Consider the following 53039-nt stretch of genomic DNA (forward strand, 5'->3'; position numbering starts at 1 on the left):
GATCAGGTCGGGCGCAAGCTGCCCGATCAGCCGCTCCAGATCGCCCAGGAAGGGCCGATAGGCCCGCCCGCTGCGCAGGTTCGCCCGCATGGCCGCGTCGAGGTGATGCAGATCGGTCGCCTCGTAGAAGAGCTGGTAGAGGTGCGGCGCGTGCTCGCTGATCTGCCGGTAGAGCTCCTGCGCGGCGCGCTGAAGCACCGGGCCGAGGTAGGCGAGCGTGTCTTCCACGACCACCTCCACGCCGGGGTGGGTCTCCAGCGCCGCTCGGAGCGCCTCGGCGGCGTGCCGGTGGCCGGAGCCGAACGAGGCGTGCAAGATGAGGATTCGCGCCATCAGCGTACCTCCGGTAAGACAACCGCCCAGTGGCGGTCGATCATCGCGACGACCAGCCTGCGCGTCGCATCGACGCTGCGGTCGCGCAGGCTTGGCCCATCGGTGCGCGCGGCGGGGTCGAAGTAGCCGCCGAGGCCACGGTGGTGGCCGGGGCCGACCGCAACGGTGGTGATCTTGCCGGCGGCGCAGGCGCGGTTCCAGGGCGAGCCGCAGACGATCGGCCAGCGGCCGGGGAAGCAGCGCGCACCGTAGCGCGGCATCGGGTCGTGGGCACCGCAGAGCTGGTGGACAGCCTCAACGGTGTCGAGCCCTGGGTCGGCGCTCATCACGCCGCCGATAGTGATCAGCTGGAGCGGCGCGCCCAGGGCCGGCCCCAGGTAGCGGGCAGCGCCGAGGGCGATCTGCGCGCCGCCGCTGTAGCCGATCAGCGTCACCGGCGCGCCGCTGCCGCTGCGGTAGCCGTGGGCTACGAGGGTGCGGGCGATCACCCCGGCGGTGCCCCAGCTGTAGAGCGGCCCATAGCGCTGGTCGGCCGAGACCAGCATCTGGAGCAGGTTGCGCAGGTTGATCAGGTTGCCGAGGACCGCGATCCGGCTGCGGGCCACCTGGCTGTGGCGCACCCAGCGCCAGAAGCCGCCCAGCCAATGCTCCGCGCTCAGCCCGACGTTGTCCACCGCGTAGATAAACACGTCGTGGATGATCACGCAGCCGGGAAGCCGCGCGGCGAGCTGGCGCAGATAGCCCAGCTCCAGATCGCCGAGGTCGGCCGCGTCGACCACGCCGATCCCCGAGAGGTAGACAAGATAGTGCGTGGGGTCAGCGGGTGGTCGGGGCGCGTCCGGCGGTGCGGCGATCATGCTGGCCGGGCGGTGCATCCAGCCAGACCACCAGAACAATGGGCCAAGAGGCGAGAGGAGGGCGGCGACCAGCGCCGCCACCAGGCCGGCGCCGACCAGCACCAGCAGGTCACGGCTCAGCGCGTGCAGCACGGCGTCGAGGATCGTCATGGCACCCGTCGCTCGGGCGGCTCGGGGTCAAGCAGGGTTAGTTGGTCCAGGATCTCCTCCAGATTGCGCCGCTCGGCCTGATGCGTCGTGAGCGTCCAGATCTCGCGGTCGGCCAGGGCGAGCGGCCGGCTGAGCAACCGGCGCGCCGCCTGGAGCAGCAGCCAGCCGCCGACCGCGCACGCGAGGGCCTGCCAGGGCGCGATGGCGAGCGTATCGGCGAGCTGGGCGGCCACAATGACGAAGCTCGCGCCGTGCAGGATGGCGGCGATGCCGGGGCCGCCGTAGGGGATGAGTGCCAGGAAGCTGAAGAGGAGCGGCACATAGCCCATGCTGACCAGCACCATCAGCGCAGACGGGGCGATGGCGAGCCCCAGGGTGGCGCGGACGACCAGCCCGATCGAAAGCGCCCAGCAGAGGGCGCCGAGCAGGGAGAACAGCCCGGAGACGAGCAGGTTGTCCACGAAGCTGCGGCGGCCCACCTTGTTGGCGAACAGCACCACACTCTGCGTGCCCAGACCCTCGGCGATCCCGGCCAGGAAGATCAAGAGCAGCGCGACATCCATAGGTTACACGGGGCGCGGCGCCGCATGGCTGCGGCGCGGGGCGCGCAGGGCCAGCGGCAGCGCATGCGCGCCGAACGGCGAGCCGTCAAGCGGGGCCAAAATGGCACGATACATCGTTTCATTCGCTTCCATAAGATCGGTCATCGGGTGCGCGCGTGAGCGCAATAGCCGCAGATGAAGGCAGCACTCACTCAGACAGCGAAGGGGTCTGGGCTACCCGCAAAGATCTGATCCAAGATCCGCCGTTCGCGCTGTGTGATCGTTTCGACGAAGGTCGGCACATCACGCAGCTGCCGGAACGCGGCGTAGCCCCGCGAGAGCACATCATAGAGCTCGCCCCACCCGGCCCGCTGTGCGGGGATGCGCGCGAGGAACAGGGCGAGGCGGATGACCGGCAGGTGCGCCCCGGCGCCCACCCGCGCCAGCACCATGGCGATGCGATCAATCTGATCGGCCCGCACATCCGCATTGGCGCAGATCCGGTAACCCTCGGCATAGCATGCCGGCGTGATCGTATCGGTCACCCCCAGTTGCTCCACCAGCACACGGCACAGGTCGTGATCTAATGTTGCCGTCAGGCGATTCAGCGCGATGATCGCCGTGAGCACCTGCAGTGTCTGCGCGGGCAGCACCTGCGCTACGAACGCATAGATCCGCTCGACGTCATGATCGCGCTGGCTAAAGTCGCGCGGGGCATAGAGGTCGCTGAGGAAAAAGCGCAGCGCCGGGCCCGTCTGCGGGTCGGCCAGCAGATCGGCGTAGGTCTGCGCCAAGCGTTGGGATTGCCACATCCGCAGGAGGGCGAGCGGGGGATCGAGCCCGACCTCAGCGATGGGCTGCTGGTGTATGACCGCGCGATCCCGGAGATCGCTGAGCAGGCGGGCCGGGTTTGTGGCTTTGATCGGATCAGCCATTGCGATCACGCTGGGCATGCGCCAGATTACATCGTTGCGCGTGCATCATCACCCCACCTCCACGAAGATACCGGCTACCCTATGCCCCCTGCAGCGCTGTACCGGGGCGGGATCGCGGGCGGGGGAAGCCTCCCGTGAACACGCTCCCGTCCGTTTTCCGCGCGGCAAGATGCGCACCCGACGCATCGAAGGGTCTATGATCATCATAGTGGCCTGGCATGAGAATCGGTAGCGGAATTACTTGGCCAAGGGTATCCGTACATTCCCTGACACGGTAGGGGTCGATCCCTCCTGGGTGGGCGGAACCCGCGAACGATGGCAGCGCATCGCCGCAGCCAGCGCTGAGGGCGGTATACTGAGCGTACGCGGCGCCTGATAGCCAGACCGCCCGTTTACGGAGGCCCGCCATGGAGAAGCCCTGGCTTTCCGCGTATGAGTCGGGCGTCCCAGCGACTCTCAGCTACCCTGAGCAGACCCTGGGTGACCTGCTGGGCGACACGGCCAGCCGCTACCCTGACAAGATCGCCACCAACTTCATCCTCTCGTACATACTCGGCGGGCGCTTCACCGTCGGCGGCGCGCTCAGCTACCGACAGCTGAACGATCTGGTCGACCGCGTGGCTGCGGCCCTCGCCGACCTGGGCGTGGGTCAAGGCAAGCGTATCGGCTTGATGCTCCCCAACTCGCCCCACTACATCATTAGCTTCTTCGCCGCCATGCGCCTCGGCGCCGTGGTGGTCAACATCAACCCCACCTACACCAGCCGTGAGCTCCAGCACCAGCTGGTCGACTCGGGCGCCGAGACGATCATCCTGCTCAACCTGTTCTGGCCGCGCCTGCGCGAGGTGCGCGCCGAGACACCGGTCACGCGCGTGATCGTGGCCCACGTCTTCGACACGCTGGGCTTCCCCTCCCGCCTGCTGGTGCAGCGCAACCAGCGCCGCGCCCCCGAGTGGGTGGATGTTCCTGCCGCGCCGGATACGTTCTTCTTCCGCGACCTGCTGCGTCACGCGCAGAGCCCGCCGCCGGTACACGTCCAGCCGGGCGACGTGGCGCTGTTTCAGTACACCGGCGGCACTACCGGCCTGCCCAAGGCCGCCATGCTCTCCCACAAGAACCTGATCGCCAACGTCACCCAGGTGGACGCGTGGGTGGTGGATGGACAGCCAGGCCGCGAGAAGATTCTGGCGGCCATCCCCTTCTTCCACGTCTACGGCATGACCACCGCGATGCTCTACGGTGTGCGGCTGGGGGCCGAGCTGGTGACGGTGGCGAACCCCCGGCCGATCGACCACGTCATGCGGATCATCGCCCATGAGCGCTGCACGATCTTCCCCGGCGTGCCGGCGATGTACATCGGCATCATCAACCATAAGGACGTGGCCGCCTACGACATGCGCTCGGTGCGGGTCTGCGTGAGCGGGTCGGCGCCGCTGCCGGCACCGGTACAGGCGCGCTTCGAGGCGCTGACCGGCGGGCGGCTGATCGAGGGCTATGGGCTCTCGGAGGCATCGCCGCTGACCCACGGCAACCCCGTATACGGCACACGCAAGGTGGGCAGTATCGGCGTCCCCTTCCCCGACACGGAAGCCAAGATCGTCGACCTGGAGACGGGCGCGGAGCTGCCCTTCGACGGCGTGAGCCAGGGCGAGCTCTGCGTGCGTGGCCCCCAGGTGATGCAGGGCTACTGGAACCGCCCCCAAGAGACGGCCGAGGTGATCGGCGCCGCGGGCTGGCTCCACACCGGTGACATCTGCACGGTCGACCCGGAGGGCTACTTCTTCATCGTTGACCGCAAGAAGGACATGATCATCGCCTCGGGCTTCAAGGTGCTCCCCCGCGAGGTCGAAGAGGTGCTGTTCATGCACCCGAAGGTGATGGAGGCCGTGGTCGTAGGCATCCCCCACCCCGCGCGCGGCGACGATACGGTCAAGGCATTTATTGTGCCCAAGCCGGGCGAGCCGCCCACCGCCGAGGAGATCCGTGCGTTCTGCGCGCTCCACCTGGCGCCCTACAAGGTGCCCCGCGAGATTGAGTTCCGCGATGAGCTGCCGAAGACCATGGTCGGCAAGGTTCTGCGCCGCATGCTCATCGCGGAGGCGCAGGGCTAACCGGGTCTGCCCAAACGTTGCTGGCACCAGCGGCCATGCGGTGTGGCTCACCCCGCGCGTCATCGTCAGGCCTATCACCCGCCCGGCTGAATGTCACGTGCAGGATTATTCTGCGCATGTGTGGCTCTTGATCACTTTCGCTGAAGCCGACAGGGGCATGGCTCTGTAGAGCGATATCGCAAGAGCAATCGCGCCGCCGCTCCGCATTGATCAGCGAAAGTGAGCAAGAGCCCATGTGTGGCAGAGATACATGGCGCATTCCCGACCGTGATGTACGAGCGCATGGACTCAGGTGACAATAGTAGGATCGACCCCGCGTTTCTTTCGTGAAGTGAATCAGATGGGATATGGGCGGTGTTGAGGCGCGCCAAAGGGCATGTTCAGGTAGGTTCACTCCAGAGAAGGGACGTTCTGTGTAGTCAATTACAGCGTCCCCATGACCAGGGCGACCAGCCCGGCGCCGGCCAGCAGGGGGCGCGCGATACGACTCAGGATGCACATACGACCTTCGGTGCGGCTTGGGGAGCCGGCGGCTCCCACTGTCTCTGGGGTGTGGGCCATCGGTAGGAGCCCCCTGCACCCGCCTGGCGCCTGGCATGATGAGACTCGGGTGCCAGCATGGTCAGCGCAGCGGCGCCTCGGCGAGGGCGAAGTCCACGGCCGCCAGGGCGTGGAGGCGGGTGGTGTCGAAGAGGGGCACGGCGCTATCGGCCTGCGTCACCAGCAGGGTGATCTCGGTGCAGCCGAGGATGATGCCTTCGGCGCCCTGATCGACCAGCCGGCCCATAATCGCTCGGTACTGCGCCCGCGACTCCGCCTGGATGGTGCCCAGGCACAGCTCTTCGTAGATGACCTGATTGACCACGGCCCGGTCATCGGCCTCCGGCACCAGCACCTCCAGCCCGTGCTGCTCGGTCAGCCGCCCGCGATAGAACGCCTCCTCCATCGTGAAGCGCGTGCCCAGCAGGCCGATCCGCCGCAGCCCCTGGGCACGGATCGCCGTCGCAGTGGCGTCGGCGATGTGGATAAGGGGGATCGTCACCGCAGCCGTGATCGCGCCGGCAACCTTGTGCATGGTGTTGGTGCAGAGGACAACGCAGTCAGCGTCGGCCCGCTCCAGGCTCCGTGCGGCGTCAGCCAGGATGCTCCCGGCCTCGTCCCAGCGCCCCGCCACCTGCATGGCCTCGATCTCGGCGAAGTCCACCGTCAGCATAATGCTGCGGGCCGAGTGTAGCCCGCCCAGCCGCGCCTTCACCGTCTCGTTGATCAGGCGGTAGTACTCCGCCGACGACTCCCAGCTCATCCCGCCAATCAGGCCGATCGTGCGCATCGATGGCTCGCTTTCTCCCTGATCCCGGCAGCTCGCGCCAGGCCGTGCTGGTAGTATACGACACCGAGGGCTGCCGCATCGCGACGGAGGCGCTGGCGCGGGTTAGCGCCGGGGCGCCGACCCGCAGGTGCTGCGCCCGGCGCTGCTGCGTGAGGTATTCTTGGTCGAGAGCATCGTCGGCCGCCACCCGGTCACCGGCGCGCTCCAGCTCGCGTTTCTACCACGACCGCATCAGCATACGGAGGAGTAATGCAGATCGCTATCCTGGCCTACCATCGCATGACCGCCCTCGACGCCGTCGGCCCGTACGAGGTGCTGAGCCGCCTCCCCAACACAATGGTCCACTTCGTGGCGGAGGAGCCCGGGCCGATCCTGACTGACACGCACGGCTTCCACTCACGATTCGCGCTGGTCGCCGACGCGCGCCTGGAAGATGTACCCAGCCCGGATATCATCGTCATCCCGGGCGGCTCGACCGGCACCATGGAGGCGATGCAGAGCGCGCGCACCATCGGCTGGCTGCGCGCGGCCCACCCGACGGCGCAGTGGACCACCTCGGTCTGCACGGGGGCGTTCATCCTAGGGGCGGCTGGGCTGCTCCAGGGCCTCCAGGCCACCACCCACTGGGCCTCGAAGGACTACCTGGCCCAGGTGGGCGCCACCTACGTGGCCGAGCGCTTCGTGCGCCAGGGGACGATCATCACCGCCGCCGGGGTCTCGGCCGGGATCGACATGGCGCTGTACATCGCCGAGCAGGTCGGCGGCGCGGAGCTGGCCCAGGCGCTCCAGCTGGCGATCGAGTACGACCCGCAGCCGCCCTACGCGACCGGCGCGCTGGCCCAGTGCGCGCCCACGGTCATCGCCCGCGCCCTCCAGGCGATCCGCAGCGCCGGCGGGATGGATGGTGCGGGCGAGCCAGCGTAGCGGGCGCGCATCACGGCGACGCTACGCGGCGCCCGCGTTGTTGAAGTGGACAATCTCCGCTTGGGAGGCGTGATCGGAATTGCTCGCTGATCGGGAGGCTCCTGCCCGAGCCTGATCTATCGAGAATGCGCGCTACAACGCCTCAGCATGCTGAGGCGTTGTAGCGCGCATTCTTGATACTTTACAAAGTTACTCGGGAAGCTGAAATTGCCATACGACAACGCAACGCTTGACACCTGGGTATGATCATCTGTGATGACATGCGCGGCTGCGCACACAGGCCAGTTCTACGTCCTCCGCCGCTGGTGCGCGCAGCCGCGACCTACGCCTCGACGCGGTAGTTGCGCATCATCCCGGCGTCCTCGTGCTCCAGGTTGTGGCAGTGGTAGACGAAGGCCCCCGCGTGGTCGCGGAAAGCCATCAGCAGCCGCACGCGCTCGCCGGGCATCACCAGCACCGTATCCTTCCAGCCCTCATCCAGGTAGCCGTCCTTCACGCCCGCCCAGCCGGCCTGGAGCTCGGGCAGCACCGCGCGGCCGATCACCTGGAACTGCCCGCCGTGGATGTGGATCGGGTGGGCCATGCCCATCGCGTCCATCATCGCGCCCGGGTTCTGCTCGTTGATAATCTCCCAGACCTCCAGGGTGTCGAGCCTGACGATCTCCTCTGGCGCGACGGCGTTCATCTCGTAGCTGCGACCGTTGAGCTGCCACTGCATGCCGTTCATGGTGAGGGCCACCGGGCGCGGGTTGTCTTTGTTCACCGCGTCCTCTCGCCGGTGGCGCGGGATGGTCGCGAGCCTGGCGGGCAGAGTCAGCGGCTCCGCCTCTTGGCGGGCGATGCGCACCCGCAGGATATCGAGGGCCGCGCCCAGCGCCGGCGCGCTGGCAGTGCCCGCCGTGCCGCCCATCCCGCCCATGTTCCCGTGCTGCATGCCGCCCATCCCGCCCATCCCGCCAGCCTCGCCCGGCGCGCCCACCCCCTCCGCGCCTGCGAAGGGCTGGCTCACCAGGCGGAGCTCTGCGCCCAGCGGGCGGTCGCGGAAGTCGGCCCAGAGCTCGACCCGCTCGCCCGGCGCGAGCATCACGAAGGGCCGGCTGACGGGCGCCTCCAGCAGGCCGCCGTCGCTGGCGATCACGGTGAGCGGGGTGGCGTCATCCCAGGCCAGCTTGTAGATCCGGCTGTTCGAGCCGTTCAGCAGGCGCAGCCGGTAAGCGCGGGTGGCCAGATCGAGCGTGACATCCGGCGTGCCATTCACCAGCACCCGCTCGCCGAGGAAGCCCATCATCTGGCTCATCATGTCCAACCCGTAGACGATCTGGTTCTGCGCGTCGAAGGCGCGGTCCTGGATGACCAGCGGGATGTCCTGGGCGCCGCTCGGCAGGCCGGCGGCCTGCTCCTCGGCGTCGCTGACCAGGAAGAGCCCGGCCATGCCCATCATGACCTGCCGGCCGGTCTTGCCGTGGGGGTGCGGGTGAAACCAGTAGGTGCCGGCCCGGTTGGCGACGGTGAACTCATAGACGTAGCGCTCACCCGGCTTCACCGCATCGCTCGGGTGGCCGTCGACGGCGGCGGGCAGGTGCAGGCCGTGCCAGTGGATGATCGACTCCTGGTCGGGTTCGGGCAGGGCGTTCTCGAAGGTGATACGCACCTTCTGGCCGCTGCGGGCGCGGATGATCGGCCCCAGGTAGCTGCCGGGGATGGCCTGGGCCGCCGCCGGGTCGCCGGCGTGCACGGTGGCCTGGTAGCTCCAGACCGTGGTCTTCGGGCCGGGCAGGATCTGTACCTCGGTCGAGGCGGCGCGCATGGTCAGGTCGAGGTCGGGGGTGAAGGCCGGGCTTGCGGCGGGCTGGGCGGGCTCCAGCGTCGCCGGGAGCGCGCAGGCGCCCAGGGCACCCGCGCCACCCAGCGCCAGGGCCCCGGAGCCGGCCAGGCGCAGCAGGTCGCGGCGGGACATCGTTCGTCGCAGCATATGGGCAGACTCCTCCTGGTGTCGATTCGATGGGTCACGCGATAGTGTAGCGAGGGCAGATCAAGACCAGATGCGGCTCATGGTCAAGATCTGGTCAAGCCGGGTGGGGCGCGTGGAGCGCGGCGGGCGCGACCTGCTCGCTGGCGCGGATGGCGACCCGCAGCTGGTTCTCGGGCGGGGTGAGCGGGCATGACGAGCCGTTGTTGGAGGCGTACTAGTACTACAGTTGTAGTTCCTGCGACGTTACTGCTGGCGACGGTCTGGAGGCGAAAATCCTAGCGCTGACGGGCGCTTTCCCTTGGTGTTGATCGGGCTTTTCGCTCTCCGGGCTGCTCATTTTTCGAACTACAACTGTAGTACTAGGGGCGGAAGGGCGGACGTGTACGCATGCGCATGCTCCAGGCGTCGTGTCGCGAGGTGAGGTACGACCAGCTAGCCCATCGGGGCCGGGGCAGGCGTCGGCTGAGTCGGGTCGCCCAGCTCGCGCTCGACCCCGCGCAGCAGCAGGGCGTTCACCGCGACGATGATCGACGAGGCCGACATCAGCAGGGCCGCCCACTCGGGCCGCAGCTCCAGGCCGAAGGCCGGGTAGAGCACGCCCGCCGCCACCGGGATGGCCAGCAGGTTGTAGATCGCCGCCCAGAACAGGTTCTGCTTCATTTTGCGCACCGTGGCCTTGGAGATCAGCAGCGCGCGCAGGATGTCGAGCGGGTCGCTCTTCATCAGCACGATGTTGGCCGTCTCGATCGCCACATCGGTGCCGGCCCCGATGGCGATGCCGATGTCGGCCTGGGCCAGGGCCGGCGCGTCGTTCACCCCGTCGCCGACCATGGCGACCTTCTTGCCCTCGGCCTGGAGCGCCTTGACGTGATTCGCTTTGTCGGCCGGCAGCACCTCGGCGAAGAAGCGGGCAATGCCGAGCTGCGTGGCGATCGCCTCAGCGGTGCGCCGGTTGTCGCCGGTGATCATCACCGGCTCGATGCCGCGGGCCTGCAGGCGCAGGATCGCCTCGGCCGCCGTCGGCTTGACGGTGTCGGCGACGGCGATCAGCCCGGCCGCCTGCCCGTCCACCGCGATGAACATCGGCGTCTTGCCCGCCGTGGCGAGCGCGGCCGCGCGCTCCTCCAGCGCCGTCGCATCCACACCCTGGTCGCGCATCAGCTTAGTATTGCCGATCAGCAGCTCGCGCCCGCCGACCGTCGCCCGGATGCCGTGGCCCGCGATGGAGTCGAACTGGGCGGCCTCCGTGAGCTCCAGCCCACGTGCGCGCGCACCATTGACGATCGCCTCGGCCAGCGGGTGCTCGCTGCCCTGCTCGGCGCTCGCCACCAGGCGCAGCAGCTCGCCCTCGTCCACGCTGCCGCTCACCACCACATCGGTGAGGGTCGGCTTGCCTGCGGTGAGCGTGCCGGTCTTGTCGAGCACGATGGCGGTGATCGCCGCCACGCCCTCCAGGGTCGCGGCGTCCTTGATCAGGATGTTGTGGCGGGCCGCCACGCCGGTTCCCACCGCCACCGCTGTTGGCGTGGCCAGACCGAGGGCGTCGGGGCAGGCGATCACCACCGCCGAGATCGCGAAGGTCAGGGCCAGCGTGATCGGCGCGCCGATCACGAAGAACCAGATCAGGAAGGTGAGCAGCCCAGCGCCGACGGCCAGGATGACCAGGTACTGCGCCGCCTGGTCGGCCAGGCGCTGGCCGGGCGCCTTCGAGCTCTGGGCGCGCTGTACCAGGTCCACGATCTGGGCCAGGGCGGTGTCGGCGCCGACCTTGGTGGCCTGGAAGCGCACGCTGCCACTGCCATTGATCGACCCGGCGACCACCGGGTCGCCCGGGCGCTTGGTCACTGGCAGGCTCTCGCCCGTCACCAGGGCATCGTCGATACTGGTCTCGCCCAAGGTCACCGCGCCGTCCACCGGTACCTTGTCGCCGGGCTTGAGGATAACGATATCGTCGACCTGCACCTCGGCGCTGGGGATGCTGACCTCCTGGCCGTCGCGCAGCACCGTGGCCTGGGGCGGCACTAGGTCGAAGAGCGCGCGCATGGCATCGCTCGTCCCCCGGCGCGAGCGCATCTCCATCCAGTGCCCGAAGAGGACGAAGGTGACCAGCATCGCCGCCGCCTCAAAGAAGGTCGCCTGACCGAGCAACATCAGAACCAGGCTGCCGAGGTAGGCGGCTAGCACGCCGGTCGCCACGAGCACGCTCATATTGAGCACGCGCCGGCGCAGCGAGGAGGAGGCGCAGGCGTCAGAGTGGATCTCCGACAGGCACGCGCTCCATGCTCTCCAGCGGTTGACACCGGCCACACTCGTTGTATGATACAACTATTGTGAGCGCCGCAGCATACAGCCAGCCACCACCGACGGCCGACCCCACCGACGATCTCCAAGAGCAGATGATCGCGCTGGTGCGCGCCTTCGGGCTGCACCAGGGCGACCAGACACCCTGCGGCACGCCGGTGAGTGTGGCCGAGGCCCACGCGCTTCTCGAGCTCTCGCGCCATGAACCGATGGCCCAGCGCGACCTGGCCGCCTGGCTGCGGCTGGAGAAGAGCACGGTCAGCCGGCTGGTGGCTCAGCTGGAGCAGCGCGGCTGGCTGGGGCGGGCGCGGGACAATAGCGACAGGCGGGTGCTGCTCCTGTCGCTGACCGCCGATGGGCGGCGGATCGCCGGCGAGCTCGCCGCCGCGCGCCGCGCGCGCTTCGCGCGGCTGCTCGCCGCCATTCCTGCTGCGCAGCGTGACGCCGTCACGCTGGCACTAACAACCCTTGTGGAGGCCATTGATGCAAGCGTCTAATCTCGCGCGCCGCACGCCTGTCGCCCTCATGCTTGCCGCCGTGGCGGCGTTGGTCGCGCTCGCGCTGGGCGGCTGGTACTGGTTCACGGTTCACGCCTCCACGGCGCGCCAGGCCGAGGTCGCCGCGCGCGGGGCGCAGGTGATGCCCTTCGACCTCGCGCGGACGACCCACGTCTTCACCGATCAGCCCGACGGCGGGATTCAGCAGGTGGTGGCCGACGACCCTGCGGACAGCGCACAGATCGCGCTCATCCGCAGCCACCTGCAGGCGGAGGCGGTGAAATTTCAGCAGGGCGACTTCAACGACCCCATGGCCATTCATGGGATGACGATGCCTGGGCTGGCGGAGCTGCGGCAGGGCTACGCACAGATTGTAGTCGCCTATGCCGAGCTGCCGGACGGCGCCCAGATCCGCTACACGACGAGCGAGCCGACGATGATCACCGCGCTGCACACATGGTTCGCGGCCCAGCGCAGCGACCATGGCGTCCACATGATGGATCACAGTGGGAACTGAGCCAGGATAAGCGCGATGATCACGCCAGGTCGTCTGTGGTCGTCGTCGGAATCGCCGGCTGACGTGCCACCCGCATCCGGCGGCGCCATACCACCAGTCCCGCGATCTGCCCACCGACGATGACGGCGATGATGCCGACAACCAGGAACAGATAGGTCTGCGCTCGCTCATCAGTCGGGATAAAGACGATTGCGTGGAGCGTGATCAGTCCGAGCAGCACATAGTTCAGCCGCTGGAGCAATTTCCAGCGCCTGCGGCCGAGGTTTCGCAGCGCGCGGTCATTGGAGATCGTCAGGAGCAATGCGACGATCAGGATGCTGCCGAGCCCAAGGTAACTGGCCTGGCCGAAGCTGTCGAGCCGCAGCGGGATAGTGCCGCTACCATCCCAGAAGAACTTCCAGGGCTCCCAGGGATAGTGCCACTGGAGCCCGAAGAGCATATGGGCTACGCTTACCAGGCCAGCCCAGATCCCGACGTCGCGGCGCAGATCGTTCGAGAGCGGGTTGGGTCGCCGGCGCAGCAGGTTGAGCGGCCCGATCAGCAATGTGACTCCGATCAGGATCAGGCCGAGGTAGGCGCTCGCCACCACCAGCCGCTCCAGCTTGCCGCCATCAGGGTGGAGCACGAGGTCGATAGCGATCATCGCCATCCCGCTCAGCAGGCCAAGTGGCACATAGTGACGGATAAGCCGGCGCTGTAGACGAAGGGCTTTGGCAGATCGGATAGCTGCAGATCGGGGCATGCGTTCGATCTCCTCTGTGGTTCGCTGTAGCGATTCCTTACCTATCATATGCGGAGTGCGCAACCAAGCGCCTCACGAGCAGAGCGCTTCTTCCACAGGCAGTGTATCGCGACACGCTCAAGATCTGATGCGCGCAATCATCAAGATCTGATCAAGCTGCATGCGAGTTGACGGAGGGCCGGTTCGCAACCATCATGCATCGATGCGAACGGTTTCAGATCGCCAACCAGGATTGGCGCGCAGTGAGGAAGACACGATGAGCGCTGCCCCGACCGTGCTCGTGGTTGATGATGAGGCCCGGCTGCGCGAGCTGGTGCGCGGCTACCTGGAGCAGGCCGGATTCCAGGTGACGCTCGCCGACAATGGGCTGCGCGCCCTGGAGCTCGCGCGTCGCCAGCCGCCCGACCTGGTGGTGCTCGACCTGATGCTGCCCGGCATCGATGGGCTGGAGGTCTGCCGCCAGCTGCGCAGCTTCTCCGACGCCTATGTGCTCATGCTCACCGCCAGGGCGGAGGAGATCGACCGGGTGATCGGCCTGGAGGTGGGCGCCGACGACTATCTGACCAAGCCCTTCTCGCCGCGCGAGCTGGTGGCCCGCGTGCGGGCGATACTGCGCCGGCCGCGCACGAGCCCGACGGGCGAACCAGCCGCGCCCCCGACACTCCGCTTTGGCCCGCTGACCATCGACCACGCCCGCCACGAGGCGCGCCTCGCCGGCGCGCCGCTGGCGCTGACCAGCCTGGAGTACGACCTGCTGGCCGCGCTGGCCGCCCACCCTGGCCGGGCCTTCACCCGCGCCCAGCTGCTCGACCGGGTCTGGGGCGACGACTACTTTGGCGACGACCACGTGGTCGATGTCCATATCGCTAACCTGCGCAAGAAGCTCGGCGACGACCCGGCCCAGCCGCAGTTCATCGCCACGGTGCGCGGGGTCGGCTACCGCTTCGTGGAGCCGCAGTGAGCCCGCGCCGCCGCGCGGGCCTGCGCGCCCGGCTGTTCCTGGCCCACCTGCTGGTGATCGTCGCCGGGATGGCGACCCTGCTGCTGGTGACGCTGCTGATCGCGCCCTCGCTCCACGACCGGCTGATGGTCGCGCTGCTCGGTGCCGATGCGCCGACGGCGGCCGACCCGGGCATGGCCGCGATGGCCCAGGCCACCAACGCGGTCTTCCAGACGGCAATGATCGAGGCCCTGCTGCTCAGCGGCGGCGCGGCCTGCCTGGTGGCCGCCGCGGTGAGCCTGCTGGTCTCCAGCCGGATCGTCACGCCGATCGAGCGGCTGCTGATGGCGAGCCGGCGCATCGCCGGCGGCCACTACGCCGAGCGCGTCCCTGCCGAGGGCCGCGACGAGCTGGCCGCCCTGGCGCTCCAGTTCAACACCATGGCCGGCGCCCTGGAGGACGCCGAGCGCCGGAGGGTTACCCTGATCGGCGACGTGGCCCACGAGCTGCGCACGCCGCTGGCCACGATCGCGGCCCAGGCCGAGGGCGCCCTCGACGGGGTGGTGGTGCCGGACGACGCTGCCTGGGCGCTCATCCTCGACGAGGCCGGCCGGCTCCAGCGGCTGGTGGCCGACCTGCAGGCGCTCTCGCGGGCCGAGGCCAGGCAGCTGCCCCTGCACCTGGCGCCGATCGCGCCGGGGGCGCTGGCCGAGCGCGCGGTCGCCCGGCTGGCCACGCAGTTCGCCGAGAAGGGCGTGGCGCTGACTACCGTGGTCGCCCCGGGACTGCCCGCCGTCACAGCCGACGCCGACCGCATGGCCCAGGTGCTGATCAACCTGCTCGGCAACGCGCTCCAGCACACCCCAGCCGATGGCGCGGTCGCGCTGCGCGTGATGAAGGAAGTGACTCCGGACGGCGCGCACTCCATTCTTTATCCTGCATCCTGCATCCTGTTCGAGGTAGCCGACAGCGGAGCGGGGATCGCGCCGGAGCACATCCCGCACCTCTTCGAGCGCTTCTACCGGGTAGACAAAGCCCGCGCGCGGGCCACCGGCGGCAGCGGGATCGGCCTGACAATCAGCAAGGCGCTGGTCGCGGCCCACGGCGGCCAGATCTGGGCCGCGAGCGCCGGCCCCGGCAAGGGATCGACCTTCACCTTCACCCTGCCGGTGGCCGAGCGGGCCGAACGCTTGACCAAATCTTGATGCGTGCGCGCACGTTCCCTTGACCCACGACGGCTATACTGCGCATCAGCCGGACGCATCGCACGCCCGGATGCACGGAAAGAGGGATCGCCATGATGTACGGATACGATATGTTTGGCGGGATGGGCTGGCTTGGGATGATCATGATGCTGTTGATCTGGGTCGGCGTGATCGCCCTGGTGGTCTGGGGGCTGTCGGGCCTGTTCCCGCGCAGCCGCACAGCCGAGCCCGACGCGCTGGCCATCCTGCGCCGACGCTACGCCAGCGGCGAGATCAGCCGCGAGGAGTACCTCCAGGCGGCCGAGACCCTCCAGGCGCCGGGCGTCGTGCGCTAGCGCGGCAGCGGGCGCACCCGCGATGGCCCTGAGGTTTGACGGTCCACGCACCAGCGGGGCGGTATCACCCGCACCCAAGCGAGAAATGAAGGAGCCCATGGGACGAACCACCGCACGCGGCGGCCGCCGGCTGTCGCAGCGCATGATCGGCTTCGCCGCCGTTGGCCTGCTGCTGGCCGGGGCGCTCATCGGCAATGTGCTGGCGAACCGCCCGGCCGGCGGCCCCAGCGGGGTGGCGGCGTCTGGCGACGGACGGGCGCTGTATGTGACCTACTGCGCGAGCTGCCACGGCATCAACCTGGAGGGTCAGCCGAACTGGAAGCAGCCGCTGGCCAGCGGGACCATGCCCGCGCCGCCCCATGACGCGAGCGGTCACACTTGGCACCACGCCGACGACATGCTCTTCCAGATCACGAAGGCCGGCGGACAGAGCGTCGCCTCGCCGGGCTATGTCAGCGGCATGCCGGCCTTCGGCAATCAGCTCAGCGACGCGCAGATCGGGGCGGTGCTCACCTACATCAAGAGCACATGGCCTCCCGAGATCCAGTCCGCGCAGCGGCAGGTGACGCAGCAGAGCCGTTAGCCGCCGCCATCATTTGGTACGACGCCGTACGCATGATCGAGGGCTGCACCGCGTGCTACGCCACCCACGCCGCGCCAAAATCATCAGCTTCAACGACCTGCCGGCCTCTTGTGGGGTGAGACAGCGTGCATCTCCCAGCGACGCCGGGATCATCCCTGGCTTCAGCTTCGCTTCATGCTGGCTTCATAGCGCCCCGCTATCCTGAGGGCACATCGCTCGTTGTGAGCAATGGGAACTACGGATAAGGAGTACGCTATGCAGCGATGGATCCGCATCTTCGCACCAGCCCTGGCACTGGCCGTGGTGCTCACGGTTGGCCTGGCCGCACTCGGCAGCAACCGGGCGAGCGCCCACCAGGCCACATTAGCCGCCGCCCCGGCTCAGGCTCAAGCTCAGCCACAGCCGCCGGCCGCCACCGTGGAGCCGTCCGGCGGCCCCGACACCGATACGGTCGAGCAGCAGGACGGCCCGCAGGACACAGCCGACGGCCCCGAGGCCGCTGAGGCAGGCGGCGCCGACAACGAGGCCGCCGACGCTGCGGCCCTGGCTGGCAAGGCCGCGATCAGTGAGCAGCAGGCCCGCGATGCTGCGCTCGCCGCCAACCCCGGCGCGACGGTGACCACGGTGTCGCTCGATGACGAGAACGGCACCGTCGTCTACAGCGTCGAGCTGAGCAGCGGCGCGGACGTCAAGTGGCTCAGGCCTGGCCGGCGCAGGCCGGGCAGCGCAGCCCGCCACGGCGGTCGAGGGCCAGGGTGTAGGTTGGCTGTCCACAGCTGGGGCAGTCCAGCGCGTCGGTCTTCTCGGTGAGGGGGTCCCAACTGATGCTCGGGAGCTGGATCGGCGGCAGCTTCGGCCTGCGCAGCCGGGCGCGCAGAAACAGGCGCGGGGCGCTCAGGTGGAGCAGGTTGCGCAGGCGCAGCTCGGCGCGCACCCCCGCCTTGCGGCGCAGCTCGTCGATGCGGGTCGCCGCCTCGCGCTCCAGCGCCGCCTTGCGCTGGAGGAGCGGCGCGGTGTCCTCAGCTTTCGCCCGCGCCTTTGTCATCCGCGTCTCAAGCTCCTCGGCCATGTCGGCGAAGTAGCGCTCCATGCGCGCGATCTCTTTGCCGGCCTGCGCCCGCCGGGCCCGCTGCTGGCTGTTCGCCTCGGCGGTCACCGTGCGCACGACCCGCTCGCGCGCCAGCAGGTAGGCCCGCTCCAGCGGGAGGGCGGGGGCGTCGGGGAAGGGCCAGCGGCGCTCCTCGCCGATCTCCTCGCCGGCCAGCAGTGGCTCCAGGTGGCGCACCAGCCGGCCGTAGCGCCGGTCCACCGCCGCCGACACCACCGCCTGGGTCTTCTCATCGCCGAGGAAGCTGGCCTCGAACCAGAAGACGGTGTGGGCCACATAGGCGGGGCGCGGCGCCGACAGCTCCAGTTCCGCCCCGGCTGGCACGCTCAGATCGCGCCGCACCTGCTGCTCCAGCCGGTACGGCTGCATGTTCAGCCCATCGTAGTAGACCTGGGCTACCTGCCCGCGGGCCTGGGCCGTGCGCAGCAGCTCGTCCAGCAGCGGCAGGCCGAAGGTCAGCAGCTGGGCGGCGGGGTGCTCCGGCAGCGCCTCGGGGTCGAAGGTCAGGCGCAGCGGCTGGGCCTGGTCGGGCCAGAGCACATCGTAGACCTGGGGCTCAATCTCGTCCCAGACGCCGTCGACCGCCTCGGTATAGTCGCGCAGGAACTGCTCCAGGAGTGTGGTCATCCTCAATGCTTCCCAGCTAGAGATTGCGTCAGGGAGGGCCGCAGGGAGGGCTGAAAGCTGAAATACCCGGCCTTTCCGCTTTCCGCTTTCCGCTTTCCGCTTTCCCTAGCCCTCCGGGGCGAAGCGCTCGCCGAACAGCTTGTCGTCGTGGGCGCGCTGGCGCAGGTAGGCGCCGCGGGCCGCGACGAGCCGCTCGCCGAGCTGGTCGAGCGCGCTGTGGAAGGCCCGCTCATCGGAGGCCTTGGCCCAGGTGTCGGCGATCAGGTCCTCGAACTCCTGCTCGTCGTCGAGGTTACCCAGGATCATATCCACCTCGCCGACCACCAGTTCGAACATGGCGATCTTGGCGTCGAGCAGGTGCAAGATCGCCGCCTCCAGGGTGTCGGCGGCCACCAGGTTGAAGACGTAGACGTCGCGGGCCTGGCCGATGCGGCTGAGCCGACCGATGCGCTGCTCGATGCGCATCGGGTTCCAGGGCAGGTCGAAGTTGACGATGCCGTTGCAGAACTGGAGGTTGCGGCCCTCGCTGCCGGCATCGGTGGTGAGCAGCAGGCGGGCCGGGCCGCGGAAGGCGGTGACCGCCTCTTCCTTCTGCACGCGGGTCAGCCCGCCGTGAAACAGGACGACCTGCTCGCCGGCCTCGCTGAGGCTGCGCTCAAGCAGCGCCTGGGTCTCGCGGAACTGGGTGAAGATCACCAGCTTGTCGGGGAAGGCGTGAACCAGCTCGATCAGCCGGCGGATCTTCGCCTGGTCGCCGAGGTTGCGGGCCGTGGCGGCGAGATCGCCCAGGGCGGTGCGCTCAGCAGCCGAGAGGCGATCGTCCTGAGACAGCCGCTCCAGGGCGGGCGCGGCCGCGGGGCCGGCGCTGCCGAGGGCCCGCTGGAGCGCGAGCAGGGTCATGCGGTTGAGCGGGCCGCGGCCCCCGCCGGCCTGGAGGTGCCGGCGCACGAAGGCCGAGACGCCGTCGTAGAGGGTGCGCTCGCCGGGGCTGAGCGGCACGCTCTCGCTGCGGGCGATGCGGCGGGTCAGGGCGAGGCCCACCGTCGAGCGCCGGTTGCGCACCATCACCTCGGCCAGCAGGTCGTGAAGCTGGCCGAGGTTGCGCGGCGTGAGCTTGTCGCGCTTATCGACGAACTGCTGCTGGAAGACGCGGGCGGTGCGGAGCAGGCCGGGCTGGAGCAGCGTGACCAGGTTGAAGAGCTCCTCTAGATTGTTCTGGACGGGGGTCGCGGTGAGCAGCAGGATGTACTTCTTGCGCAGCTCAGCGGCAAACTTCCAGAGCACGGTGGTGCGGTTGCGCAGGTGGTGGGCCTCATCGACGACCACCAGGTCCCACTCGTGGGCGAGGATCGCCGCGCGGTGGGGCTCGCGCTTGGCGGTGTGGTACGAGGCGACGATGCGCTCGTGCTGGCCCCAGGCGGCGGCCCCCTGCTCACGGAAGGCCGGGTCGTCGTAGGCGATGCTGTCGAGGCCGAACTTACGGCGCAGCTCGCCCTGCCACTGCTCCACCAGGGACGGCGGGGTGAGGATGAGCGTGCGGCGGGCCAGGCCGCGGGCGGCCAGCTCCAGGGTGATCATGCCGGCCTCGACCGTCTTGCCCAGGCCGACCTCGTCGCAGAGGAGGGCGCGGCCGCGCATGCGGCGCAGCACGACCCGGGCGGTGCGCAGTTGGTGCTCCAGCAGCTCGACGTCGCGCAGCAGCGGCGTGGAGAGCAGCTCATCGAAGCCGGCGACGATGGCGAGCTGGGCGGCCTGGAGGCTGAGGCGAAAGTCGCGCCAGCCGGCCCGCCCCAGGGGCAAGGCGAGACGCTGCGCGTCCTGCGGGTCGAAGGCGAGCGGCACGCCATCCTCGGTGATGATCGGCGCGCTCGGGAGGGGCTGCGGGGCGTTGTCCGGTCGGAGCACATAGAGCGTGGGCGGGTCGGTGGCGCGACACTCCAGGCACAGGCGGCCGTCAGGGACGTCCAGGCTCTTCAGGGCAGGCCCGACCAGGGCGCTCTCGGCAGCGTCGAGCGACAGCGGCTGCGGGCCAGCGGGAGTGTCGGCGATGAGGTGGACAGCCGCAGTGGTGAGGAACCCCAGCAGCGCCGGCGGGATGGGCAGACGCCCGGCCTGCACGTCGCCGGATGAAGTCGCCAACTCCCAGCGATCACCGATCTCAATGGTCGTGAGTACATAGGTCACTGCGAGTAAACGCTCCTTCAGGGGCTCAGCGCGATGGCGCCATCACAACGGGTGCTCGTAGTAGTGTACCATGCCACGGTGCCGCGCTCTGCTCGCGGCTCAGCGCCAGCCCCATTCTGGCGACTGCTACCCTTCCGCCGCGCGCTCCCAGGCGGCGCGGATATTCGGGCCGAGGGCTGGGTCAGACGGATGTTGCGCCCAGATCGGCTCTGCCTGCTGCACAAGCTTGCCAAGGTCGTGCAGTGCGTCTGCCCGCCGCTCAGCCGTGATGACACCCTGGTCGTAAAGGAAGTGCAGCCAGGCCGGCACGGCCTCCAGCGTCACCGCCGCCTCGATCACCCGGGATGAGAGGAAGCTCAGCTTCTGGGCGACGTAGCGATCCAGGCTTTCGCGGTCGGGGCAGAGCAGATCGGACGCCGTCGACGCAGCAGGCTTATGTTTGCCTTTGGGCCGCCTCACTGCCTGAGCGATCGACGAGTCCGGGTCGTGCCGCTCGGCGATGTAGTTGAGCAGAGCGACCCGAGCTAGCCCGGCCCGGCCGAGCGGCATGCCCCAGCGACGGACCAGTTCGCCCTGGAAGCGGAAGCCGAGCCGGTTGATCCGCGTATCTTCGGGGTCATCAGCGCGATCCCAGGGCCGGTCTGCCTGGCCGGTGATGAGGGCGATCTGGTCGGCAAGGGCCTCAGGGAAGTCCACCGGCCCAAACTGCTCCACGGCGGCGAGGAGAGCGGGGTCATCGGCGCGGGGCGCGACCCTGCGATCGAGGTAGGCGAGCATCGTGATCTGCTGCGCCTCAGCGGCGAACTCCTCGTCCGCGCCGGAGATAAACTTGTCGGACGCCCGCACCAGCGGCCATGCCTGCGCCATCGTCTCGGCGAGCAGGGCCAGGTGGCCGTGGTAGGCCAGGCGGTCGCGGGAGAGATAGAACATGTCGAGGTCGTCGCCGGCGGTCGCGGCCAGAGCGGCGGCGAGTGCGGGCAGATGATCGATGTGGCCGACGGCGAGGGCGTCGGCGATCTGCCACTCCAGGTAGTAGGGGGCGCTGTGGGCGTAGAGGTCGGGGCGGGTGTCCCGCAGCTCCTCCACCAGCGTGCCCCACAGCGCGGGGCCAGCCTCGTCGCGTAGCTGGGTGAGCATCTCATAGGCGTACTCGTCGTCGAGCACGCCATCGGCCAGAGCGCGCCGGAATAGGGCGGTCTGCTCGGCGGCGTCGGCGGCCTCGAAGGTCTCCCACAGCTCCTCACGGGCGGCATCCTCGGGGCTGCGGGGGCGTGGCTCGGGCGGCGGTGGCGGGGTGTACGAGGGAAAACCAGCGAACGGGTCATCGCCGGCAAGGGGCTCGATGGCACGGAACGCCGTGGCCCGCTCGTGGGCGGCCTGCCGGGCCGCAGCCTCGTCCTTGGCCAGGCAGCACTTCTTGTACTTCTTGCCGCTGCCGCATGGGCAGGGGTCATTGCGTCCGACTTTCATAAGCTCCTCGAAGATGATGGCAAGCGCTACACCTCGCGCCCTTCATCGAGCAGCGCAGCGGCCTGCCGTGGCGAAAGCTCATCCATCCGGCGCACCTCGATCCTCGGATCGATCCCAAGCGTATCTAGGGCGGTGTGCAGTTCATAGCTATCGTTGGCCAGATCAGAGACGACCAGAGTCAACTCGGACCAAAAGTGGAGCGGCTCCGGGCGAACCAGATCGCCGAGTATGACGACGCGTTTCGCACTGAAGCGCTCGCGGAGCAGCGCGGCGGCCTCGCGGGCCCGGCCCCACCACGCATCGCGCCGGGTGGCGTCGCGGCGGCGTGCTTCCTCTTCCTCCAGGAGGGCGCGACCCACTCGCGAGGATGGAGGAACTGTACAGCCTTCTCCAGGCCGAAGGTCATCAGCAGCAGGCCGAGTGTCTTGCGGGTGCCGTCCCAGCCGCCGATGTGCGGCAGGCCCTCGATCAGCTCGAACTTCGCCTCGGGGCACCAGCCGATGCATTGCTCGAAGCTGATTGGTACGTGTTTGAGTGCAACCGGAGGGGTGTATGGTCGCCATTCCCATGCCCAGCGCTCGCGTTCATCACGCCTTGTACTTGGGCCGATTGCTATGCCAGTTGGCTCAACAAAGACGATCTGGTCTTCGATCCCCCGTCGTTCGTGCCAGTCGTCGAGGCAGGCCCAGAGCTGCACGGGATCCAGTGTGAGGCCCGGCAACACAGTTGAGCGGTAGCGGCCATCGGAATCAGGCGCCTGAACGACGTAGCTCCCGCCACGCAGCGTGAGCACATCAGTGCGGCGCGCAGCCGGGTCGATCACCCAGTACTCCGGCACACCGCCTGCGGCGTACAGCCGGGCCTTCATCTCGCGATCCTGCGCCTCGTGACCAGGAAGGGCTACCTCGATCACCAGATCGGCGGGGCCGTCGAAGTAGTTCTCGCGCAGGCGATGCAGCCGATCACGCCGGAAAACCTGGAGGTCTGGCAGAAACCCATCCTCACCCAGGCGCAGCACGAAGCGCCGGATCGAGAGACCAAGGGGCTGCTGCTTATCCTCACGGAGCGCCTGGTAGAGTCCTATCATCAGCAGGCCGAAGGTGTCTTGATGTCGCCGGCTGAAACGGGTCCCTGCGGGATGCAGCAGGGGTGTATGGTCGATCTGCGCGGCCCAGTGCTGCCATCCGCCAGGCCAGGCGAGCGATGTGGGTGCGGAAAACGCCTTGGTGAGCGCCTGGCGCCATAGGGCGACCGGGGCGAAAGGCAGCGCGGCTCGCGGCCCGCACGACTGGAGGATTGTCCAGAGCAGGCAGCGGCTGCCGGCAAGGCTGTTGCCGGCGACCAGCTTGCCGCCGATCAGCTCCAGCTTCGACTCGGGCAACTTATCCCAGTGCTCAACCGTGAGGCGTGAGCGGATGTCCGTACGTTCCATTGGTCGTCTCCCCACCTACACGAATCGGTGCGGTTATCGGCTCTCCAGGCGAAAGCTCGGCAAAGAGATGATACCGCAAAGCGCAAGTCGGAGAGGGGTGTCATTGCCCATCCAGGGCATATCTGCCGCTGGCCCACCGTGAGCGGCAGATGCCCGCAACGCCCGTCCACGGCACACGTTGAAATGACGAAGGGGCCGGCGTCGGGCAGATGCCAGCCCCTTCATCCATTGCCCACAAGCCTCGTACGCCGTCTCGCCCTTCGCCATGGCTATTACCTCCTTGATGAATTGCTGCCGCCCAATCAGCTTGTCGCCCTCGCTACCGGGGCTGCGGCGCGGCTGCGTGGGGCCGATCCGAGCGGCAGTGATCGGCAGCAACTGGTTCGGGCTCCCACCAGCGTCAACTCCAAGCAGAAGGCAAACAACTATCGTGTTTGCCTCATCGACTACAAACATACCTACCAGACATCAGACCTACGTGCGCTCTTTCTGATCGACTGACGCCCCTCTCTCTGTCGCGACGCCTCACCTCGCCGCGTACCCTGCACCCGAGATTGCTGATGAGGATGCAGAAAAATCACTGCCACCTGCCGCTGATGCTATGGCATCTGGGGGTGCAATCACAATGGGTTTTACAGCAGCAGAACAAGCAGAAACGCCGCCGTCCGCCTGGAGGAGCTGCTCCAGCTCGCTAATAGCTTCTGCCTAGAGCGCGTAGTGGCGATCGCCCCGGCAAACAAGGCGGCCGCTGCCGCCCTGGATCGCCTGGGGAAGGCGCTGCCAAACGGGTAGCTACGGACCATCGTCGGAGAGCCTGCCGCAAGGTGCATGGCAAGTGCCTCTGTAGCTGCCTTACGCCCCGTCCCCCGTCACCGTGCTCTGGTAGACCAGCTCGCGCAGCGCGTCGTCGCCCAGATCACCGAAGAAGGGCGAGAGGTAGAGCAACTCCTTGAGGCGCGGGTCGCTTTTGCCCACCTCGTCGCGTAAATCCTGGCTGACTGCGCCCGCGCCGGGGGTGCCGCGCACGATCTGCTCGACCTGGCGCAGCAACGTCGGGTCGCGGGCGATGCGCTCGTAGAGGTCGGCGAAGCTGCTCTGGATGACCGTGAGCTTGGCGATCAGCCCCGCCGGGGTCTGCCGCCCGTGGGCGCGGTCGAGGGTCAGGTGCAGCCGGAAGATGTTGAAGCTGCGCTTGACCTTGCGCGGGTTGCGCAGCAGGCCGGCGGTCATCAGCCTCGCGACGCTCTCGGCGTCCTCGGAGCTCAGCCCGTCGACGCCGGGCAGCCGGCTTTTCAGGAAGGTCGTGATCGCGGCCGGGGCCAGCGGCGGCAGGGTGAAGGGCACCTGGACGATCTTCTCCAGGTAGTCGCGCTCGGCCACCGGGAAGGGGCCGGCCGTCGGGCTGGCGCTCAGGGCGAACTCCTTGTAGCGCACGCGGATGCCGCGCTCGATGATCTCGCGGTCCACGCCGAGCACGAAGACGCAGCCCGGCATATCGAGGAAGACCTTGATCGCCTCCAGCACGCCGATCGCCTGCTCGGGCAGGCAGCGGTCGAGGTCGTCGATGAAGACCACCAGCCGCCGGCCGAAGTCCGTTACCAGCTCCTTGACCAGATCGCGCAGGCCGTCGTGGAACTGCTCCAGCGACTGCACCTGCTCGCGGTAGATGCGGGTGCGCTCGCGCTGGAAGAGGTCGAAGATCTGGCTGGCGTAGTCCTCCTCGCCGGCCTTCTCGCCGGCCTTCGCCACCGCGTCGGCGATCCCACCGAGCACCGGGATATAGCTGAAGCCGGCGCGGATGATCGTGCCGGCGGCCAGCTTGCCGGCCTTATCCCACTGGAACTCAATCGCCCCCGGCTCCTCGCGGTCCACGCTGCGGTAGAGGCTGGCCGCCAGGTCGTCGAGCCGCCTGGTCAGAGTCGTGCGGGTCTGCTCCAGCCCCTTCGCGTCGAGGGCCGTCTGCGACTTGCGCGGGTCGAGCCGGTTCTGGCGGGTGATGTATGCGCTGAGCCAGCCATCGTCGCGGGTGACCAGGATGCGCAGCGACTCAACGACGCTGAGCAGCAGCGCCCGCCAGAGCGCCTCCTGCTGCGCGTAGCGCCAGGCGGCGAACCAGACCGGCGTGCAGCGCGTGTCGTCGAGCCGGTCGAGGATCATGTGCATCAGGCTGGTCTTACCGCTGCCCCACGGCCCGTAGACCCCCACCGTCAGCGGGGTGTCGGCCAGATCCGCGCCCTGCACAATCGCCGCCAGCGCCGCCGCCGAGGGCGTGAAGCCCAGTTCGTCCGTGGTCGCGGGCAGGTCGCCGTAGCCAGGGTTGGTCATAACGCCTCCTCATACGGTGAATCATAACGTCACGCAACGTAGGGGCGAAGCATCGGCCCCTGCGGCATACCGTAAACCCCAGACAAACCCTGTCGATGCTTCGCCCAGGAATGCGCCCCACCAGAAAAAATTCGCGATTCCGAACACAGAAGACAGGATTCAGGACTCAGAACCGGGCAGGGGAGAATGACTGGCGACCCGCACGCCTTGATCGTTGCTGCGGTAGCGCGGGTAGAAGTAGCGGCGGTACGCCCCGCGCACGCCTTTTTGCTCACTGTAGTACGCTCCGCCGCGAAACATACGACCACTATCTCCCTCCTCCAGATAGACTTCGAGCCACTCATCCTCAAGCTGGTAGGGATATGACTTCCGCCATTTCGTCGCCACCCACTCCCAGACATTCCCAGCCATATCCAGCACACCATAGGGGCTGGCGCCAGAGGGGTACTGGCCTACCGGCGTGGTCTTGCCGATGCCTGCCTCTTCGCTATTGCAGCGCCCGGTCTCCCAGGTATTGCCCCAAGGCCAGATCAGACCATCCGGCCCGCGGGCGGCCTTCTCCCACTCAGCCTCGCTGGGCAGGCGGAATGCGTGACCGGTTTGGACCGTCAGCCAGCGGCAGTAGGCCACCGCCTCGAACCAGCTCACGCCTACAACTGGATGCTCGCTTTCGTTCCACTTCGCATCCTCCCACCATTGAGGCTTAATGATCTGTTCCTTCTCCCGCCACGCCCAGCCGGCCTTCGTCCAGTACTGCTGGTTGCGATAGCCATCGCCCTCAACGAAGGGTCGGAACTGAGCGTTAGTGACCGGAGTCTTGCCGATCCAGTAGTCGGGTAGGGTCAGACTGTGCTGGGGTTTCTCATGACCACCGGCTTGCTTGTCGCTATCACTGCTGCCCATCAGGAAGGGGCCGGCGGGGATGTGGATGAGGGTCGGAACCCAGTCCGGGAGCGGCCTGGGTGTATGCCCGGTGTTTCGGCGTTTGGGAGTCGGGGGACGCTCATCAGCGGCGGATGCCCCGGTTGCTTGTGCTGGTGGCGCTGCTTCTGGTGCGGTGGGAACGGCAGTTGCCTGCTTGAAGTGCGCAATCTCCCGACGCAGATCCTCAATCTCGATCACGATATGGGCCGGGCAGTCGATCCCATAGCGCGCCTGCTGAAGCTCCAGCGCGGCGAGGCGGCGTCTCTTGGCCGTCAGAACATCTTGTGCGCCAGATACAGTGGTGTCGATCGCGGGCGGGGCGGCAGGCTCAGGCGCGGCCACGCCCAGCCGCTCGCGAAAGACCTCGGCGAGCAGCGGGTTGCGCGGCGCCCAGTGGGTATCGTCGGGCTTCGCGATACCAATCAGCTCCAGCCGCACCATGTCGTCGTCTAGGCGGGTGAAGCGCGGCGGGCTGCCGAGCAGACGTCGCGCAGCATCCTGCATGTGGTGCTCGCGCAGGTCGTTCTGGATCTGGCGCAGCAGCGGGTTGCCGCCCTGGCTGATCTGGCGCACCGCACGCTCTATCTGCACCGGGCCTATCGCCTCGCCGCGTTGGACAGCGCCCGCGAGCAGCCCGCCGATGCGCTGGGTCAGGTAGGGGTGGCCGCTCACCTGAGCGTAAACCTGCTGGCCGATTGTGTGGGCGTCTGCCGGTTTGACGCCAAGTGATCGCAGGCCGTCGGCGATCAGCTCGACCGCCTCGGACTCGGCTAGATCCGCCAGATAGATCTCCTCGCAGATGTTGTGCAGCGAGGAGGCCTCGGTCACCACCAGGTCGTACAGCTCGATCCCGCCGCTGAAGATGATCTGCAGCTTGGCCAGGGCCGGCCGAACCAGCCGGGTGTGGAAGAAGGAGCGCAGGGCGTTGGCCAAGGCCTGCCGCGTCTCGGCCGGCAGCGCGCCCAGCTCGTCGAGCAGCAGCACCAGCCGGGTGATCGTGCTCTGGCCCAGGGCCTGGCCGAGAAAATCCAGCAGCGCCGGCGCGTCGGCAACCGCACGATGATCCGGCGCTAGCGGAAGCACATGGGCGATCTGGGCGGCCAAAAAGGCGAAGGCCCGCTCGGGAAGCGCGCCCTTGATCAGCTGGAAGTCGACCCGGCAGACGCTGACGCTTCCCTGAAGCGCGGCCTCAAGCTGGAGCAGCAGGCTGGTCTTGCCGTTCTGATGCCCGCCGTAGATCACCGTATAGGCGATCACTTCATCCTGGCAGATCTGCTTGAGGCGGGCGAGCTCGGCCTGGCGGCCGCGAAAGAGCGGGCTGGCCGGCGGCAGGGCGGTTGCAGAGAACGGAGCCATAATGTCCCCACCGGCGAGCCTGCCTGCTGTACGAATACGGCAGTCGCCGGGCACAGAAAGACGAGCGCGCTGCGCCTGTGGGGTGACACCTTGCCGGGGCCGGGCGGGGGTGGTACACTGAGGGTGTCACAATCAGACGACTCACACGGAACCCACTCTTGAGCTGCCAGGCCGGGTGGGTTTTGTGCTGTGTTCAGTATAGCATGTGGACGCGGGTTTGCTCTCCTCTATGCTGCTGACAATAGGTTTACCACCACTCCTCGGCTGCAGCATCCGTGATTCCGGCCGTGCCGGTACACACAAGTCTGGCAGCGCATCCACCGCCGACCTTTCCTTCGCTGCGCTCAGGAGTTCTATCATGCCAAAGAGGTTCTCGATCGCGTGCTGGGCGTTGGTGCCGGCCTTCAATACCCCCACTCCTCGTGGCGCACCGGTAGCGCGTTCAGTTGGTCGCGGTAGAACTGCCAGCGCGGCATAAAGCGGTCCATCAGGCCGATGAAGCGGCTGTTGTGGGTCGGCTCCAGGAGATGGGCCATCTCGTGGACGACCACGTACTCAAGGCACATTGGCGGCTTCTTGGCCAGCTCGGTGTTCAGGCGGATGCTGCCCGTGCCGGGGCTGCAGCTGCCCCACTTGGTCTTCATGCGCTGGACGAAGAAGCGGGCCACCCGCACGCCCATCACCGGCTCCCATTTGGCGATCAGCGGCGGCGCGGCGGCCTTGAGCAGCCGGCGGTACCACTCCTCGACGATGGCCTGCCGCCGCTGATCGTCGCTGCCTGGGCGCACGGTCAAGATCATCTGGTTGTGCGCAAGCTCGACCGCCGGCGGCCGCTCGGCCTCGGCGACACTGAACAGGTAGCGCCGGCCCCAGACGTAGTGGCTCTCGCGCTCGATGTACTCGCGGGGCGTCTCGCGGGCCTGGGCGCGCAGCTTCTGCTGCTGCTCCTTGATCCAGCCGAGCTTGGCGATCGCGAACACGCGGATGGTGTCGATGCTCATGCGCTCCGGGGCGGCGATGCGCACCCGGCCGGCCGGGGGGTAGACGCTCAGATGGACGTTCTTGATATCTTTTAGCACGACATCGACGGTGATGTCGCCGAGCTGAAGCTGCTCGCCCATCAGTACTCTCCCGTCTGGGCCTTGATGATCAGGAAGATCTGCTCGACCGTTGCTACGTCCTGCAAGATACCATACAACGCCGCCTTGATCACCTGCTCGCGGGCCTGAATATCGCGCCAGCCGTCAGGCCGCACCAGCTTGACGGTCTCGTCGATTTTGACCGCCAGCTGGAGCGCGGTGTGATCGACGACGCTGAAGCCGGCCCGCCCCTCGGCCACGACTCGCTCCGGCCCAGGTGACTTCCCCGGCGTCTGGCGCAGGTTATTGTAGAGCGCGCGGACGCCCGGGCTGCGCTTGAGCTCCTCGGGGGTGTCGTCGGCATGGCCAGCCGCCACCTGTCTGGCCAGCTCGGCGACTTTCTTCAGGTACTCCTCGTACTCGATGGCCTTGGCCTTGCGGTCGGCGATGATCTCGTCGAGCAGGGCCGACATCTTCTCGTAGTAGGCCGGGTCGTTGAGCTGCGCCTTGAGGATGGTGCTGCGCACGTTGTTCTCGATCGTCTCGGCGACGGCGTTCTTGTTGCGTTTGAGCCCATCCGGCAGTGTGTTGACCGCCTCGGCGATGCCGCTCTTCACGATCAGGTCCAGCAGGCCGATGCTCTCGAAGGCCGAGATGCGCCGGGCCTCGTCGGCCTGGATGTAGGTGTCGATCAGGTGGCGCATGTCAGCCTCGTAGGCCTTGAGGTCGAGGCTCTCGCTGCTGGCTTTGCGGATGATCTCGCGGATGTCCAGGTAGTGTTTCAGCAGCTGCTTGATGCGGTCGATATCCTGGCTGCTATAGCCAGCCAGCTCCAGCTCGTCGGCGATGTTGGCGTAGGCCCGCACCAGAGCTACGACCGCCTTGTAAAGCGCGGCCCGCCGCGGCTCGCGCTCCTTCAGGTCGCTGGCGATCTCGGTGTTGCCGCAGAAGTAGTGGATGTGCGCCAGCTCGTCCTTCGGTGGCTCAACTGGCTCGCAGAGCAGGGCCAGGGCCTCAATCGCAGTGTCGAGGCGCTCGCAGCCTTTCTTCAGCCGGTCCTGGAGCATCACCTCGGGGTCGGCCCCGCCCGCGCTGTGATCGAGCTCGGCAGTGTAGACCGCGATCGCGTTCTCGACCTTCTTGAACAGGTCTTTGTAGTCCACGATGTAGCCGAAGTCTTTGTCCTCGCCGTCGAGCCGGTTGGTGCGGCAGATCGCCTGGAACAGACCGTGGTCCTGCATCGACTTGTCGATGTAGAGGTAGGTGCAGGGCGGCGCGTCGAAGCCGGTGAGCAGCTTGTCCACCACGATCAGCAGCTTCATGGTCGCCGGCTCTCTGGTGAAGAGGGACTTGGCCCGCTCCTCGTAGGTCTCGGTCTTGGTCATACCAGGCTGGGCCTCGACATCCTTCAGCAGCTCGGTGTAGGTGGTGTAGATGAACTGCTTGTCGGTCTCGGTGTTCGCGCCGGTCTCCTCTTTGGTCACATCCTGGGCCTGGGGGTTGTAGGAGGTGACGACCGCGCAGTGAGCCCTGAACGGTGTCTTCTGGAAGAGCTCATAATACTTGCAGGCATCGTAGATGCTCGCCGCCACAAGCATGGCATTCCCACGCCCATCGTTAAGGCGACGGCGGCGTTTAAAATCGTAGGTGATGTCGCTTACAACCCGCTCCATACGCGAGCGCGAGCTGAGCACGTTCTGCATGGTGCCCCAGCGCTTCTTCAGCTCATCTTTCTGCCAGTCGTTAAGTTCTTGGGTTGATGCGTCGAACCATTCATCAACTCTTTCTACAGATCCGAGCCGCTGGTCGATGTCGCGGGCCTCGTAGACCAGGTCGAGCACCACGCCGTCCTCGACGCCCTCGCTGAACTTGTAGGTGTGGATGTAGCTGCCGAAGACCTCCAGGCTGCTGGCTTTGTCCTGCTTGAGCAGCGGGGTGCCGGTGAAGCCGATGAAGATGGCGTCGGGCAGCATAGCCTTCATGACCCGGTGCAGCTTGCCGCTCTGGGTGCGGTGGCACTCGTCGACGAAGATGAACAGCTCGCCGACGGCCGGGCTGGGCTGGGCCTCCAGCTCCTTGATAAACTGGTCGAAGTTGTCGACGCCCTTGCGACCGAACTTATGCACCAGCGAGCAGAGCAGGCGCGGCGTGGCCTGGCCGAGCTGGGCCATCAGGTCGCTGCCGCTGCCGCTGCGCGTGATCGTCTCGCCGGCCTCGCTGAAGACGCGCTCGATCTGCTTGTCCAGCTCGTCGCGGTCGGTGATGATCACGACGCGGGCGTGTGGATTGTGCTCCAAGATCCACTTGGCCAACAGCACCATCACGATGCTCTTGCCGCTACCCTGAGTGTGCCAGATGATGCCGCCCTTACGAGCGCGGACGTGCTCCTGGGCGGCCTTGATCGCGACGTACTGGTGGACGCGCGGCAGCTTCTTGGTCCCGCCGTCGAAGAGGACGAAGTCGTGCATCAGCTCGATCAGCCGCTCTTTGGCGCAGATTTTGAGCAGGTACTTGTCGAGCTTGAAGCGGCTGTTGTCCTGCTCGTCTTCCTTCCATTGCAGGAAGTACTTCTCCTCGGTTTTGATCGTGCCGTAGCGCAGGCCCTCGCTGTCATTGCCGGCGAAGATGAGCTGGACGGTGCTGAAGAACCAGGCGTGGAAGGCGGGCTGCTGGTTGGAGAGGCTCTGGCGGATGCCGTCGCCGATGCTGACCCGGCTGTTCTTCAGCTCGATCACGCCGACCGCGATGCCGTTGACGTAGAGCACCAGGTCGGGCCGCCGCTCGTGCTCGCCCGTGAGCGTGACCTCCTCGGCGATCGCGAAGTCGTTCTGCTCCGGCGCCTGCCAGTTGATCAGGTGGACGGTCTCGGTGGGCTGTCCGACCTCGGTCTTGACCGGCACGCCGTAGCGCAGCAGCTTGTAGACGGCCTGGTTGTTGCCGTAGAGATTGCGGCTGTGGTTGTTGGCCTCGCTGCGCAGCCGGTAGAGCGCGGCGCTGATCTGGGCTGGGCTGTAGCCGCCCCTTGCCAGGTAGGCCTCAAGCAGCCCCTCCTCGATGTTGCTGTTGCCCGCGCGGTCGCTCCAGTCGCCCAGGTAGCGGTAGCCCAGCTCGTCGTGGAACAGGGCGATCACGCGCCTCTGGGTGGCGCGCTCGGGCTGGCCGATAGACATGCTGGGCCTCGCTTTATAGTGGCAACCCGTCCCTCTGAGCGTGTGGGAAGTGTATAATTCAACCAGTTACACCACGTCGATGCCAGGAGAGAGACCGATGCCTGCCCGCGATATTTACCACCGGACGGTCAAACAAGCGCTGATCAAGGCGGGCTGGGAGATCACGCACGACCCGCTGCGGCTCCAGTGGGGCTCAAAAGACATGTATATTGATCTCGGCGCGGAGACCCTGGTCGCCGCAGAGCAACAGGGCAGGAAAATAGCTGTTGAGATCAAGAGCTTTCTCGGCCCTTCGGAGATAGAAGATTTACGCAACGCTCTTGGTCAGTTTATCCTGTACCGAACCATTATGCAAACCACTGATCCCGGATCGCGAGCTGTACCTGGCGGTGCGTGAGGCGACCTACTACGCGCTGTTCGAGGAGCCGGTGGGCCAGCTGCTTATCCAGCAGCAGCAGCTGCGGGTTGTGGTCTTTCAGCCGGAGCAGGAGGAGATTGTGCGATGGATACCCTGACATCCTACCGGACGATTATCCAGAACACGCTGCTGGCCTACGCGGCGATCCCCTACGCGCAGGGCGGCATCGCGTGCCGGCCGGCCTTCGACACGGAGCGCGACAGCTACCTGCTGATTACCGAGGGCTGGAATGGCCCCCGGCGCATCCACGGCTGCCTGGCCCATATCGAGATTATGAACAACAAGGTCTGGGTGCAGCGCGACGATACGGAGAGCGGGATAGCCTATGACCTTGTCGCGGCCGGCATCCCCCGCGACCAGATTGTGCTCGGCTTCCAGGAGCCCGGCGTGCGCCAGTACACCGACTATGCGGCGGCGTAGGTCGCCTCGCGAACCCCGGTCAAGATGGTACAATAGCGCTACCTCTCACGCGTCGCTCACTATCGAGGAGTGCTGCATGCCTACACCATATCAATCAATTATCAGCCTTGAGCCGGGCATCCGCAGCGGGAAGCCGATTATCCGCGGGAAGCGGATCACGGTGTACGATGTGCTTTCCTACCTGGCGGCCGGCATGACGCCCCAGGAGATTCTGGATGACTTCCCCTATCTCACCGCCGAGGACATCCGGGCCTGCCTGAGCTATGCCGCTGACCGCGAGCGCCATCTGCTTGTGGCCCACGCATGAAGCTGCTCCTCGATCATAACCTCTCACCGCGCCTGGTCGAGTACCCCGAGAGTAGTCACGTTTGATCCAACCCTCGGCGTCCTGGAGCTCCTGTAGCGCTCGCTCAGTGCCTCACCCGCTCACTCCCCTCAGTGATGCTCACACCAGCCGCACCCGCCCCGTCAGTAGCTCCTGCATCATGCCCTGCTTGACCTGGCGGGCCTTGACCAGCTTCGCCTCCAGCTCGGCGATCTCGGCGTCCATGTCGCTGAGGACGGCGGCGATGGCGGTTTGCTCGTCAACGGAGGGAGGCAACGTCAAGTCAATATTCGCTAGAGCAGCAGACCCAATATGAACAACAGCATCGCCTTGCCCTCTGCTTGCCTTCTGGCGATTGATAGTTGCTGTGTTCAAGTAATAGCCAAGGAATAGAGCACACGCCTTTTCAGGCCTCAGAATTACAATGTCACCGCCTGCATATGCGATCACATCATCCACGAAGGCGACGCACTTGCCGATTTCCTCCTTGGTTTCGCCAGAGCCTGCGAACAGTACATCGCCAACTTTTAGACGCCTTGCTGTGGCCGCGACTGCCGGGGAAATCCAAGAGTAAAATGTCTTAATGTAATCGCTATGCTTTGTGTAAATCTCTCCGTAGCGGATGCACGGAATGTCCCCGCTCTGGGTGTCGTCTTTTTTGACACCGCTGCCTTTTAGAAATGCACCCAAGCTTCCGAGCTTTGCTGCCACCCATCCAGCCTTCGGGCGCAGCAACTCCTGCATCGCGCCCTGCTTAACGGCGCGCTTCTTGGCGATGAGCTGCTCCAGGGACTCGATGAGGGCGTCGGCGTCGCCCAGCGCCTCGGCGATGGCGCGCTGCTCGGCGAGGGTGGGGGGGAGGGGAATTTGCAGGTAACGGATGTCATCGACCTTCGCATGGCCTACCGTTGACCCACCAAGCTTCCTCAAAAGATTACTTTGGACTCCTACCGACATAAGAGAGTAGAGAAGGTAACGACTTGCTACCTTTGTGCGATCCGGACGGTAGAGCATCATCCGTTGCCCCAAACACACCCGAAATTCAGACGGAACTAGGCACACCTCTCCCAAGGGCGCCTCTCTAGTAATCAACACATCGCCAATTTGAGGAACAGCTCTTGCTGTCCATTCTCGAAAAGACGGCTCATCAGTAAACCGAAGATCATCCCGGATAAATTTACCGTTACGAACATTCGGCGTTCTTACCACCGCATAATCACCCTCATCAACTACAGGTGGCGTACGATTTTTGCAGTCTACGACAAGCTCACAAACCTGTGTTGCAGCGAAGACATCCCAATCCTCCGGGATCACCCCCACCTCGGTCTGCTTGTAGCCGCTCGCACTATGATTACGTTGATGGAATGATTGCATGATTTTCCTGCCCGTTAATTCTTGCGCCCAGCGTTGGTCATTTCAAAACCGCACGCATCGTCATCATCTCATCCATCATAGTCCACACTATGATTAGCTTGATCATTTGATTGCATGATTTTCCTGCCCGTCACTCACATCGGCAAGGTCATTCATCACTTCACCATAATCACAGCCCATCAATCAATCATGTAATCATAGTTTAGGCCGGAGGGATTTCATCACCCGCTTGAACTGTAGGCTTTTGGAGCCGAAGTTAATCAGCAGGCCCACCCCGATGCCGTATGCCTCCAGGTAGTTGATCGCCTGGGCCAGATGGACATCCTCAAGCTGGATGACCGCCTTCAGCTCAAGCATAACCTTCCCCTCCACAAAGAAGTCGACGCGGCGGGTGCCGATCTGCGTGCCCTTGTAGAAGATCGCCATCTCCTGCTCGCGCACGAAGCCGAGCCCCTGGGAGGCCATCTCGATCGCCAGGGCCCGCTGGTAGATCACCTCCTGGAAGCCGTTGCCGATCACCCGATGAACTTCCATCGCGCAGCCAATGATCTTGCCGGTCAGCTCGCTCTCTGGGTAGGCGGGGTTGATCATGCGGCGTCACTCCATCACAAAATCAAGAAATCATGCAATCACATAATCATAGTCCGTGGCCCATCTTCTCCAGGTGGCGGTTCACCCGCGCCTCTAGCTCGGCCACGCGGCTGCCCACCTGCGGCAGCGGGGTCTCGTAGCGCTCGGCCAGCTCCCTCACGCGGCGGGTGAGCGTCTGGCTGATGCGATCCATCTCGCCGTGGATGGCGGCGTCGAGGGCCGCGAGCCACTTGGCATCGACCACCAGCGCCTTGATCTCGGCCTCCGTCAGCTTCGGGTAGTGCCTGTAGGCTCTGGCGTCCAGGGTGGCATCGGCCTCTTTCAGCTTTCTCTTCAGCTCGGCCTCCTGGCTGCTCAGCCCCAGCCAAGCCTCCAGCGCGGCGACCTCCTGGGCCGAGTCCGCGTCGGCGCTGGCGAACATGCCCCTGATTTCCTTCAGGCGGGCGGCGATATTGGCCTTGTTGACCTTGTCCAGCGTCGCGTAGGCGCCCTCCTCGCCGCCGTGCTCCTCCTCCAGCTCGGCCAGCTCGGCGGCGACGCGCTCCAGCTCGGCGGCCAGGGCGTCGAGCGCGGCCTGCTCCTGAGCGAAGTGGCGGGCGACGATCAGCTCCTTGGGCACCAGGTCACAGGCCCAGCCCTTATCCTTCTGCTTGCCCTTCTTGTCGGTCTCGACGATGCGGGAGGTCTCAGCCCGCCAGCCATCGGCGGCGATCAGGTAGAGATCGTCCTGCATCGTCGTGGCCCAGTAGTCCATCAGGTGCTGGTAGACCGCGTAGGGGTCGATCAGCGGCCGGCCGACGTAGTGGGCCAGCAGGCCCTCGGCCAGCGTGGCGATCACCTGCTTGGGCTGGCAGCCGGCCGCCAGCTGGCGCAGCTCCTCGGCGCTCTGCGCGCGCCAGGCCGCGAAGTGGGCGTTCATCGTGGCGATGAAGGCGGCGAACTCGGGGTGCTCGTAGATCGCCGGCTTGATCGCGGCCTTGTCCACGGCGAGGGCCAGGTAGCCGGGGCGCTCCTCCTGAAAGAGCGCCTGGCGCAGCTGCGGGCAGACATCCCAGTAGGGCTGAAGGGCGGCGACATCGGCGGCGGGGATGCCGCCGCGCAGGTGGCCCGCGATGTCCTGGAGATCCTCGGCCTGCTGGCTGTCGATATAGCGCGGCAGGTTCAGGTTGTACTCATTCTTCTCGATCTCGGCGAAGGGCACCATGCGCGCGTAGCGCGGCAGCTCCAGCTCGCGGGTGAAGACATCGACGATCTTGTGGATATCCTGGGCGCGCAGGCGGTTCTTCGGGCCGTCCTTCATGAAGCCGGCGCTGGCGTCGATCATAAAGATGCCCTGGCGGGCGTGGGCCTCGCGCTTGTCGATCACGATGATGCAGGCCGGGATGCCGGTGCCGTAGAACAGGTTGGCCGGCAGGCCGATGATGCCCTTGATGTAGCCCTTGCGCACCAGGGCCCGGCGAATATCGCCCTCGGCGTTGCCGCGAAACAGCACGCCGTGAGGCAGGATGCAGACACCGCGACCGGTGCTCTTGAGCGAGCGCACAATATGCAGCAGGTAGGCATAGTCGCCCTGCTTATCGGGCGGCACGCCGAAGGGCTTGAAGCGATCGTGGGGGTCGTTCAGCGGGTCGAGGCCGGTGCTCCAGCGCTTATCGGAGAAGGGCGGGTTGGCCACCACATAGTCAAAGGTCTTGAGCGCGCCATGCTCCTCATACTTGGGGTCGGTCAGCGTATTGCCCTGCACAATCAGCGCGGTCGGGTGGTTGTGCAGGATCATATTCATGCGGGCCAGGCTGCTCGTGGCGGCGTCCTTCTCCTGGCCGTAGAGCGTGACCGTGGTGCTGGCCTCATCGCCCACCTTCAGCAGCAGCGAGCCCGATCCGCAGGTCGGGTCATAGACCGTGGTGGCGCTGGTCGTCTTGGCCTCGCGGATGCCGATGATCTGGGCGATCACCCGGCTGACCTCGGCCGGGGTGTAGAACTGGCCCTTGCTCTTGCCACTCTCGGTGGCGAAGTGGCGCATCAGGTACTCGTAGGCGTCGCCCAGGATATCGTCGCCATCGGCGCGGTTCTTCGAGAAGTCGAGCGCCTTGTTCTCAAAGATCGCGATCAGGTTGGTCAGCCGCTCGACCATCTCCTTATCGCTGCCGAGCTTGGTGGCGTCATTGAAGTCCGGCATATCGGACAGCTTATTGGCCGCGGCGAGCGGGGCGATGATCTTCTTGTTGATCTGGTCGCCGATATCGCTCTTGCCCTTGAGGGCCACCATATCCTTGAAGCTGGCGCCGGGCGGGATGGTGATCGGCGCGAAGGGCAGCCCGGCGTACTTGTCGCTGATGTACTTGATAAACAGCAGCACCAGGACATAGTCCTTGTACTGGCTGGCGTCCATGCCGCCGCGCAGCTCGTCGCAGCCCGACCAGAGCGAGGAGTAGAGCTCAGATTTCTTCAGTGCCATGGGGTCTTCTTTGCGTCAGTGAGGGGCGGGAACGGGTGCGGTCTAGGGAGTCGCCTGCTCCATCGTGGCGCGCAGGTCGTCGTCGCTCGGCGTCAGATACATCCCGGTGGTGGCGATACTGCTATGGCCGAGGGTGCGCTGAACCATCGCCAGGTCGGCACCGGCGGCGAGCATGCGCCGGGCCAGGCTGTGGCGCAGCGTGTGCGGCGTCGCATCATCCAGCTGGCGGGCCAGGTCGTGCAGCTCGGCGGCGCGCTCCAGCGAGCTGAGGCCGGCGGCGTCGGCGCGCAGGCGCTCGGCGGCCTCGTGGGCGCGCTGGGCGACCACCCGCTGGACCAGGCGCTGGTTCATGCCGGGGCGCATCGGCTGGCCAGGGCTGTTCTGGTCGAATCCAACCAGCAGCGCCTCACGCTCAGCCTCGCCACCGATAGCCGGCAGCCCATGCGGGCAGCGCAGCTGCTTCAGGTAGCGCCGCAGGACAGCTACCGTCTCAGCGTTCAACATCACCCGGCGGGTGCGGCCGCCCTTGCCACGGCGCACCGTCAGCGTCATCCCGTCCAGGTCGAGGTCGCGCAGCTGGAGGTCGCAGGTCTCCTGGGCGCGCAGGCCGGCGTGGGCCAGCAGCGTGAGCAGAGCCTCATCGCGCAGGCGCACCCGCTCGCTGCGCTCGGACTGGACGGTGCGCAGGAGGGCGTCGACGGCTGCGGCCGGGATCGACTTCGGGGCGGGGTCGCTTGCGGGCAGCGGCTTGATCTCGTCAGCGGGGTTCGTCATGATCAGGCCGGTCTTCTGGGCCCAGGCCAGGTAGGCCCGCAGGCTGATCAAGGCGCGGTTGAGGGTCGAGGTGGCCGCGCCCGCATCGCGCTGGCGGTGCAGGCGCCATGCGTGGATATCCGGCTCACGCAGCAGATCGGGGGCGAAGGGCCGGCGGCGCTCCTGCTCCCACCATGCCGCGAAGCCGGCGAGGTCGCCGCGCACCGCCTTGCGGGTGAGCGGCGAGCGGCCCTTTTCTACGAGATATGCGAGGTACGTATCGATCGAAGGGTGCATGTGTGCGCCATAGGAGAAACCGGCAAGCGCCGCATGTACTCTACCACGTGGTTATCCGACGCGTCAAGAACTGCCCGGTGATACGCTCGCAATTGAGGTTATCCGATGTGTGGAGGGGGATGGAGCGGGCTTACGTGTCGGATATTCGGACATCTCCGACGCGTCTTATCCACAATCGCTTTGCACAGCCTGCGCTGTGTAGAGAAGTCGCCAAGTGTATCTGCTCATTGACTCATGGCGGTCGCTAGCCTACCATACTGCCAACGCAGTCGACAACACAGGACATACATGGCATGGCATGCCTGAGCATCGCGTGAGTCGGCAGAGGGAACGAGATGCACCGCGCGCCGTTGCTGCACCGGATCCGCCTATCTCCTCGCCCACGGGCTGGTGAAGCTCGGCGTGGTCGCCGGCGTCCTGCGCGGGCAGCGCTGGGCCTACCCGCTGGCGATTGGCGTGCTCGGGGCCTTCATCGCCTACCAGGTCTACCGCCTGAGCTACGCCTTCTCGCTCGGCCTGCTGCTCCTCACCCTCTTCGACGCCGTGATCATTGGGCTGACCTGGCGGGAGTACACGCAGCCGGCAGGCGAGGATGGGTAAGGCTCAGTTGCTGGAGCCGTTCCTGAGGTGCCGCCCGCGGTTGTGCTGATTGGGATCACCCCACGTCCTCGCTGCTGCCGCTGGCCGGTGCGTCGGGTAGATCCATCGCCACCGTGGCCTCCAGACGCGTGATGAGGGCATCGTCCATATAGGTGTAGTCATCAGGAATCTGTAGGCAGATGACTTGCTTCCCGGCGATCTCCTGGCCGAACTTCGCGCGCAAGCGATCGCGGTGCCGGCGCTCCATCACAAAGATGAGATCGGCCCAGCCGAGGTGGCCAGGGGTCACGCGAATCCGGGCACCATCTTCGGTTCCCGCCGAGCGGGCCTGGTGACCGGCGACCCCATCGAAGATCCGCTCGGCCGTCAGGCTCCGCCGCCGATTCTGGCTACAGATGAACAAGAGCTTCATTGGGCTTCATCCCAGAGTGAGATGATGTGTCCTATTCTTGTCCGTTGACGGACAGCGGGCAGCACGATCACCGATACCCTGCCCGTCATTACCGGCAGTGATTGTCGCATGCGGCACCAGTGCGGCCCCTCCTGCGCACACGCTCTGCTCATTCCCATCCTCCATCGGGTATGATAGGGCCATGCATGACTTCGACTCCATTATCGCTGGTGGGGGAGCCGCTGGCCTCAGCCTCGCGTATCACCTTGGGCAGGCCGGCCTGCGCAATCACCGCGTGCTCCTTATCGACCAGGTGCGGAAGGAGCAGAATGATCGCACCTGGTGTTTCTGGGAGGTCGGCGACGGCCCCTTTGAGGCCGCCGTGTCGCACCGCTGGGAGCAGCTGTCGGTTCACAGCGACCGCCGATCCCAGCACCTCGCCATCGCACCGTACCGCTACAAGCTGATCCAGGGCCGCGACTTCTACCGCTTTATGGATCGCTGGCTGGACGCGCAGCCTACCATCACACGCCTGCTCGGGCGGGTCGAGGCGATCGACGACCGTGCTGATGGGGTCGCGATGCGCGTCGACGGGCAGGTCATCACCGGCGACTGGGCCTTTACCAGCATCCCCCCGCCGCCATCGGCCCAGCCAGGCACTATCACCTTGCTCCAGCATTTTAAGGGCTGGGTGATCACCACGCCTGACCCCGTGTTCGACCCGCAGGTGGCCACATTGATGGACTTCCGGGTCGAACACGACCGCGCGGTGCGCTTCGTTTATGTGCTGCCCTATGACGCGCACACCGCAATGATCGAGGATACCTCCTTCTCGCCCGCCGTGCGCCCGCAAGCGGACTATGACGCGGGCCTCCGGCGCTACATCCGTGAGCAGCTGGGGGTGACGCGCTACGCGATTCAGCACGTCGAGTACGGGGTCATCCCGATGACGGACGCACCCTTCCGGCTGCGCCCGAGCCCGCACGTGATGACCATCGGCACCGCCGGCGGGATGACGAAGGCATCGACGGGCTACACCTTCCAGCGCATCCAGCGGCAGTCGCGCCGTATCGCCGCGCAGCTGCGGGCAACGGGACAGCCCTTCTTCGTGGAGCGCGGCGGGCGGCGGCACGCACTGATGGATAGCGTGCTACTGGATGTGCTGAACACCGGCCACGCGCGCACGAACGACGTCTTTCCGCAGCTGTTCCGCCGGAACAGCCCGCAGCGCGTGCTGCGCTTTCTCGACGAGGAGAGCACGCTGAGGGAGGATCTCGCCCTGATGGCCACCGTCGATATCCCGGCCTTTCTGGCCGGAACCCTGCGCACGGTGATTCGCCGGGCCAAGGCCCGCGTGACGCGGAGGGGCTAACCGCTACCTCGCCGTGGAGGAGTGAGGAACCGCATATGACGGAACATCCTACCCCCGCTGATCTGTTGTCGATCACGTTGCACACCGAGCGGCTGACTCTGCGACCGATCAGCAGGGCTGATACCTCGTTCGCCGTGCGGCACTTCACCAACCCAGACGTCTACCGCTTTATGCTTGACGATGAGCCGATCACCACCGCCGCGCAGGCCGAGGCGATCATTGACTTCTACGTCGCCACGCCCGGCGACACGTATACCCGCTGGGTGCTGGTGCGCCGGGCCGATGGTGCGCCGCTGGGCACCTGCGGCTACCACCGCTGGAGCCGACCGCACCGCATGGCCGAGATCGGCTACGACCTCAGCCCGCAATCGTTCAGGGCTTCTGGCTCGCCGATGGTCGTCCAGCGGAGCCCGGTGCCCACGCGCGCGGGTGGCGGGAGCGACTCATCGCGCCAGAGCCATGTGGCCGCAAACAGGACGCGAGACCCCAGCGGCACCAGATCCAGGCGCGCGAAGCTGTCCTTGACGGCGAAGGAACCCAGATGACCAGCGTCCACAAGCTCGCGCACGGCGGCCAGCTGTGCGGCGGCGCCGGCCTCGGCGGAGCGTGTCACCACATTCGGGTAGAAGCGCGGCATCGGGTGGCGGCTGAGCCAGAGGTGCTCGTGGAGCTCGCCGGGGGCACCGTGGGCGCGGCAGATGGCGTCGCACCAGCGGGCGTTGTTGGCGGCCGGGTGCTTATACGTTGTTGACGACCTTAACGCCATTGATAGGGATTTCATTTCGAGCGAGTTGTTGCGTGAACGGAGGAATGAGCCGTTGCATATTCTGCGCATAGGCATGAACCCAGAGCTCTTGCAAGCGCATACGTGCGTGCTCATTGATAAACACGGTGTTTGGTGGCTCGATTAAGACCATCGCAACGTCATTATTGTTCTCAGTTACGGCAAAAAGAAATGCATCATGATCATGAACCATCGACGCGGTTAACTCTTCGACGAGCTCTTCGAGTTCATAGACATACAGCGCGTGCGCCATTGCACCATGATGGAGTAATGTCCGTTCAAGCGCACGCCGAATACGGGTTTTGCTCATTGCGACCTCCTTTCTTCGTCAATGCTCTACAGCCACATGACCATACGCAGCACACAGCGCGCCGCAAGCCATCCTATGTGCCGCGAGTGATCGGCTGGCGGATCACCGTCTGGAGCCTCTCCGGCGCCGTCTTGCGCGGATCCTTGAGGTAGATCTCGTGGTGCTTGCCGGCGCGCAGGTAGCCCTGTGCGGCGATGAAGGCGTGCAGGGCGTCAATCGTGGGGGCCTCGGCCGCATAGGGGCCGAAGTGCAGCACCTGCGCGCTTAGGCCCTCGTGGTAGATCTCCCGGCGCACTCGGGCGATCGTGGCCGGGGCACGCTTCTTCGAGGCGGCCGCGCAGGCGGTCGTGAAGTGCGACTCCGTGATCGCATCGGGCTGGGCGATCATCATCGTCCAGCGCCAGTTGGTGCGCTCGTCCATGCGGAACTGGGTCATGTCCTCGGCCCACCACAGGCCCTCCAGCGGCATCACCGCGTAGTCCAGGCCCTCGCGCTTGAGGGCGAACTTCAGCGTGTAGGAGAGCGTGTAGAGCGCCTCGATGGCAAGGGCGTAGTCGGGGGCGGTGTTCGGGTCGCCGGCCCCATCGACCATCAGGAAGGTCATTGGCGGCACATCCACGACGGCGCTGGCCTTCGCTGAGGGCGCGTAGAGGTGTTTGAAGGTCTTCTTCAGGTCGAGCGCGGCCATGACATCCTCACTGTATCAGCAGGCGGAGTCAGCGGTTGGCAAACCAGACGACATACATCTTCACGGGAGCGTGATTCGGGGAGCGGTGATCCAACACCTCCAGGTCACAGAGCGGGAAATGGATGCGGTGCCGCTGATGGGTACACGTGACGATCAGCCCGCGCAGATCATCAATGTCAGTGATCGCCTGCACCGTCAGCCGGTCGCCCTGATGCGGTGGCCCGCGATCCGGCGCTTCGGCGACGAACGCCTCGAAGGGGAAGCGCAGCACCTGGCGCAGGTGCGCCGCCCAGGCTTCATAGATCGCCCACTCGTCGCCTGGATCGACCGCCCCGATCACCGCCTGGATCTGGGAGCCCTCCGCACCCAGGTGGCTCCACTGGTGTTCCGCGTGGAGCCGGGCCAGCGTCTGCGCCCGCTGGGCCGGCGTATCGCGGCGCGGCGCGGCCTGGACATCGCCGATCCCCAGATACATCTGATCCCAGGCCAGCCCTTGCTCCTCACACTGGTCAATCAGTGACCCAGGCATGGCCGCGAGCGTCTGGCTATCCCAATCGACACAGACGGTCTCAGCATCGCTGATATCGGAGACGGTTCCTTGCCACCCGCCAATGCCGGTGCCCAGGTCGGGGTCGCGGACGTCGGGTTTGACGATCACCGAGTCGCCCGTGCGAAAGGGGCTTTTGGTCTTCATGAGAACCTCGCGTTATCGCGGGCCGGATCGGCACGCTCAAGGCGCTCACGACCGGCAAAATCGGTGCTACCTCAGCCCAGACTGGTTCAACGGCAGCCGGCGTATGGTACCACACGCGAGGCAGGGATCGGCCGTAGGGTAGTGGTCGTGGTCGAGGTCGAGCACAGCGCTATCCTACGCGTCAGCGTAGCCAATGGCGTCCTCAGATGTGCGATGTCGCCGCTGAGAGAGCGCTCGGCCTCACGCCTGTTTGGCAGTCAGGTCCTTATCTTCCATTTCCCAGGCGTGATCGAGCATATGAAATGCGGTGTGGCGAATCAGATAGCGGAGCGGCCAGGTGCGGGCCAGGTTGCTCTGGGAATGCAGCACCCGAATTGCATTGCAATAGGCGTCGCGATGCGCGTTCAACCCCTCGTCGGTCAGCATTGCGTCCTGAGGCGTGAGCACGCCGAGCTTCTTCGCCCAGTCCTGCTCTGCGGCAAGCGTATGACGGACGATGCGGTCCCGATCACGCCCGCCGCCGCGCGGGCCACGCTGCATCTCAGCCGACACGCGCGAGCGCACCTCGTCGAAAAACGCCCAGCACGCCCGCATCAGCGTCAGTTCACGCTCCAATGCTTCGCCCGACATCGCTTGCTGGTCGATGCTCGAAAACGCGAACGAGATACCCCAGAAGTCGGTTGAGCCTGTGCCTGGGTAGCGCTCGACCACCTCGGCGTCGGCGATGGCCGCAAACGCGGCCTCCATCCCGGCCAGCTTCGCCACCGCTGCATACCGTGGAACGTAGGAGCATACGCGTTCGATCGCAGCCTCCTCGGTCGTTGCCCCGCGCGCGAGGCCGGGCCAGTCTGCTGCCACCGCCACAACCTTCTTGCCCTTCGGTCCAATCTCCAGCGTCACCCGCATGTGGTTCGCCACGGCTCCTCCCATCACCGTCGTTCCTGCCCTCGCACACGCGAGCGGGAGCGCGGTGGGTACCATTCTATCCCATAAGCGTAGCATACCGAACCAATGGACCAGATGGTTGTTCCAGCAACCGGCTTATCGTCACCATCGGTCCAGGTGAACACCGTGCCGCCCCATTCCTGGACATCGATTCCGAGGTGCCGCTTGTACCAGGCCTGGAGTGCCGGAGCGTCTTTGGCTTTGAAGAAGATACCGCCAATGCCAGTGACTCGCTTCATAGAACCTCCAAAGATGATACGTTCATTGCGTCTCTCTCTCTCCGTCACCGGTGTGGTGTGATGACTCCGGATCAAAGATCACGGTCTCCTGGCCCACCTCTACTTCGCCGTACGTGAGGCCACCCGCGCGCTCGTACACGCGCAAAACCGCACCAGTCGTGTTCAGCTGCGTGTCAACAAGGCGAAAACTGCGCGGGATCGTGCCTTCCCCGAACAGACGCTTCCCGATACCGAGAACGACAGGAAACTGCCAAATACGCAGAGTATCGACCAGATCGTGCTGAAGGAGGGTTTGGATGAGATTGCCGCTGCCATGGACCTGAATCTCGCCGCCTTCCTGGGCCTTGAGCTTCGCAACCTCCTGGGCGACGTCGCCCTTGAGCAGGATGGAGTTGTTCCAAGTGACCGTATCGAGCGTCCTGGATGCGACGAACTTCGGCCGGATGTTGAGCGCTTCCGCCGGATCGCTGGAGTCGGGCCAGGAGGCTGCAAACATCTCATAGGTTTTGCGGCCGAGAAGAAAGGCGTCGGCGCGCTTCATCCACTCAGTGGTAGCGCTACCGGATCGCTTGTCTGGCTAGGGCAAGCGCAGTCTTTGAGGGGCAGGAAACCAGCACTCCATACACCCTGGTTTCCCCGGTAGCACGCGTGGCAACGAGCCACGCCAGGCGTATAGGCAGAACCTACGGCAACGTGATGACGCTATCGACGTGAACTTGGGAACCATCCACGGTTCGCTCACCCGAGCGTGGGCCAACCTGCGGCTATCGCCGTGGATGGGGCGGAGCCCCCGTAGTAGTCGGAGGTCGGGAAAGCCGACCAAATGGCGAGGGGGGCAGTCAGGTTGAATGGCACGAGCAAACTAAGCCAGAGCGAGGACGTATGCGCCGAGCGATGAAGGCCCAAACGCACCGACCACCCCGTCGATGAGAGCCCGCTCCAGGCCCTCATCGCCGAGCAGACGGCAACCCGGATGGAGATCCAAGAACTGCTGAAGCATCTGGTAGGCCAGCGCGATCCGACCGCCCAGATCGTCCAAGCGCTCGCAGCGATTATGAAGGGAACCAAAGCGCTCAGTGGTGCGGAGATCGTCCGCGCCTTGGAGGCGCGCCTTGAAGAGCCGCTGAACACGGTCCTTGCGCGTGCGGTGAAAGCGAAGGCGGCGTCACGGCATCCAGCACCCAATCGGGCCGTGGATCTCGATAAACTCCCGCGGCTGTTTCTGGGCGATCTGCTGGCCGCCCTGACCCATGACGCACAGCACCCGAACAGCCTGCTCTCCCTGGAGCATGGCGCATACCAGTGGTATGAGAAGCGCTCGTTCCTGCCAGACCCGTATGCCCACGATCCGCCACCGGTGGTGATCGTCCTGGATGGTAGCGCAGATCCCATCGTGAGTGCGGCGCTCTACCAGCCGTGGCCCGTTGAGGTCGTGTCAATCGATATAATCTGTGCTACGGCGGAGGTGCCCGGTAGCGTTGGGCCGACGTCGGCGCATGTCCCTGCAATCCTGAAGCGATCCGAAGACATCTGAGTAGTTCAGACACCCAAGCCGGAAAAGATACCGCAGCCTGATACTGGCAGTCGCGTTCTCCGCCATGCCGGTATGCTCGGTATCGCTCGCCTCCGCGCGGAGCCAAGCTGACAGCTCCAGGATTACGCCGCCCCCCGTGACCGAGCATCGGGGTCAGCTTTGCGGTAGAGGTGTGGCCAAGGGCCTCAGCCGCCTCATCGCCCTCGGTGAGGCCATCAGCGATCTGAGCGTACAGCCCGGTGAGCATCCGCGCCTCGCGCCCCGCTTCGACAAGAACGGCGTGACGCTGATTTCGCCCCTGAAGGTGCTGGAGGCGCTGCTGACCGCCGAGTCGCTGCACCGGCGCGGGGGGGGCCGCTGTAGTCGGCTATGCTGGTGCAACCTTTTCAGTTTTCTTCCATGGCCGCCGTGCCCCACGTGATCCGCGTGAGGGGGGCTAGCGCAGCGCACGCTCAGGGCAATACCGCAAACCCTGTGAGACGTGTCACGCTGAGCGAGATACGGTATCGTTTGTCAAGGGCCAATTGAAGCGAGCGAGGTGGGGCGCCTTCGGCGACCGGATGCGACCTGCCCACACCAAGCCCGTCACGATGCATGTACGACCACAACCGATTACGGCTGTACCACGGAGGTGTGGACAGCTCGCATCCGGTGTTGATTTCGGGCAGGTCGCGCCGCTACGCGTTCCCAGCGACCATTGGGAGGCCCGCCCTATGGCCGGTCGGGTCAACGTCATGCTCCTTGGTCACCACGGCCCAGGCGATCCGTATCAGCTTGCGGGCAACCGCACAACGGGCCACCTTCATCGGCTTGCCCGCCGCCCGCAACCGCGCATACATCGGGCTGAGGATGGGATTATGTTGGGTACCACTCAAGGTTGCCAGATAGAGCGCGGTGCGCAAGCGGCGGTTCCCCGTATGCCCAATACACGCCCGTTTCTGCACGCTCGTCCCCGACCGATAGGCATTGGGGGGCAGGCCGGCGTAGGCTGCCGCCGCATCGGCGCTGGGACAGAGCGTGAAATTCAGCGTCAGCGCGATCAGCCAGCTGGCCGTCAGCAGCCCAACGCCGGGGATGCTTTGCAGGCGCTCCGCCGCCGCCGCCCAGGTCGCTTCCTGCGCCAGGGCTGGGGCGATCTCCGCCTCCAGGGTGGCAATTTCATCGGTCAGCGTCGTGATCAGATTCTCCAGCCGCGTACGGACGCTGGCGACCACCACGGGCTGCTGCACCAGCGCGTGCAGCTGGTTCTTGAACTGCTGGCGCACGTGCATCAAATCATCGCGCTGCCCGAGGCGCTGCACCAACTCGTGGTAGACGGCGGGGGGCGGTTCCCACGCGGCCGGTTGCAACAGGGCGGCCAGGCGCGTGAGCGTGTGGGCATCAATGGGGTCGGTCTTGACCCGCTTCAGCAAGGCCTTGGCAAAGGCATGGGCCTGGGCCGGATTGATCACCGCGATCGCGTAGCCGGCGGCATGCAGGGTGGTCGCCAAGGTCATCCAATAACTGCCGGTCGCTTCCATGACCACCAGGGTCTGCGCGGGCGGCACCCCGGTGGCCGCGAGCTGTGTCTGGAACCGGCGCATCCCGGTCGGGGTCTGGTCGAAGGTCATGGGGCGGGATGGGATATCGTCAGGCAGCTGCATACGAGAAGGCGCTGCTGCGGACGGTCTATCGTCACCTCTGGCGCGGCGAGGTGGATGCCGCCATCGCCTGCCTGGAGGCCTACCGCCCCGAGGCCCGCACGACCGAGTGGCTGGACAAGCTGATCGGCTATCTGGATGCGCGCCGCCCCTTCATCCCCGACTATGGCGAACGGCGCCGCAGGAGCCAGTACATTGGCAGTGGGCAAGCCGAAAAGGGCAACGACCAGATCGTGGCCCAGCGGCAGAAGGGAGCCGGGATGCGCTGGAGTCGGGAAACCAGCGATGCACTGGCCGCCCTGCGCACCCTCGTCCTGAATGGGGACTGGGACGACTACTGGTGTCATCGACAGATGCCCTCCCTGCGGGCGACTTAACCCAGGACTTATTCGCGCTAACGCGGTTTTTTATGCGTGCTGTCGCGTGCCGTCGCGCGTTGCCCTCTAGCGAAGCTGCCAGCGGCGCCGCTGAAGCTCAGCGTTGGGCCGCCCTCAGGTATAAAGGCCCATGCCGGACAGAAATTTAGATCACCTTCCTTGTGTGTTTTCTTACTCAACTTGCATTTCAGGACACGATACGGTACACTGCGATCCGGCATATCAGACCGGTAACAGGGGGTATCATACGATATTATGACGACGATACCTGTTCATATTGGTCATGTGGTTCGGAATGCGCGTGTATTTAACGCACAGCGGTGGCAAGGAGCGCCATATACGATGGACGAATTACTTAAAACCGTCGGTGATCTTTTCACGCTCCTTGATCAGCGTAAAATGAAATATACTCTTGTTGGCGGTGTCGCCATTCTTCAGTATATCCAAGGGCGTAATACAGAAGATATCGATTTTATCATTAATACGACCGCATTAAAGAAGTTGCCGGAAATCACCATTACGAGCCAAGATACTTTTTTTGCGCGTGGCCGCTACCAGGATTTACAGATAGACTTTTTGCTTACGAAGAATCCCTTATTCGCACACGTCCAAAAAAGATATACCACAAAACAACCATTCTTTGAGCGTATGATTGCCTCTGCAACCGTTGACGGGCTTCTTTTATTAAAGCTGTATGCGCTTCCGTCGTTATATCGACAAGGCGATTTTACGCGTGTTGGGTTGTATGAAAATGATGTTGCGACCCTCATGTTTTATCATCGTCCTACGGTCGCTGACCTTGTCGATGAATTACGTGCCTATATGAGTGGACAAGATATAACGGCCATTCAAGACATTGTCGCAGATATTGAGCAGCGTATTCAACGGTTTCAGCGCAAGCCAAAAGCAGAATAAGCCGGACGCCGGACATAGCGCATAGTCAAGCCCACGGCCCAACACGCCCTGCACCTGACGCCGCTGGCGCGGCCTGGAATTTGGTGCGTTTTTCATGCGCGTTCCGTGTCATTACATGTTGCCATTTATCAAAGCCGCCAGCGGCGTAGGTGAGGCGCACGTTGGGCGGCCCTGCGACCTGATCGCACGCAGTGCGCCAGGGTGTGGCGAAACGAGAGACACCCTACTCCCGTAGAGCGCACCGCGGTGAGCAATGATGGAAGAAGACGTAGAAAATACACGCTGCTCCCGCAGAGCGCACCGCAATGAGAAATGATGGAGTAAAGCGTAAAAGGTATATACTGCCCTATGTGTGGTATACTTAGCATATTTGTTCTTTCATGTATGCGAGTTCATGCTATGCTGGCGAACCCGATCGCGACATGGGAGTTGCGAATCGGGATATATCGCGTATTCTACGAAGTAGAAACAGCGGACGATGTCGCACCTGACGACGCGGTCGCCGTCATCATCGTGTCGATTGGGCACAAAGAGCATAACGTGCTCTATGTGCGCGGAAAGGTCGTGAAGCTATGAAGCGCATCAACCTGCTGGAACAGCCGGTCGATATGACCGAACTCTTGACACTGATACAAGAAGGCCCAGTGGTGCTCCTCGCGCCTAATGGCAAAGAATATCTTGTGGCAGAAGCGGATGATTTTGACCAGGAAGTGGAGCAACTGCGGGCAAGTACCGCGTTTCAGGCATTTCTGGACGAGCGGCGTGCCCACCGGCGGCCCCGGCGCGCCATCACCGACGTTGCCCGTGACGTGGAAGCCGAGCTTGCCGCCCAATCCTCACTGCCTCCCACAGCTCCATAACGCACTGCTGCCACACCTCGCCGCCCAACATGCGCCGTAGACGAGCGGTGGTATCTCCCGCTAGATCCTGGTGTATACCTATAGCGACCGTCTACTGACTAGCATGTTGGGCAGCCGAAGAACCGTTGCCACGGAACAAACGTGCAGCCGGACAGCCGGACAGCCGGACATACCGGACAGCCGGGAAGGGCCACGAAACATGACCGTCGCGTGCGTACAAGCCGCAGCCGGGAAGGGCCACGAACCATGACCGTCGCGTGCGTAAACGCCGTAGCCGGGCAGGGCCACGAACCATGACCGTCGCGTGTGGAAGCACCTATGCCGGGGCGATGCCGCTGGCGCGGCGCGGAACCTGGCGCGTTTTTCGTGCGTGGCGCGTGCCGTCAGCCGTGGCGTTCACGGAAGCGGCCAGCGGCACGCCTGACGCCCAGCGTTAGGCGGCCAAGCATGCACGGCAGCATTTGCATGCTCCGCTCGCGCATATGCCGCAATCGAATCAGGCGTCAAGTTTTTACATACACAACCGAAAGAACCCGTTTCAAAAGGGAGAAATGCAGATAGGCGTTAAATATGTACATACACAACCGAAAGAACCCGTTCTAAAAGGGAGAAATGCAGATAGGCGTTAAATATGTACATACACAACCGAAAGAACCCGTTCTAAAAGGGAGAAATGCAGATAGGCGTCAAGTTTTTACGTACGCAACCGAAAGAACCTTTTTAAAACCGTCGGGGCAATAGTCACGTCCCAGTTTCCAGGGCTGCCCAGCGGGCCTCCAGATCAGCGAGAAACGCATCCCGCCGGCGGCGCACCCGATGGTGCTTGAGTTGCTCCTGCTGACGCGCGGTCTGCGCAGCCCGAGCTCGCCGCCAGCGATAGGCCGGCACCTGACGGAGCGTCTCGGCCATCGCGCCAAGCTCACCGGTGCGCGCCCGTGCTTCGTAAAAGGCCACGCGGGCACCGTAGCGGATCAGGTAGCGGTTCCAGTTCTTGCGCCCGCTGATGCGCCGATAGCGCGTCTTGACGCTGCGGATGAAGCCTTCCATATCATGGTTCGTGCGCGGCAGGCCGGCCACGTCATAGCAGTGAAACAGGCGTGGCTCTATGTTCGTCGTGACGTGGAGGAAGTGCTTCAGACAGCGCTGTTCGGTCTCCGAGGCGGTCTCGTTCGTCAGTCGCGCCCGCACGTGTGCACACCAGGCAGCATAGCGCTCCCGCACGGTCGCGTTTGTCACCGACTGCCCTTCTTTTTCCAAGGTCGCACCGGACAGGATGTCTTCGGCGGCGACCACATCGCGATGCAGCCGCCGCACGAGGGCCAGGTCGTCCTGCCACTGCTCCCGGCGGGCAATGATCGTCAGCAAGCGGTCGCGTTTGGCGGTCACGAGCGCGCTTTGTGCGCCCCCTTTTTGAGCGCACCCAGGCTCGTGGCAATCGCGCCAAGTGCGTCATCGACGGCGGGACTGGCGTACTGGAAGGGCTGCAGCGCGTCGAGATTGAGCGCCGTCTGCGCCGCCAAGGCGTAGTCGTCGAGGATCGCAATCTGGGTCGCGGTGCGCTGGTCATCGGTATCGGTCGGGTCAAGTGTCGTCGTGTGTGCCCCCAACTGCCGACGCACCATCCGGATATCTTGTTGCAGCGCTTTGCGGATCTGCTTGCGCACCTTCCGGTCGACATCGAACATCAGCCGGCTCGCCTCGCGCAGATAGTGGAACTGACCGACTTGGTGCGGAATATCCGGCCAGAGCGCCGCAATGGCCTGCAGCAGCGACTCTTGCGCGTCGCTCACCGCACCGACCACCGGCACCCCGAGGTCGCGGATCGGCTGCAGGAGCGCCGTGATCGTTGGGGTATCGCTGATGCGGACGCTCTCAGCCGCGAGGAGGCGTCCCGTCACCACATCCCGCACGAGGTAGATGGTTTCACTGCCCTTATCGGGCTGAATGCCATGGCTCACGGCGGCCCGGCAGCTCCCACAGACCTTGTCCGCTGCCGAACAGCAGACCATTCGTGACATCCTCAATGATGTATCGCATCCTGGCCCAGGATGCCGCCACCCGTGAGCGTCGGGCACAGCGCCGGCGGCCGACCTACACGCCGCCCGAGCTGCTGGCCACCGGCCCGCGCCAGGTCTGGAGTTGGGATATCACCAAGCTGCGTGGGCCGACGCCGGGCATCTGGTACAACCTGTATGTGGTGCTCGACATTTTCAGCCGCAAGATCGTCGGCTGGCTGATCGCCGAACGTGAGGATGCCGCGTTGGCCGAAGTGATGATCGCCCAAAGCTACACCCGCGAAGGCGTGCAGCCCGACCAGTTGACGTTGCACGCTGACCGGGGGGCACCGATGACGTCCAAAACCATCGCCGAGTTGCTGATCGACCTCGGTGTCGCCCAATCGCATAGCCGACCGACCATCTCGGACGATAATCCCTACTCGGAGGCACAGTTCAAGACCATGAAGTATGGCCCGAGCTATCCCGAACGCTTTGTGGATATCGACGGCTCACGCGTCTGGATGCGCGGGTTTGCCGGCTGGTATAACACCGAACACATGCATAGCGGGATCGCCTTCCTGCCCCCCGAGGTCGTGCATAGCGGTCGAGGGCCGGAGGTAATTGCCGCGCGGCAGGCGGTGCTCGATGGTGCCTACGTGGCGCATCCTGAGCGGTTCCCGCGTGGCCGACCGCGTGCGCCACAGCTCCCCACCCAGGTGGGCATCAATCTGCCGAAGCCGTCCCCTGCGGACTCCACGCCAACCATAACGGGATCCCTGCCGATCGTATCCCCGGCGTCAAGGGTCTCAGCCGCGCAGCGGCCCCTTGACGCCGGGGATACGATCGGCAAGCCTGACCCGGAGGTGGTGGCGGTGGAGGTCCGACTCACACCACATTAGGCCCATGTTCCTGTCCAAAAGTGCTTGACACATTCCGAAGCCGCCCTCGGCAACCTGTGCATGGATGCTGTAGCTATCGAGAGCGATGGGGGGCGCTGGTGCATGCGCGTCGTTGATGCGGGCTGGCGACTTTGGTCGCCAGTATAGCACACGTCAGGGCGCTGGCGGGGTGGCGGGGCAGGGCTGTTGCAACATCGCACGTCACGGGT

At 65.5% G+C, this 53039-nt stretch carries 52 protein-coding genes and 4 pseudogenes; 22 read left to right on the forward strand and 34 right to left on the reverse strand.

Features of this window, described 5'->3' with window-relative positions; all coding sequences use genetic code 11:
* The 5 genes and pseudogenes from K2Z83_RS11840 to K2Z83_RS11855 form a co-directional block, all read right to left on the reverse strand.
* A pseudogene (locus K2Z83_RS11840) lies at positions 1 to 333 on the reverse strand (UDP-N-acetylglucosamine--LPS N-acetylglucosamine transferase); the annotation flags it as partial.
* A complete protein-coding gene (locus K2Z83_RS11845) occupies positions 333 to 1340 on the reverse strand; it encodes a hypothetical protein (RefSeq protein WP_220595393.1) in 1008 nt (335 codons plus the stop codon). The pseudogene K2Z83_RS11840 and the gene K2Z83_RS11845, both read right to left, overlap by 1 nt.
* Entirely contained in the window at positions 1337 to 1903 is a 567-nt protein-coding gene (locus tag K2Z83_RS11850; RefSeq protein WP_220595394.1) for a hypothetical protein, read from the reverse strand. Before K2Z83_RS11850 ends, K2Z83_RS11845 begins: the two co-directional genes overlap by 4 nt.
* Positions 1904 to 1906: 3 nt before the next feature.
* Positions 1907 to 2035, reverse strand: coding sequence for a hypothetical protein (locus K2Z83_RS28990; RefSeq protein ID WP_255603809.1), 129 nt, complete (start codon positions 2033 to 2035; stop codon positions 1907 to 1909).
* Between the two features lie 59 nt (positions 2036 to 2094).
* Complete coding sequence (locus tag K2Z83_RS11855) at positions 2095 to 2835, reverse strand: hypothetical protein (RefSeq protein ID WP_220595395.1); 741 nt, start codon at positions 2833 to 2835, stop codon at positions 2095 to 2097.
* A 389-nt stretch (positions 2836 to 3224) separates the two neighbouring features.
* Between K2Z83_RS11855 and K2Z83_RS11860 the strand changes: the two genes are divergently transcribed.
* The gene (locus tag K2Z83_RS11860; protein ID WP_220595396.1) at positions 3225 to 4928 is read left to right on the forward strand and encodes a long-chain fatty acid--CoA ligase; all 1704 of its coding nucleotides are present in this window, start codon (positions 3225 to 3227) and stop codon (positions 4926 to 4928) included.
* A gap of 423 nt (positions 4929 to 5351) precedes the next feature.
* On the opposite strand, the gene K2Z83_RS11865 is transcribed toward K2Z83_RS11860, so the two are convergent.
* Together K2Z83_RS11865 and K2Z83_RS11870 are read right to left on the reverse strand one after the other, a co-directional pair.
* On the reverse strand, positions 5352 to 5489 hold the full coding sequence (locus tag K2Z83_RS11865; protein WP_220595397.1) for a hypothetical protein: 138 nt from the start codon (positions 5487 to 5489) through the stop codon (positions 5352 to 5354).
* 61 nt (positions 5490 to 5550) lie between these two features.
* On the reverse strand, positions 5551 to 6258 hold the full coding sequence (locus tag K2Z83_RS11870) for an aspartate/glutamate racemase family protein (protein WP_220595398.1): 708 nt from the start codon (positions 6256 to 6258) through the stop codon (positions 5551 to 5553).
* A gap of 249 nt (positions 6259 to 6507) precedes the next feature.
* On the opposite strand from K2Z83_RS11870, the gene K2Z83_RS11875 reads away from it, so the two are divergent.
* The gene (locus K2Z83_RS11875; RefSeq protein WP_220595399.1) at positions 6508 to 7182 is read left to right on the forward strand and encodes a DJ-1/PfpI family protein; all 675 of its coding nucleotides are present in this window, start codon (positions 6508 to 6510) and stop codon (positions 7180 to 7182) included.
* A 322-nt stretch (positions 7183 to 7504) separates the two neighbouring features.
* On the opposite strand, the gene K2Z83_RS11880 is transcribed toward K2Z83_RS11875, so the two are convergent.
* Both K2Z83_RS11880 and K2Z83_RS11885 read right to left on the reverse strand, forming a co-directional pair.
* Positions 7505 to 9154 carry a multicopper oxidase family protein gene (locus tag K2Z83_RS11880; protein ID WP_220595400.1) on the reverse strand — a complete coding sequence of 550 codons (1650 nt, stop codon included), beginning with the start codon at positions 9152 to 9154 and terminating at the stop codon, positions 7505 to 7507.
* Between the two features lie 432 nt (positions 9155 to 9586).
* Positions 9587 to 11461, reverse strand: coding sequence for a copper-translocating P-type ATPase (locus K2Z83_RS11885; protein ID WP_370650153.1), 1875 nt, complete (start codon positions 11459 to 11461; stop codon positions 9587 to 9589).
* 23 nt (positions 11462 to 11484) lie between these two features.
* Here K2Z83_RS11885 and K2Z83_RS11890 point away from each other — a divergent pair, with 23 nt between their 5' ends.
* Both K2Z83_RS11890 and K2Z83_RS11895 read left to right on the forward strand, forming a co-directional pair.
* Positions 11485 to 11952 carry a MarR family transcriptional regulator gene (locus K2Z83_RS11890; RefSeq protein ID WP_220595402.1) on the forward strand — a complete coding sequence of 156 codons (468 nt, stop codon included), beginning with the start codon at positions 11485 to 11487 and terminating at the stop codon, positions 11950 to 11952.
* On the forward strand, positions 11939 to 12469 hold the full coding sequence (locus K2Z83_RS11895) for a hypothetical protein (protein ID WP_220595403.1): 531 nt from the start codon (positions 11939 to 11941) through the stop codon (positions 12467 to 12469). Before K2Z83_RS11890 ends, K2Z83_RS11895 begins: the two co-directional genes overlap by 14 nt.
* A 19-nt stretch (positions 12470 to 12488) precedes the next feature.
* On the opposite strand, the gene K2Z83_RS11900 is transcribed toward K2Z83_RS11895, so the two are convergent.
* Positions 12489 to 13211, reverse strand: coding sequence for a ferric reductase-like transmembrane domain-containing protein (locus K2Z83_RS11900; protein WP_220595404.1), 723 nt, complete (start codon positions 13209 to 13211; stop codon positions 12489 to 12491).
* Positions 13212 to 13467: 256 nt separating this feature from the next.
* Between K2Z83_RS11900 and K2Z83_RS11905 the strand changes: the two genes are divergently transcribed.
* The 5 genes from K2Z83_RS11905 to K2Z83_RS11925 all read left to right on the forward strand — a co-directional run bounded on the left by K2Z83_RS11905 (position 13468) and on the right by K2Z83_RS11925 (position 17084).
* Positions 13468 to 14172, forward strand: coding sequence for a response regulator transcription factor (locus K2Z83_RS11905; RefSeq protein WP_220595405.1), 705 nt, complete (start codon positions 13468 to 13470; stop codon positions 14170 to 14172).
* A complete protein-coding gene (locus K2Z83_RS11910) occupies positions 14169 to 15356 on the forward strand; it encodes a sensor histidine kinase (protein ID WP_370650154.1) in 1188 nt (395 codons plus the stop codon). The genes K2Z83_RS11905 and K2Z83_RS11910 overlap by 4 nt, the downstream gene beginning before the upstream one ends.
* 92 nt (positions 15357 to 15448) lie before the next feature.
* Complete coding sequence (locus K2Z83_RS11915; protein ID WP_220595406.1) at positions 15449 to 15691, forward strand: SHOCT domain-containing protein; 243 nt, start codon at positions 15449 to 15451, stop codon at positions 15689 to 15691.
* A gap of 97 nt (positions 15692 to 15788) precedes the next feature.
* Complete coding sequence (locus K2Z83_RS11920) at positions 15789 to 16274, forward strand: cytochrome c (protein ID WP_220595407.1); 486 nt, start codon at positions 15789 to 15791, stop codon at positions 16272 to 16274.
* A 255-nt stretch (positions 16275 to 16529) separates the two neighbouring features.
* Positions 16530 to 17084, forward strand: coding sequence for a PepSY domain-containing protein (locus tag K2Z83_RS11925; RefSeq protein WP_220595408.1), 555 nt, complete (start codon positions 16530 to 16532; stop codon positions 17082 to 17084).
* Here K2Z83_RS11925 and K2Z83_RS11930 read toward each other — a convergent pair.
* The 9 genes from K2Z83_RS11930 to K2Z83_RS11970 form a co-directional block, all read right to left on the reverse strand.
* Positions 16972 to 18009 (reverse strand): hypothetical protein, encoded by a 1038-nt coding sequence (locus K2Z83_RS11930; RefSeq protein ID WP_220595409.1) that lies wholly within the window; start codon positions 18007 to 18009, stop codon positions 16972 to 16974. The two genes, K2Z83_RS11925 and K2Z83_RS11930, sit on opposite strands and share 113 nt — an antisense overlap.
* 105 nt (positions 18010 to 18114) lie before the next feature.
* The gene (locus tag K2Z83_RS11935; protein ID WP_220595410.1) at positions 18115 to 20193 is read right to left on the reverse strand and encodes an SNF2-related protein; all 2079 of its coding nucleotides are present in this window, start codon (positions 20191 to 20193) and stop codon (positions 18115 to 18117) included.
* 126 nt (positions 20194 to 20319) lie between these two features.
* Positions 20320 to 21663, reverse strand: coding sequence for a YecA family protein (locus K2Z83_RS29915; protein ID WP_370650155.1), 1344 nt, complete (start codon positions 21661 to 21663; stop codon positions 20320 to 20322).
* A 26-nt stretch (positions 21664 to 21689) separates the two neighbouring features.
* Positions 21690 to 21845, reverse strand: a complete 156-nt coding sequence (locus K2Z83_RS11945; RefSeq protein WP_220595411.1) for a hypothetical protein — start codon at positions 21843 to 21845, stop codon at positions 21690 to 21692.
* On the reverse strand, positions 21842 to 23095 hold the full coding sequence (locus K2Z83_RS11950; protein WP_220595412.1) for a Uma2 family endonuclease: 1254 nt from the start codon (positions 23093 to 23095) through the stop codon (positions 21842 to 21844). Before K2Z83_RS11950 ends, K2Z83_RS11945 begins: the two co-directional genes overlap by 4 nt.
* 852 nt (positions 23096 to 23947) lie before the next feature.
* On the reverse strand, positions 23948 to 25420 hold the full coding sequence (locus tag K2Z83_RS11955) for a P-loop NTPase fold protein (RefSeq protein ID WP_220595413.1): 1473 nt from the start codon (positions 25418 to 25420) through the stop codon (positions 23948 to 23950).
* Positions 25421 to 25579: 159 nt separating this feature from the next.
* Complete coding sequence (locus K2Z83_RS11960; RefSeq protein ID WP_220595414.1) at positions 25580 to 27700, reverse strand: formylglycine-generating enzyme family protein; 2121 nt, start codon at positions 27698 to 27700, stop codon at positions 25580 to 25582.
* Positions 27701 to 28104: 404 nt separating this feature from the next.
* Positions 28105 to 28821, reverse strand: a complete 717-nt coding sequence (locus K2Z83_RS11965; protein WP_220595415.1) for a M48 family metallopeptidase — start codon at positions 28819 to 28821, stop codon at positions 28105 to 28107.
* Positions 28821 to 31949, reverse strand: a complete 3129-nt coding sequence (locus tag K2Z83_RS11970) for a type I restriction endonuclease subunit R (protein ID WP_220595416.1) — start codon at positions 31947 to 31949, stop codon at positions 28821 to 28823. The genes K2Z83_RS11965 and K2Z83_RS11970 overlap by 1 nt, the downstream gene beginning before the upstream one ends.
* A 97-nt stretch (positions 31950 to 32046) precedes the next feature.
* Between K2Z83_RS11970 and K2Z83_RS11975 the strand changes: the two genes are divergently transcribed.
* The 4 genes from K2Z83_RS11975 (at position 32047) to K2Z83_RS11985 (ending at position 33094) form a co-directional block, all read left to right on the forward strand.
* The gene (locus K2Z83_RS11975; protein WP_255603813.1) at positions 32047 to 32346 is read left to right on the forward strand and encodes a XisH family protein; all 300 of its coding nucleotides are present in this window, start codon (positions 32047 to 32049) and stop codon (positions 32344 to 32346) included.
* Positions 32339 to 32464: a hypothetical protein gene (locus K2Z83_RS29920; RefSeq protein WP_370650157.1), complete on the forward strand. Its 126-nt coding sequence runs from the start codon at positions 32339 to 32341 to the stop codon at positions 32462 to 32464. Before K2Z83_RS11975 ends, K2Z83_RS29920 begins: the two co-directional genes overlap by 8 nt.
* Positions 32452 to 32787, forward strand: a complete 336-nt coding sequence (locus K2Z83_RS11980; RefSeq protein WP_220595417.1) for a XisI protein — start codon at positions 32452 to 32454, stop codon at positions 32785 to 32787. The genes K2Z83_RS29920 and K2Z83_RS11980 overlap by 13 nt, the downstream gene beginning before the upstream one ends.
* Before the next feature lie 76 nt (positions 32788 to 32863).
* Complete coding sequence (locus K2Z83_RS11985; RefSeq protein WP_220595418.1) at positions 32864 to 33094, forward strand: DUF433 domain-containing protein; 231 nt, start codon at positions 32864 to 32866, stop codon at positions 33092 to 33094.
* Positions 33095 to 33232: 138 nt separating this feature from the next.
* Here the strand turns inward: K2Z83_RS11985 and K2Z83_RS11990 are convergent, their stop codons facing one another.
* From K2Z83_RS11990 to K2Z83_RS12005, 4 genes are all read right to left on the reverse strand, one after another.
* The gene (locus K2Z83_RS11990; protein ID WP_220595419.1) at positions 33233 to 34486 is read right to left on the reverse strand and encodes a restriction endonuclease subunit S; all 1254 of its coding nucleotides are present in this window, start codon (positions 34484 to 34486) and stop codon (positions 33233 to 33235) included.
* Positions 34487 to 34681: 195 nt separating this feature from the next.
* A complete protein-coding gene (locus tag K2Z83_RS11995; RefSeq protein WP_220595420.1) occupies positions 34682 to 35077 on the reverse strand; it encodes a GxxExxY protein in 396 nt (131 codons plus the stop codon).
* A 46-nt stretch (positions 35078 to 35123) separates the two neighbouring features.
* Complete coding sequence (locus tag K2Z83_RS12000; protein ID WP_220595421.1) at positions 35124 to 37535, reverse strand: type I restriction-modification system subunit M; 2412 nt, start codon at positions 37533 to 37535, stop codon at positions 35124 to 35126.
* A 42-nt stretch (positions 37536 to 37577) separates the two neighbouring features.
* Positions 37578 to 38585, reverse strand: coding sequence for a tyrosine-type recombinase/integrase (locus tag K2Z83_RS12005; RefSeq protein ID WP_220595422.1), 1008 nt, complete (start codon positions 38583 to 38585; stop codon positions 37578 to 37580).
* 357 nt (positions 38586 to 38942) lie between these two features.
* On the opposite strand from K2Z83_RS12005, the pseudogene K2Z83_RS12010 reads away from it, so the two are divergent.
* Positions 38943 to 39185 (forward strand): annotated as a pseudogene (locus tag K2Z83_RS12010) (DUF2127 domain-containing protein); the annotation flags it as partial.
* A gap of 55 nt (positions 39186 to 39240) precedes the next feature.
* Here K2Z83_RS12010 and K2Z83_RS12015 read toward each other — a convergent pair.
* Complete coding sequence (locus K2Z83_RS12015) at positions 39241 to 39597, reverse strand: low molecular weight protein tyrosine phosphatase family protein (protein ID WP_220595423.1); 357 nt, start codon at positions 39595 to 39597, stop codon at positions 39241 to 39243.
* A 181-nt stretch (positions 39598 to 39778) separates the two neighbouring features.
* Between K2Z83_RS12015 and K2Z83_RS12020 the strand changes: the two genes are divergently transcribed.
* The gene (locus tag K2Z83_RS12020) at positions 39779 to 40948 is read left to right on the forward strand and encodes a lycopene cyclase family protein (RefSeq protein WP_220595424.1); all 1170 of its coding nucleotides are present in this window, start codon (positions 39779 to 39781) and stop codon (positions 40946 to 40948) included.
* 35 nt (positions 40949 to 40983) lie between these two features.
* Positions 40984 to 41265 (forward strand): annotated as a pseudogene (locus tag K2Z83_RS29925) (GNAT family N-acetyltransferase); the annotation flags it as partial.
* Between the two features lie 32 nt (positions 41266 to 41297).
* Here the strand turns inward: K2Z83_RS29925 and K2Z83_RS29000 are convergent.
* The 7 genes and pseudogenes from K2Z83_RS29000 to K2Z83_RS12050 all read right to left on the reverse strand — a co-directional run bounded on the left by K2Z83_RS29000 (position 41298) and on the right by K2Z83_RS12050 (position 45149).
* Positions 41298 to 41714 carry a hypothetical protein gene (locus tag K2Z83_RS29000; RefSeq protein ID WP_255603816.1) on the reverse strand — a complete coding sequence of 139 codons (417 nt, stop codon included), beginning with the start codon at positions 41712 to 41714 and terminating at the stop codon, positions 41298 to 41300.
* A complete protein-coding gene (locus K2Z83_RS12030) occupies positions 41686 to 42042 on the reverse strand; it encodes a hypothetical protein (protein WP_220595426.1) in 357 nt (118 codons plus the stop codon). Before K2Z83_RS12030 ends, K2Z83_RS29000 begins: the two co-directional genes overlap by 29 nt.
* A gap of 73 nt (positions 42043 to 42115) precedes the next feature.
* Positions 42116 to 42730 carry a GyrI-like domain-containing protein gene (locus tag K2Z83_RS12035; RefSeq protein ID WP_220595427.1) on the reverse strand — a complete coding sequence of 205 codons (615 nt, stop codon included), beginning with the start codon at positions 42728 to 42730 and terminating at the stop codon, positions 42116 to 42118.
* A 28-nt stretch (positions 42731 to 42758) separates the two neighbouring features.
* Positions 42759 to 43424, reverse strand: a complete 666-nt coding sequence (locus K2Z83_RS12040; RefSeq protein ID WP_220595428.1) for a calcium-binding protein — start codon at positions 43422 to 43424, stop codon at positions 42759 to 42761.
* A gap of 240 nt (positions 43425 to 43664) precedes the next feature.
* Positions 43665 to 44342 carry a hypothetical protein gene (locus K2Z83_RS12045; RefSeq protein ID WP_220595429.1) on the reverse strand — a complete coding sequence of 226 codons (678 nt, stop codon included), beginning with the start codon at positions 44340 to 44342 and terminating at the stop codon, positions 43665 to 43667.
* 86 nt (positions 44343 to 44428) lie between these two features.
* A pseudogene (locus K2Z83_RS29930) lies at positions 44429 to 44608 on the reverse strand (VOC family protein); the annotation flags it as partial.
* Between the two features lie 22 nt (positions 44609 to 44630).
* Positions 44631 to 45149 (reverse strand): dihydrofolate reductase family protein, encoded by a 519-nt coding sequence (locus K2Z83_RS12050; protein ID WP_220595430.1) that lies wholly within the window; start codon positions 45147 to 45149, stop codon positions 44631 to 44633.
* Between the two features lie 432 nt (positions 45150 to 45581).
* Here K2Z83_RS12050 and K2Z83_RS12055 point away from each other — a divergent pair, with 432 nt between their 5' ends.
* Positions 45582 to 46142 (forward strand): hypothetical protein, encoded by a 561-nt coding sequence (locus K2Z83_RS12055; protein WP_220595431.1) that lies wholly within the window; start codon positions 45582 to 45584, stop codon positions 46140 to 46142.
* A 172-nt stretch (positions 46143 to 46314) separates the two neighbouring features.
* Positions 46315 to 46563: a hypothetical protein gene (locus K2Z83_RS12060; RefSeq protein ID WP_220595432.1), complete on the forward strand. Its 249-nt coding sequence runs from the start codon at positions 46315 to 46317 to the stop codon at positions 46561 to 46563.
* Between the two features lie 256 nt (positions 46564 to 46819).
* Here K2Z83_RS12060 and K2Z83_RS12065 read toward each other — a convergent pair whose 3' ends face one another.
* Positions 46820 to 47785 (reverse strand): IS110 family transposase, encoded by a 966-nt coding sequence (locus tag K2Z83_RS12065; RefSeq protein WP_220595433.1) that lies wholly within the window; start codon positions 47783 to 47785, stop codon positions 46820 to 46822.
* On the opposite strand from K2Z83_RS12065, the gene K2Z83_RS12070 reads away from it, so the two are divergent.
* The 3 genes from K2Z83_RS12070 to K2Z83_RS12080 all read left to right on the forward strand — a co-directional run bounded on the left by K2Z83_RS12070 (position 47761) and on the right by K2Z83_RS12080 (position 49934).
* Complete coding sequence (locus K2Z83_RS12070; protein WP_220595434.1) at positions 47761 to 48159, forward strand: hypothetical protein; 399 nt, start codon at positions 47761 to 47763, stop codon at positions 48157 to 48159. The genes K2Z83_RS12065 and K2Z83_RS12070 overlap by 25 nt on opposite strands.
* A 342-nt stretch (positions 48160 to 48501) precedes the next feature.
* Positions 48502 to 49074 carry a hypothetical protein gene (locus K2Z83_RS12075; RefSeq protein WP_255603817.1) on the forward strand — a complete coding sequence of 191 codons (573 nt, stop codon included), beginning with the start codon at positions 48502 to 48504 and terminating at the stop codon, positions 49072 to 49074.
* Between the two features lie 572 nt (positions 49075 to 49646).
* A complete protein-coding gene (locus K2Z83_RS12080) occupies positions 49647 to 49934 on the forward strand; it encodes a hypothetical protein (protein ID WP_220595436.1) in 288 nt (95 codons plus the stop codon).
* Positions 49935 to 50675: 741 nt separating this feature from the next.
* Here the strand turns inward: K2Z83_RS12080 and K2Z83_RS12085 are convergent.
* Positions 50676 to 51320: a hypothetical protein gene (locus K2Z83_RS12085; protein WP_220595437.1), complete on the reverse strand. Its 645-nt coding sequence runs from the start codon at positions 51318 to 51320 to the stop codon at positions 50676 to 50678.
* Complete coding sequence (locus tag K2Z83_RS12090; RefSeq protein WP_220595438.1) at positions 51317 to 51892, reverse strand: transposase; 576 nt, start codon at positions 51890 to 51892, stop codon at positions 51317 to 51319. Before K2Z83_RS12090 ends, K2Z83_RS12085 begins: the two co-directional genes overlap by 4 nt.
* 53 nt (positions 51893 to 51945) lie before the next feature.
* Between K2Z83_RS12090 and K2Z83_RS12095 the strand changes: the two genes are divergently transcribed.
* Positions 51946 to 52830: a DDE-type integrase/transposase/recombinase gene (locus K2Z83_RS12095; RefSeq protein WP_220595439.1), complete on the forward strand. Its 885-nt coding sequence runs from the start codon at positions 51946 to 51948 to the stop codon at positions 52828 to 52830.
* The last annotated feature ends 209 nt before the right edge of the window (positions 52831 to 53039 follow it).

It is taken from the genome of Oscillochloris sp. ZM17-4 (assembly GCF_019599295.1).
Lineage (GTDB): Bacteria > Chloroflexota > Chloroflexia > Chloroflexales > Chloroflexaceae > Oscillochloris.

Excerpts from the sequence above, each read along its gene's own strand:
- K2Z83_RS11860 (WP_220595396.1), top strand. The coding sequence starts at position 3,225 with ATGGAGAAGCCCTGGCTTTCCGCGTATGAGTCGGGCGTCCCAGCGACT.
- K2Z83_RS12075 (WP_255603817.1), top strand. The coding sequence starts at position 48,502 with ATGGACGAATTACTTAAAACCGTCGGTGATCTTTTCACGCTCCTTGAT.
- K2Z83_RS12065 (WP_220595433.1), bottom strand. The coding sequence starts at position 47,785 with ATGCAGCTGCCTGACGATATCCCATCCCGCCCCATGACCTTCGACCAG.
- K2Z83_RS29000 (WP_255603816.1), bottom strand. The coding sequence starts at position 41,714 with ATGGCGTTAAGGTCGTCAACAACGTATAAGCACCCGGCCGCCAACAAC.
- K2Z83_RS29915 (WP_370650155.1), bottom strand. The coding sequence starts at position 21,663 with ATGAAAGTCGGACGCAATGACCCCTGCCCATGCGGCAGCGGCAAGAAG.
- K2Z83_RS11895 (WP_220595403.1), top strand. The coding sequence starts at position 11,939 with ATGCAAGCGTCTAATCTCGCGCGCCGCACGCCTGTCGCCCTCATGCTT.
- K2Z83_RS12040 (WP_220595428.1), bottom strand. The coding sequence starts at position 43,424 with ATGAAGACCAAAAGCCCCTTTCGCACGGGCGACTCGGTGATCGTCAAA.
- K2Z83_RS12030 (WP_220595426.1), bottom strand. The coding sequence starts at position 42,042 with ATGAGCAAAACCCGTATTCGGCGTGCGCTTGAACGGACATTACTCCAT.
- K2Z83_RS12055 (WP_220595431.1), top strand. The coding sequence starts at position 45,582 with ATGGAGATCCAAGAACTGCTGAAGCATCTGGTAGGCCAGCGCGATCCG.
- K2Z83_RS11950 (WP_220595412.1), bottom strand. The coding sequence starts at position 23,095 with ATGGAACGTACGGACATCCGCTCACGCCTCACGGTTGAGCACTGGGAT.
- K2Z83_RS11870 (WP_220595398.1), bottom strand. The coding sequence starts at position 6,258 with ATGCGCACGATCGGCCTGATTGGCGGGATGAGCTGGGAGTCGTCGGCG.
- K2Z83_RS12070 (WP_220595434.1), top strand. The coding sequence starts at position 47,761 with ATGGGATATCGTCAGGCAGCTGCATACGAGAAGGCGCTGCTGCGGACG.
- K2Z83_RS11970 (WP_220595416.1), bottom strand. The coding sequence starts at position 31,949 with ATGTCTATCGGCCAGCCCGAGCGCGCCACCCAGAGGCGCGTGATCGCC.
- K2Z83_RS11900 (WP_220595404.1), bottom strand. The coding sequence starts at position 13,211 with ATGCCCCGATCTGCAGCTATCCGATCTGCCAAAGCCCTTCGTCTACAG.
- K2Z83_RS28990 (WP_255603809.1), bottom strand. The coding sequence starts at position 2,035 with ATGGAAGCGAATGAAACGATGTATCGTGCCATTTTGGCCCCGCTTGAC.
- K2Z83_RS11930 (WP_220595409.1), bottom strand. The coding sequence starts at position 18,009 with ATGACCACACTCCTGGAGCAGTTCCTGCGCGACTATACCGAGGCGGTC.
- K2Z83_RS11850 (WP_220595394.1), bottom strand. The coding sequence starts at position 1,903 with ATGGATGTCGCGCTGCTCTTGATCTTCCTGGCCGGGATCGCCGAGGGT.
- K2Z83_RS11995 (WP_220595420.1), bottom strand. The coding sequence starts at position 35,077 with ATGATCAACCCCGCCTACCCAGAGAGCGAGCTGACCGGCAAGATCATT.
- K2Z83_RS12005 (WP_220595422.1), bottom strand. The coding sequence starts at position 38,585 with ATGCACCCTTCGATCGATACGTACCTCGCATATCTCGTAGAAAAGGGC.
- K2Z83_RS11985 (WP_220595418.1), top strand. The coding sequence starts at position 32,864 with ATGCCTACACCATATCAATCAATTATCAGCCTTGAGCCGGGCATCCGC.
- K2Z83_RS12080 (WP_220595436.1), top strand. The coding sequence starts at position 49,647 with ATGAAGCGCATCAACCTGCTGGAACAGCCGGTCGATATGACCGAACTC.
- K2Z83_RS11990 (WP_220595419.1), bottom strand. The coding sequence starts at position 34,486 with ATGCAATCATTCCATCAACGTAATCATAGTGCGAGCGGCTACAAGCAG.
- K2Z83_RS12050 (WP_220595430.1), bottom strand. The coding sequence starts at position 45,149 with ATGAAGCGCGCCGACGCCTTTCTTCTCGGCCGCAAAACCTATGAGATG.
- K2Z83_RS11960 (WP_220595414.1), bottom strand. The coding sequence starts at position 27,700 with ATGGCTCCGTTCTCTGCAACCGCCCTGCCGCCGGCCAGCCCGCTCTTT.
- K2Z83_RS11925 (WP_220595408.1), top strand. The coding sequence starts at position 16,530 with ATGCAGCGATGGATCCGCATCTTCGCACCAGCCCTGGCACTGGCCGTG.
- K2Z83_RS11965 (WP_220595415.1), bottom strand. The coding sequence starts at position 28,821 with ATGGGCGAGCAGCTTCAGCTCGGCGACATCACCGTCGATGTCGTGCTA.
- K2Z83_RS11905 (WP_220595405.1), top strand. The coding sequence starts at position 13,468 with ATGAGCGCTGCCCCGACCGTGCTCGTGGTTGATGATGAGGCCCGGCTG.
- K2Z83_RS12000 (WP_220595421.1), bottom strand. The coding sequence starts at position 37,535 with ATGGCACTGAAGAAATCTGAGCTCTACTCCTCGCTCTGGTCGGGCTGC.
- K2Z83_RS11845 (WP_220595393.1), bottom strand. The coding sequence starts at position 1,340 with ATGACGATCCTCGACGCCGTGCTGCACGCGCTGAGCCGTGACCTGCTG.
- K2Z83_RS11915 (WP_220595406.1), top strand. The coding sequence starts at position 15,449 with ATGATGTACGGATACGATATGTTTGGCGGGATGGGCTGGCTTGGGATG.
- K2Z83_RS11880 (WP_220595400.1), bottom strand. The coding sequence starts at position 9,154 with ATGCTGCGACGAACGATGTCCCGCCGCGACCTGCTGCGCCTGGCCGGC.
- K2Z83_RS11865 (WP_220595397.1), bottom strand. The coding sequence starts at position 5,489 with ATGGCCCACACCCCAGAGACAGTGGGAGCCGCCGGCTCCCCAAGCCGC.
- K2Z83_RS11920 (WP_220595407.1), top strand. The coding sequence starts at position 15,789 with ATGGGACGAACCACCGCACGCGGCGGCCGCCGGCTGTCGCAGCGCATG.
- K2Z83_RS11975 (WP_255603813.1), top strand. The coding sequence starts at position 32,047 with ATGCCTGCCCGCGATATTTACCACCGGACGGTCAAACAAGCGCTGATC.
- K2Z83_RS11955 (WP_220595413.1), bottom strand. The coding sequence starts at position 25,420 with ATGACCAACCCTGGCTACGGCGACCTGCCCGCGACCACGGACGAACTG.
- K2Z83_RS11875 (WP_220595399.1), top strand. The coding sequence starts at position 6,508 with ATGCAGATCGCTATCCTGGCCTACCATCGCATGACCGCCCTCGACGCC.
- K2Z83_RS12015 (WP_220595423.1), bottom strand. The coding sequence starts at position 39,597 with ATGAAGCTCTTGTTCATCTGTAGCCAGAATCGGCGGCGGAGCCTGACG.
- K2Z83_RS11980 (WP_220595417.1), top strand. The coding sequence starts at position 32,452 with ATGGATACCCTGACATCCTACCGGACGATTATCCAGAACACGCTGCTG.
- K2Z83_RS12020 (WP_220595424.1), top strand. The coding sequence starts at position 39,779 with ATGCATGACTTCGACTCCATTATCGCTGGTGGGGGAGCCGCTGGCCTC.
- K2Z83_RS12035 (WP_220595427.1), bottom strand. The coding sequence starts at position 42,730 with ATGGCCGCGCTCGACCTGAAGAAGACCTTCAAACACCTCTACGCGCCC.
- K2Z83_RS11855 (WP_220595395.1), bottom strand. The coding sequence starts at position 2,835 with ATGCCCAGCGTGATCGCAATGGCTGATCCGATCAAAGCCACAAACCCG.